The 55,206-nt window shown below is 68.2% G+C and carries 54 protein-coding genes, 1 tRNA gene and 1 rRNA gene (1 of these 56 running past the window's edge); 21 read left to right on the forward strand and 35 right to left on the reverse strand.

Annotation, left to right across the window (positions count from 1 at the left end; translation table 11 throughout):
- Positions 1 to 74: 74 nt before the first annotated feature.
- From GRB96_RS00160 to GRB96_RS00185, 6 genes are all read right to left on the reverse strand, one after another.
- Positions 75 to 1,612: ribosomal RNA gene (locus GRB96_RS00160) — 16S ribosomal RNA — on the reverse strand.
- A gap of 22 nt (positions 1,613 to 1,634) precedes the next feature.
- Positions 1,635 to 1,708: transfer RNA gene (locus GRB96_RS00165), tRNA-Ile, on the reverse strand.
- Positions 1,709 to 2,214: 506 nt separating this feature from the next.
- Positions 2,215 to 5,061 carry a valine--tRNA ligase gene (locus GRB96_RS00170; RefSeq protein ID WP_161429894.1) on the reverse strand — a complete coding sequence of 949 codons (2,847 nt, stop codon included), beginning with the start codon at positions 5,059 to 5,061 and terminating at the stop codon, positions 2,215 to 2,217.
- 102 nt (positions 5,062 to 5,163) lie between these two features.
- A complete protein-coding gene (locus GRB96_RS00175) occupies positions 5,164 to 5,610 on the reverse strand; it encodes a DNA polymerase III subunit chi (protein WP_161429895.1) in 447 nt (148 codons plus the stop codon).
- Between the two features lie 3 nt (positions 5,611 to 5,613).
- The gene (locus tag GRB96_RS00180) at positions 5,614 to 6,714 is read right to left on the reverse strand and encodes a branched-chain amino acid aminotransferase (RefSeq protein WP_161429896.1); all 1,101 of its coding nucleotides are present in this window, start codon (positions 6,712 to 6,714) and stop codon (positions 5,614 to 5,616) included.
- A 144-nt stretch (positions 6,715 to 6,858) separates the two neighbouring features.
- Positions 6,859 to 8,379, reverse strand: a complete 1,521-nt coding sequence (locus GRB96_RS00185; RefSeq protein WP_161429897.1) for a leucyl aminopeptidase — start codon at positions 8,377 to 8,379, stop codon at positions 6,859 to 6,861.
- 136 nt (positions 8,380 to 8,515) lie between these two features.
- Here GRB96_RS00185 and lptF point away from each other — a divergent pair, with 136 nt between their 5' ends.
- From lptF to bfr, 5 genes are all read left to right on the forward strand, one after another.
- Positions 8,516 to 9,598, forward strand: coding sequence for an LPS export ABC transporter permease LptF (gene lptF / locus GRB96_RS00190; protein ID WP_161429898.1), 1,083 nt, complete (start codon positions 8,516 to 8,518; stop codon positions 9,596 to 9,598).
- A complete protein-coding gene (gene lptG / locus GRB96_RS00195) occupies positions 9,595 to 10,659 on the forward strand; it encodes an LPS export ABC transporter permease LptG (protein WP_161429899.1) in 1,065 nt (354 codons plus the stop codon). Before lptF ends, lptG begins: the two co-directional genes overlap by 4 nt.
- Positions 10,660 to 10,673: 14 nt before the next feature.
- Positions 10,674 to 11,150: an RDD family protein gene (locus GRB96_RS00200; protein ID WP_161429900.1), complete on the forward strand. Its 477-nt coding sequence runs from the start codon at positions 10,674 to 10,676 to the stop codon at positions 11,148 to 11,150.
- Positions 11,151 to 11,249: 99 nt separating this feature from the next.
- Positions 11,250 to 11,456: a (2Fe-2S)-binding protein gene (locus GRB96_RS00205; protein WP_161429901.1), complete on the forward strand. Its 207-nt coding sequence runs from the start codon at positions 11,250 to 11,252 to the stop codon at positions 11,454 to 11,456.
- A gap of 94 nt (positions 11,457 to 11,550) precedes the next feature.
- Positions 11,551 to 12,033, forward strand: a complete 483-nt coding sequence (gene bfr, locus GRB96_RS00210; protein ID WP_161429902.1) for a bacterioferritin — start codon at positions 11,551 to 11,553, stop codon at positions 12,031 to 12,033.
- Positions 12,034 to 12,099: 66 nt separating this feature from the next.
- Here the strand turns inward: bfr and GRB96_RS00215 are convergent, their stop codons facing one another.
- The 5 genes from GRB96_RS00215 to GRB96_RS00235 form a co-directional block, all read right to left on the reverse strand.
- Positions 12,100 to 12,324: a DUF1653 domain-containing protein gene (locus GRB96_RS00215; RefSeq protein WP_161429903.1), complete on the reverse strand. Its 225-nt coding sequence runs from the start codon at positions 12,322 to 12,324 to the stop codon at positions 12,100 to 12,102.
- Between the two features lie 83 nt (positions 12,325 to 12,407).
- On the reverse strand, positions 12,408 to 13,247 hold the full coding sequence (tcdA, locus tag GRB96_RS00220) for a tRNA cyclic N6-threonylcarbamoyladenosine(37) synthase TcdA (protein WP_161429904.1): 840 nt from the start codon (positions 13,245 to 13,247) through the stop codon (positions 12,408 to 12,410).
- 4 nt (positions 13,248 to 13,251) lie between these two features.
- Positions 13,252 to 14,058: a pseudouridine synthase gene (locus tag GRB96_RS00225; protein WP_161429905.1), complete on the reverse strand. Its 807-nt coding sequence runs from the start codon at positions 14,056 to 14,058 to the stop codon at positions 13,252 to 13,254.
- 13 nt (positions 14,059 to 14,071) lie between these two features.
- Entirely contained in the window at positions 14,072 to 15,331 is a 1,260-nt protein-coding gene (locus GRB96_RS00230; protein WP_205743459.1) for an iron-containing alcohol dehydrogenase, read from the reverse strand.
- Positions 15,332 to 15,365: 34 nt separating this feature from the next.
- The gene (locus GRB96_RS00235; RefSeq protein WP_161429906.1) at positions 15,366 to 16,535 is read right to left on the reverse strand and encodes a cation diffusion facilitator family transporter; all 1,170 of its coding nucleotides are present in this window, start codon (positions 16,533 to 16,535) and stop codon (positions 15,366 to 15,368) included.
- 261 nt (positions 16,536 to 16,796) lie between these two features.
- On the opposite strand from GRB96_RS00235, the gene aceK reads away from it, so the two are divergent.
- From aceK to GRB96_RS00255, 4 genes are all read left to right on the forward strand, one after another.
- Entirely contained in the window at positions 16,797 to 18,542 is a 1,746-nt protein-coding gene (gene aceK / locus GRB96_RS00240) for a bifunctional isocitrate dehydrogenase kinase/phosphatase (RefSeq protein ID WP_161429907.1), read from the forward strand.
- A gap of 80 nt (positions 18,543 to 18,622) precedes the next feature.
- Positions 18,623 to 19,042 carry a SpoIIAA family protein gene (locus tag GRB96_RS00245; protein WP_161429908.1) on the forward strand — a complete coding sequence of 140 codons (420 nt, stop codon included), beginning with the start codon at positions 18,623 to 18,625 and terminating at the stop codon, positions 19,040 to 19,042.
- A gap of 74 nt (positions 19,043 to 19,116) precedes the next feature.
- Positions 19,117 to 19,851, forward strand: a complete 735-nt coding sequence (locus GRB96_RS00250; protein WP_161429909.1) for an SIR2 family NAD-dependent protein deacylase — start codon at positions 19,117 to 19,119, stop codon at positions 19,849 to 19,851.
- 66 nt (positions 19,852 to 19,917) lie between these two features.
- Positions 19,918 to 20,772 carry a tRNA-uridine aminocarboxypropyltransferase gene (locus tag GRB96_RS00255; RefSeq protein ID WP_161429910.1) on the forward strand — a complete coding sequence of 285 codons (855 nt, stop codon included), beginning with the start codon at positions 19,918 to 19,920 and terminating at the stop codon, positions 20,770 to 20,772.
- Here the strand turns inward: GRB96_RS00255 and GRB96_RS00260 are convergent.
- The 7 genes from GRB96_RS00260 to def form a co-directional block, all read right to left on the reverse strand.
- Positions 20,769 to 22,001, reverse strand: a complete 1,233-nt coding sequence (locus GRB96_RS00260) for a TraB/GumN family protein (protein WP_161429911.1) — start codon at positions 21,999 to 22,001, stop codon at positions 20,769 to 20,771. The two genes, GRB96_RS00255 and GRB96_RS00260, sit on opposite strands and share 4 nt — an antisense overlap.
- 73 nt (positions 22,002 to 22,074) lie before the next feature.
- Positions 22,075 to 23,523: a TrkH family potassium uptake protein gene (locus GRB96_RS00265; protein WP_161429912.1), complete on the reverse strand. Its 1,449-nt coding sequence runs from the start codon at positions 23,521 to 23,523 to the stop codon at positions 22,075 to 22,077.
- Positions 23,524 to 23,536: 13 nt separating this feature from the next.
- The gene (gene trkA / locus GRB96_RS00270; protein ID WP_161429913.1) at positions 23,537 to 24,910 is read right to left on the reverse strand and encodes a Trk system potassium transporter TrkA; all 1,374 of its coding nucleotides are present in this window, start codon (positions 24,908 to 24,910) and stop codon (positions 23,537 to 23,539) included.
- A gap of 103 nt (positions 24,911 to 25,013) precedes the next feature.
- A complete protein-coding gene (locus GRB96_RS00275) occupies positions 25,014 to 25,220 on the reverse strand; it encodes a dodecin (RefSeq protein WP_161429914.1) in 207 nt (68 codons plus the stop codon).
- Between the two features lie 69 nt (positions 25,221 to 25,289).
- Entirely contained in the window at positions 25,290 to 26,651 is a 1,362-nt protein-coding gene (rsmB, locus tag GRB96_RS00280; protein WP_161429915.1) for a 16S rRNA (cytosine(967)-C(5))-methyltransferase RsmB, read from the reverse strand.
- A complete protein-coding gene (fmt, locus tag GRB96_RS00285) occupies positions 26,648 to 27,652 on the reverse strand; it encodes a methionyl-tRNA formyltransferase (protein ID WP_161429916.1) in 1,005 nt (334 codons plus the stop codon). Before fmt ends, rsmB begins: the two co-directional genes overlap by 4 nt.
- A gap of 107 nt (positions 27,653 to 27,759) precedes the next feature.
- Positions 27,760 to 28,272 (reverse strand): peptide deformylase, encoded by a 513-nt coding sequence (def, locus tag GRB96_RS00290; protein ID WP_161429917.1) that lies wholly within the window; start codon positions 28,270 to 28,272, stop codon positions 27,760 to 27,762.
- A gap of 227 nt (positions 28,273 to 28,499) precedes the next feature.
- Between def and GRB96_RS00295 the strand changes: the two genes are divergently transcribed.
- Genes GRB96_RS00295 through aroE form a run of 5 tightly spaced genes read left to right on the forward strand, consistent with a single transcriptional unit; the run spans position 28,500 to position 33,021 of the window.
- Positions 28,500 to 29,528 carry a LysM peptidoglycan-binding domain-containing protein gene (locus GRB96_RS00295; RefSeq protein ID WP_420841776.1) on the forward strand — a complete coding sequence of 343 codons (1,029 nt, stop codon included), beginning with the start codon at positions 28,500 to 28,502 and terminating at the stop codon, positions 29,526 to 29,528.
- A gap of 7 nt (positions 29,529 to 29,535) precedes the next feature.
- Positions 29,536 to 30,636, forward strand: coding sequence for a DNA-processing protein DprA (dprA, locus tag GRB96_RS00300; protein WP_161429919.1), 1,101 nt, complete (start codon positions 29,536 to 29,538; stop codon positions 30,634 to 30,636).
- Positions 30,637 to 30,682: 46 nt separating this feature from the next.
- Complete coding sequence (gene tsaC, locus GRB96_RS00305) at positions 30,683 to 31,240, forward strand: L-threonylcarbamoyladenylate synthase type 1 TsaC (RefSeq protein WP_161429920.1); 558 nt, start codon at positions 30,683 to 30,685, stop codon at positions 31,238 to 31,240.
- 36 nt (positions 31,241 to 31,276) lie between these two features.
- A complete protein-coding gene (gene hemF, locus GRB96_RS00310) occupies positions 31,277 to 32,212 on the forward strand; it encodes an oxygen-dependent coproporphyrinogen oxidase (RefSeq protein ID WP_161429921.1) in 936 nt (311 codons plus the stop codon).
- On the forward strand, positions 32,209 to 33,021 hold the full coding sequence (aroE, locus tag GRB96_RS00315; protein WP_161429922.1) for a shikimate dehydrogenase: 813 nt from the start codon (positions 32,209 to 32,211) through the stop codon (positions 33,019 to 33,021). Before hemF ends, aroE begins: the two co-directional genes overlap by 4 nt.
- 15 nt (positions 33,022 to 33,036) lie before the next feature.
- On the opposite strand, the gene GRB96_RS00320 is transcribed toward aroE, so the two are convergent.
- Positions 33,037 to 33,294, reverse strand: a complete 258-nt coding sequence (locus GRB96_RS00320; RefSeq protein WP_161429923.1) for a hypothetical protein — start codon at positions 33,292 to 33,294, stop codon at positions 33,037 to 33,039.
- Between the two features lies 1 nt (position 33,295).
- Positions 33,296 to 34,099: a M48 family metallopeptidase gene (locus tag GRB96_RS00325; RefSeq protein WP_161429924.1), complete on the reverse strand. Its 804-nt coding sequence runs from the start codon at positions 34,097 to 34,099 to the stop codon at positions 33,296 to 33,298.
- Positions 34,100 to 34,377: 278 nt separating this feature from the next.
- Here GRB96_RS00325 and GRB96_RS00330 point away from each other — a divergent pair, with 278 nt between their 5' ends.
- Positions 34,378 to 35,244, forward strand: coding sequence for an ATP-binding protein (locus GRB96_RS00330; protein ID WP_161429925.1), 867 nt, complete (start codon positions 34,378 to 34,380; stop codon positions 35,242 to 35,244).
- A gap of 74 nt (positions 35,245 to 35,318) precedes the next feature.
- On the opposite strand, the gene der is transcribed toward GRB96_RS00330, so the two are convergent.
- From der to GRB96_RS00400, 14 genes are all read right to left on the reverse strand, one after another.
- Positions 35,319 to 36,722, reverse strand: a complete 1,404-nt coding sequence (gene der, locus GRB96_RS00335; protein ID WP_161429926.1) for a ribosome biogenesis GTPase Der — start codon at positions 36,720 to 36,722, stop codon at positions 35,319 to 35,321.
- Positions 36,719 to 37,867, reverse strand: a complete 1,149-nt coding sequence (gene bamB, locus GRB96_RS00340; protein ID WP_161429927.1) for an outer membrane protein assembly factor BamB — start codon at positions 37,865 to 37,867, stop codon at positions 36,719 to 36,721. Before bamB ends, der begins: the two co-directional genes overlap by 4 nt.
- On the reverse strand, positions 37,864 to 38,541 hold the full coding sequence (locus GRB96_RS00345) for a YfgM family protein (RefSeq protein ID WP_161429928.1): 678 nt from the start codon (positions 38,539 to 38,541) through the stop codon (positions 37,864 to 37,866). Before GRB96_RS00345 ends, bamB begins: the two co-directional genes overlap by 4 nt.
- Positions 38,542 to 38,573: 32 nt before the next feature.
- Positions 38,574 to 39,887, reverse strand: coding sequence for a histidine--tRNA ligase (hisS, locus tag GRB96_RS00350; RefSeq protein ID WP_276608731.1), 1,314 nt, complete (start codon positions 39,885 to 39,887; stop codon positions 38,574 to 38,576).
- A 28-nt stretch (positions 39,888 to 39,915) separates the two neighbouring features.
- On the reverse strand, positions 39,916 to 41,031 hold the full coding sequence (ispG, locus tag GRB96_RS00355; RefSeq protein WP_161429929.1) for a flavodoxin-dependent (E)-4-hydroxy-3-methylbut-2-enyl-diphosphate synthase: 1,116 nt from the start codon (positions 41,029 to 41,031) through the stop codon (positions 39,916 to 39,918).
- Between the two features lie 10 nt (positions 41,032 to 41,041).
- Positions 41,042 to 42,055, reverse strand: coding sequence for a RodZ domain-containing protein (locus tag GRB96_RS00360; protein ID WP_161429930.1), 1,014 nt, complete (start codon positions 42,053 to 42,055; stop codon positions 41,042 to 41,044).
- A 30-nt stretch (positions 42,056 to 42,085) separates the two neighbouring features.
- Positions 42,086 to 42,835 carry a type IV pilus biogenesis/stability protein PilW gene (pilW, locus tag GRB96_RS00365; protein ID WP_161429931.1) on the reverse strand — a complete coding sequence of 250 codons (750 nt, stop codon included), beginning with the start codon at positions 42,833 to 42,835 and terminating at the stop codon, positions 42,086 to 42,088.
- Between the two features lie 122 nt (positions 42,836 to 42,957).
- Positions 42,958 to 44,085 carry a dual-specificity RNA methyltransferase RlmN gene (gene rlmN / locus GRB96_RS00370; protein ID WP_161429932.1) on the reverse strand — a complete coding sequence of 376 codons (1,128 nt, stop codon included), beginning with the start codon at positions 44,083 to 44,085 and terminating at the stop codon, positions 42,958 to 42,960.
- 86 nt (positions 44,086 to 44,171) lie between these two features.
- The gene (gene ndk / locus GRB96_RS00375; RefSeq protein ID WP_161429933.1) at positions 44,172 to 44,597 is read right to left on the reverse strand and encodes a nucleoside-diphosphate kinase; all 426 of its coding nucleotides are present in this window, start codon (positions 44,595 to 44,597) and stop codon (positions 44,172 to 44,174) included.
- A gap of 210 nt (positions 44,598 to 44,807) precedes the next feature.
- Entirely contained in the window at positions 44,808 to 45,134 is a 327-nt protein-coding gene (locus tag GRB96_RS00380) for a HesB/IscA family protein (protein ID WP_161429934.1), read from the reverse strand.
- A 56-nt stretch (positions 45,135 to 45,190) separates the two neighbouring features.
- Entirely contained in the window at positions 45,191 to 46,348 is a 1,158-nt protein-coding gene (locus tag GRB96_RS00385) for an IscS subfamily cysteine desulfurase (protein ID WP_161429935.1), read from the reverse strand.
- Positions 46,349 to 46,379: 31 nt separating this feature from the next.
- Positions 46,380 to 46,853 carry an Rrf2 family transcriptional regulator gene (locus GRB96_RS00390; RefSeq protein WP_161432943.1) on the reverse strand — a complete coding sequence of 158 codons (474 nt, stop codon included), beginning with the start codon at positions 46,851 to 46,853 and terminating at the stop codon, positions 46,380 to 46,382.
- A gap of 301 nt (positions 46,854 to 47,154) precedes the next feature.
- A complete protein-coding gene (cysE, locus tag GRB96_RS00395; RefSeq protein ID WP_161429936.1) occupies positions 47,155 to 48,006 on the reverse strand; it encodes a serine O-acetyltransferase in 852 nt (283 codons plus the stop codon).
- A 119-nt stretch (positions 48,007 to 48,125) separates the two neighbouring features.
- A complete protein-coding gene (locus GRB96_RS00400) occupies positions 48,126 to 48,866 on the reverse strand; it encodes an RNA methyltransferase (protein ID WP_161429937.1) in 741 nt (246 codons plus the stop codon).
- Between the two features lie 156 nt (positions 48,867 to 49,022).
- Between GRB96_RS00400 and GRB96_RS00405 the strand changes: the two genes are divergently transcribed.
- Positions 49,023 to 49,817 carry an inositol monophosphatase family protein gene (locus GRB96_RS00405; protein ID WP_161429938.1) on the forward strand — a complete coding sequence of 265 codons (795 nt, stop codon included), beginning with the start codon at positions 49,023 to 49,025 and terminating at the stop codon, positions 49,815 to 49,817.
- Positions 49,818 to 49,908: 91 nt separating this feature from the next.
- Here GRB96_RS00405 and hisC read toward each other — a convergent pair whose 3' ends face one another.
- On the reverse strand, positions 49,909 to 50,973 hold the full coding sequence (gene hisC / locus GRB96_RS00410) for a histidinol-phosphate transaminase (RefSeq protein ID WP_161429939.1): 1,065 nt from the start codon (positions 50,971 to 50,973) through the stop codon (positions 49,909 to 49,911).
- 110 nt (positions 50,974 to 51,083) lie between these two features.
- On the opposite strand from hisC, the gene GRB96_RS00415 reads away from it, so the two are divergent.
- The 5 genes from GRB96_RS00415 to mnmH all read left to right on the forward strand — a co-directional run.
- Positions 51,084 to 51,983, forward strand: coding sequence for an AEC family transporter (locus tag GRB96_RS00415; protein ID WP_161429940.1), 900 nt, complete (start codon positions 51,084 to 51,086; stop codon positions 51,981 to 51,983).
- A gap of 100 nt (positions 51,984 to 52,083) precedes the next feature.
- Complete coding sequence (locus GRB96_RS00420; protein ID WP_161429941.1) at positions 52,084 to 52,533, forward strand: copper resistance protein NlpE N-terminal domain-containing protein; 450 nt, start codon at positions 52,084 to 52,086, stop codon at positions 52,531 to 52,533.
- A 131-nt stretch (positions 52,534 to 52,664) separates the two neighbouring features.
- Entirely contained in the window at positions 52,665 to 54,041 is a 1,377-nt protein-coding gene (gene radA / locus GRB96_RS00425) for a DNA repair protein RadA (protein ID WP_161429942.1), read from the forward strand.
- 50 nt (positions 54,042 to 54,091) lie between these two features.
- The gene (gene selD / locus GRB96_RS00430) at positions 54,092 to 55,129 is read left to right on the forward strand and encodes a selenide, water dikinase SelD (RefSeq protein ID WP_161429943.1); all 1,038 of its coding nucleotides are present in this window, start codon (positions 54,092 to 54,094) and stop codon (positions 55,127 to 55,129) included.
- On the forward strand, positions 55,126 to 55,206 hold the 5' portion of the coding sequence (mnmH, locus tag GRB96_RS00435) for a tRNA 2-selenouridine(34) synthase MnmH (RefSeq protein ID WP_161429944.1). Its footprint extends 1,071 nt past the window's final position; only the first 81 of its 1,152 coding nucleotides appear in the window; it begins with the start codon at positions 55,126 to 55,128; the stop codon falls past the right edge of the window. Before selD ends, mnmH begins: the two co-directional genes overlap by 4 nt.

A 55,206-nucleotide genomic window follows, 5' to 3' on the forward strand; every position in this document is an offset into this window, starting at 1 on the left:
ACCCAAACAGTCTTTTGCTCTGGTCGATCAGGTAATTCATTGTGAGCACTTGCCGACAGTCGGAGACATATCGGTAAGGAGGTGATCCAGCCGCAGGTTCCCCTACGGCTACCTTGTTACGACTTCACCCCAGTCATGAACCACACCGTGGTGATCGCCCTCCGAAGTTAGGCTAACCACTTCTGGTGCAGTCCACTCCCATGGTGTGACGGGCGGTGTGTACAAGGCCCGGGAACGTATTCACCGTGACATTCTGATTCACGATTACTAGCGATTCCGACTTCACGGAGTCGAGTTGCAGACTCCGATCCGGACTGAGACCGGCTTTTCGGGATTAGCTCCACCTCGCGGCTTCGCAACCCTTTGTACCGGCCATTGTAGCACGTGTGTAGCCCTACTCGTAAGGGCCATGATGACCTGACGTCGTCCCCACCTTCCTCCGGTTTGTCACCGGCAGTCTCCCTAGAGTTCCCGACCGAATCGCTGGCAAATAGGGACAAGGGTTGCGCTCGTTACGGGACTTAACCCAACATTTCACAACACGAGCTGACGACGGCCATGCAGCACCTGTCTGTGCGTTCCCGAAGGCACCAATCCATCTCTGGAAAGTTCGCACGATGTCAAGAGTAGGTAAGGTTCTTCGCGTTGCATCGAATTAAACCACATGCTCCACCGCTTGTGCGGGCCCCCGTCAATTCATTTGAGTTTTAACCTTGCGGCCGTACTCCCCAGGCGGTCGACTTATCGCGTTAACTGCGCCACAAAGGTCACAAGGACCCCAACGGCTAGTCGACATCGTTTACGGCGTGGACTACCAGGGTATCTAATCCTGTTTGCTACCCACGCTTTCGCACCTCAGCGTCAGTGTCAGTCCAGAAGGCCGCCTTCGCCACTGGTATTCCTCCCGATCTCTACGCATTTCACCGCTACACCGGGAATTCTACCTTCCTCTCCTGCACTCTAGCCTGACAGTTCCGGATGCCGTTCCCAGGTTGAGCCCGGGGCTTTCACAACCGGCTTATCACGCCGCCTACGCGCGCTTTACGCCCAGTAATTCCGATTAACGCTCGCACCCTCCGTATTACCGCGGCTGCTGGCACGGAGTTAGCCGGTGCTTCTTCTGTGGGTGATGTCCTCCCTCGAGGGTATTGGCCCCGAGGATTTCTTCCCCACTGAAAGTGCTTTACAACCCGAAAGCCTTCTTCACACACGCGGCATGGCTGGATCAGGCTTTCGCCCATTGTCCAATATTCCCCACTGCTGCCTCCCGTAGGAGTTCGGGCCGTGTCTCAGTCCCGATGTGGCTGATCATCCTCTCAGACCAGCTACGGATCGCAGCCTTGGTGAGCCATTACCTCACCAACTAGCTAATCCGACATAGGCTCATCCGATAGCGCAAGGTCCGAAGATCCCCTGCTTTCTCCCGTAGGACGTATGCGGTATTAGCCTGGGTTTCCCCAGGTTATCCCCCACTATCGGGCAGATTCCTATGCATTACTCACCCGTCCGCCGCTCGACGCCTGGAAGCAAGCTTCCATCGTTTCCGCTCGACTTGCATGTGTTAGGCCTGCCGCCAGCGTTCAATCTGAGCCATGATCAAACTCTTCAGTTTAAGATCATAAGTGCTTGAAGGGTGGGTCTGGGCAGATTTGAACTGCCGACCTCACCCTTATCAGGGGTGCGCTCTAACCAACTGAGCTACAGACCCGGCTAAACCACTGGGTCCACGACCCAAACAGTCTTTTGCTCTGGTCGATCAGGTAATTCATTGTGAGCACTTGCCGACAGTCGGTGACATATCGGTAACATGTGTTAGGCCTGCCGCCAGCGTTCAATCTGAGCCATGATCAAACTCTTCAGTTTAAGATCATAAGTGCTTGAAGCAGCACCAAACTTGGCTCAAGGTTCAAACGTTCTCAAATAGACCCGAAGATCTATGACGAGTCGCTTGCCTTGATGGTTCATCGTCAGGCACTTATTCAGAAACCCCAGCCCATGGCTGGGGTTTCGTCGTTCCAGGGGTCTCCCCATGGAGAGTCCCGGAGTGCCGGCCAGATCATCGTCAGGCACTTATTAAGAAAAGCCCCGAGCATCGTGAGATGGTCGGGGCTTTTTGCGTTCGGGGCATTCCGTGGCTTGCTCCACCGCACGGTCAGCAGGCAGTAAAAAGCCCGGCCATCGGCCGGGCTCGGGTCAGACGGGCGCTGGGCCGGCTCAGAGGGCGGCGATCTTGTCGCGCTGCTCCGCCAGCAAGCGCCGGGAGGCCTGGAAATCGTTGAGCTTGCCGCGCTCCTTCTCCACCACCGCGGCGGGCGCCTTGGCCACGAAGCCTTCGTTGGAAAGCTTCTTCTCGATGCCGCCGATCAGCTTGTCCTGCTTCTCGATCTCCTTGTCGAGGCGGGCCAGTTCTGCCTCCTTGTCGATCAGGTCGGCCATGGGCACCAGCACCTCCATCTCGCCGACCAGCTGGGTGGCCGAGAGCGGCGCCTGCTGCGGATCATCCAGCCACTCGACGCTCTCCAGCTTGGCCAGCTTGGCCAGGAACAGGCGATTGGCTTCCAGGCGCTCGCGATCGGCACTGCCACCCTTGGTGAGCAGCACGTCCAGCGGCTTGCCCGGGGCGATGTTCATCTCGGCGCGGATATTGCGTACCGCCACGATCACCCCCTTGAGCCACTCGATATCCCGGGTGGCGCCCTCATCGAGCAGCGCCTCGTCGGCGGTCGGCCAGGGCTGGGCCATGATGGAGTCGCCCGCGCCCTGGAAGGTGCCGGCCAGCGGCGCCACGCGCTGCCAGATCTCCTCGGAGATGTAGGGCATCATCGGGTGGGCCAGGCGCAGGATGGCTTCCAGCACGCGGACCAGGGTCTGGCGGGTACCGCGCTTGGCTTCGAGGCTGGCGTTGTCGTCCCAGAGTACCGGCTTGGAGAGCTCGAGGTACCAGTCGCAGTACTCGTTCCAGACGAACTCGTAGAGCGCCTGGGAGGCGTGATCGAAACGGAACTCCTCCATGGCCCTGGTCACCTGGGCAGCGGTCTGCTGCAGGCGCGAGAGGATCCAGCGATCGGCCAGGGACAGTTCGACCGCCTCACCAGCCAGGCCGGTATCCTCGCCCTCGGCGTTCATCAGCACATAGCGCGAGGCGTTCCACAGCTTGTTGCAGAAGTTGCGGTAGCCATCCAGGCGGCCCATGTCGAACTTGATATCGCGTCCGGTGGTGGCCTGGGAGAGGAAGGTGAAGCGCAGCGCATCGGTACCGTGGGGCTCGATGCCCTCCGGGAACTCGCTGCGCGTGGCCTTGGTGATGGCCTTGGCCTTCTGGGGCTGCATCATGTTGCCGGTGCGCTTCTCCACCAGCGTATCCAGCTCGATACCATCGATCAGGTCGATGGGGTCGAGCACGTTGCCCTTGGACTTGGACATCTTCTGACCCTGACCGTCACGTACCAGGCCGTGCACATAGACCTGCTTGAAGGGCACCTCGCCGGTGAACTTCAGGGTCAGCATGATCATCCGCGCGACCCAGAAGAAGATGATGTCGAAGCCGGTGACCAGCACGCTGGAAGGGTGGAAGGTCTTGAGTTCCTCGGTCTGTTCCGGCCAGCCCAGGGTCCCGAAGGTCCACAGCCCCGAACTGAACCAGGTGTCCAGCACGTCCTCGTCCTGGTTCAGCTCGAGGTCGGCAGGCAGTCCGTGCTTCTCGCGGGCCTCCTGCTCGCTGCGGGCCACATAGACGTTGCCCTCGGCGTCGTACCAGGCGGGAATACGATGCCCCCACCACAGCTGGCGGGAGATGCACCAGTCCTGCAGGTCGCGCATCCAGGCGAAGTACATGTTCTCGTAGTTCTTGGGGACGAACTGGATATCGCCCTTCTCCACGGCCTCGATGGCGGGCCTGGCGAGGCTCTCCACGGCGACGAACCACTGGTCCGTGAGCAGCGGCTCGATGACATCGCCACTGCGGTCGCCATAGGGGAGGGTGTTGCTGACCGTCTCCACCTGCTCGAGCAGGCCAGCGGCCTCCATGTCGGCGACGATGCGTGCGCGAGCCGCGAAGCGGTCGAGGCCCGCGTAGGCCTCCGGCAGGCTCGTATCGATCTCGGCCAGCGGACGTCCCTGGATATCGAAGGCCTCGGCGCGCGCGAGGATCGATGCGTCCTGGGTGAAGACGTTGATCAGCGGCAAGCCTTGGCGGCGGCCCACCTCGTAGTCGTTGAAGTCGTGGGCCGGGGTGATCTTCACGCAGCCGGAGCCCTTCTCCATGTCGGCATGTTCATCCGCCACGATGGGGATCCGGCGCCCCACCAGGGGCAGTTCCACGAACTTGCCGACCAGTGAGGCGTAGCGCGGATCCTCGGGGTTCACCGCTACGCCGGTATCGCCAAGCAGGGTCTCGGGGCGGGTGGTGGCGACGATGAGGTAGTCCTTGCCGTCGTCTGTGGTGGCGCCGTCGGCCAGGGGGTAGCGGAAGTGCCAGAAGCTGCCCTGCTGGTCGCGGTTCTCGACCTCCAGATCGGAGATGGCGGTGTGCAGGGTCGGGTCCCAGTTGACCAGCCGCTTGCCGCGGTAGATCAGGTCCTCCTCGAAGAGGCGCACGAAGACCTCCTGGACCGCCCGATAGAAGCCGTCGTCCATGGTGAAGCGTTCGCGGCTCCAGTCGACGCTGGCCCCCATGCGACGCAGCTGGCGGGTGATATGCCCGCCGGACTCCTGCTTCCACTCCCACACCTTGTCGATGAAGGCCTCGCGGCCGAGGTCGTGGCGGCTCTTGCCCTCTTCCGCGGCGACCTTGCGCTCCACCAGCATCTGGGTGGCGATGCCGGCGTGGTCGGTGCCCACCTGCCACAGGGTGTTGCGCCCCTGCATCCGTCGCCAGCGGATCAGGGTGTCCATGATGGTGTCCTGGAAGGCGTGACCCATGTGCAGGCTGCCGGTGACGTTGGGCGGCGGGATCATGATGGAGTAGGGCTCGCCCTCGCCTGCGGGGGCGAAGCGGCCATCGGCCTCCCAGCGCTGGTACCAGCGGGATTCGATCTGCGCGGGTTGGTAGGTCTTGTCCATGGGCGTTCCGGGTCCAGAAATGATCACCGCCGGCCAGATGGCCGGACGGCAGGAATGGCGACGAAAAATGGGCTTGATTATAGCCCGGCGGGGTAGCTGGCGTCAGCCTGGCTGGCCGCGCAGCTGATGCGCCTTGACCGGATAGCCGCGCTTCCGGTAGGTCTGCCAGCACTCGCGTTTGGCGGTCAGTACCGCCTGGTGCTGGTTGATGATCTCGGCGACACGCTCGAAGCGCGAGAACCACTCGGGGATGCCCGGCGAGAGGTTGAGCAGGGCCTGCACCGCGCGTTCGGGAGGCGGCGGCTCGGCCCAGCCGATGGTGACCGGCACCCGGTCGGCGAGGTCGTCGCCGGCCAGGGCGTGGGGCACATAGGCGTCGGCCCGGAAGGTCCACAGTGCCGCATCGAGCTCCCTGGCCATGGCCTCGTCCTCGGCGTGCAGGTGCAGCCGATAGCCCTTGCGCTGGATGGTCTCGGCCAGCCGGCAGGCGAAGTCGAGGCGCGCCTCCAGGGTGGTATCGGGAAGGACGTAAAAGTCGATCTGGGTCACGCCCTACACCAGCCGCGTCAGCCAGCCGTGGGTGTCTTCCGCACGGCCATACTGAAGGTCGAGCAGCTTGGCGCGCAGACGCTTGGCGATGGGGTTGCCGTTGTCGCCGGCCAGGCGGATGCGCTCCTGTTCGCTGACCAGCTCGCCCACCGGGGTGATCACCGCGGCGGTGCCGCAGGCGAAGACCTCGGTGATCTCGCCGCTGGCCGCCCCCTCGCGCCACTCGTCGATGCTGATCGGGCGCTCCTCGGGCGTCAGCCCCTCGTCTCGGGCCAGGGTCAGCACCGAGTCGCGAGTGACGCCCTCGAGGATGGTGTCGGTCAGGCGCGGGGTGGCGATGCGCCCGTCCTTGAACACGAAGAACAGGTTCATGCCGCCCAGTTCCTCGATCCACTTGTTCTCGGCGGCATCCAGGAAGGCGACCTGGCCGCAGCCATTGGCGCTGGCTTCCTTCTGGGCCGCCAGGGAAGCGGCATAGTTGCCGCCGCACTTGGCGAAGCCGGTACCGCCCGGTGCCGCCCGCTTGTAGTGCTCCGAGAGCCAGATCGAGACCGGCTCCACGCCACCCTTGAAGTAGGCCGCCGCCGGCGAGGCGATCACGTAGTAGTCGACCTCCTGGGCCGGGCGCACGCCGAGGAACTTCTCGCTGGCGATCATGAAGGGGCGCAGGTAAAGGCTGCATTCGTCGGCCTCGCTCTTCGGCGTCGGTACCCAGGCATGGTCCTGGGCGAGCAGCGCCTTGATCGAGCCGATGAAGTCCTCGTCGGAGAGTTCTGGCAGGGCCAGCCGTCGTGCGCTGCGACGGAAGCGTTCGGCATTCTTCTCGGGACGGAAGGTCCAGATGGAGCCATCGGCGTGGCGGTAGGCCTTGATGCCCTCGAAGATCTCCTGAGCGTAGTGCAGCACGGCGGCGGCGGGGTCCAGGGTCAGCGGGCCATAGGGACGTACCTCGTGGCCGTGCCAGCCGGCGTCCAGGGTCCAGCGTACGTGGGCCATGTGGTCGGTGAAGTACTGGCCGAAGCCGGGGCTGGCGAGGATGTCCTCACGGATCGAGTCGGCCGTGGGGGTGGAGTTGGGCAGGAGTTCGAAGCTGGCATTCGACACGGCAAGGGGTCTCCGCTACGCCCGGGGCGTGCCAGCCCCGGGGTGATACTGGAAGCTCGGGCCGGTGAGAGCCGGCCCGGGTCGTGGATTCATCGTCAGTCCCACATGAGAAAGGCGACGCGAAAAAAACGCAAGAGCGAGGCGCTATTCCGCCTCGGTTTCCACCACGGCGTCGGCCTCGCGGTCCAGCAGGTACTGGGTCAGCAGGCCCACCGGGCGGCCGCTGGCGCCCTTATCCTTGCCGGAGCTCCAGGCGGTGCCGGCGATGTCCAGATGTGCCCAGGGGAACTTGTCGGCGAAGCGCGAGAGGAAGCAGGCGGCGGTGATGGTGCCCGCTGGCTTGCCGCCGATATTGGCCAGGTCGGCGAAGTTGGAGTCGAGCTGTTGCTGGTACTCGTCCCACAGCGGCAGGTGCCAGGCGCGATCCCAGGCCGCCTCGCCGGCATCGAGCAGGTCGAGTGCCAGGTCGTCGTCGTTGGCAAGCAGGCCGGTGGCGTGATGGCCCAGGGCGATGATGCAGGCCCCGGTCAGGGTGGCGATGTCCACCACGCTGGCCGGTTCGAAGCGCTCGGCGTAGGTGAGGGCGTCGCACAGCACCAGGCGGCCCTCGGCGTCGGTATTGAGTACCTCCACCGAGAGGCCTTTCAGCGTCCTGATGATATCGCCTGGCTTGGTGGCGCGACCGTCAGGCATGTTCTCGGCGGCGGCCACGATGGCCACCAGGTTGACCTTCGGTCGGATGCCGAGCACCGCCTCGACGGTGCCGAATACGCTGGCCGCGCCGCACATGTCGAACTTCATCTCGTCCATGGCCTCGCCGGGCTTGAGCGAGATGCCGCCGGTATCGAAGGTGATGCCCTTTCCCACCAGCACGTGAGGCGCCTCGTCGGGGTTGTCGGCGCCCTGGTACGTCATGACGATCAGCCGCGAGGGCTGCTCGCTGCCACGGCCCACCGACAGCAGGCTATGGGCGCCCAGCGCCTCCAGGGCCTCCTCGTCGAGGATCTCCACCGCCAGTGCGCCGCCGGAGGCTTCACCCAGCGCCTCGGCCCGCTCGGCCAGGTAGCTCGGGGTGCAGACGTTGCCCGGCAGGTTGCCCAGGGTGCGGGCGGCGTTGATGCCCTGGCCTACGGCGTCGCCGATGCGGGCGCCCTCCCGGGCAGCTGCGGCGTCGCCGTCGTCGTTGACCAGCAGGGTCACCGAGGCCAGTCGCGACGCGGGCGCCTTCTCGGACTTGAACTCCTCGAAGCGATAGAGGGCGCGATGGGCGGCCTCGGCGACCATGCGTGCCTTCCAGTCGGCACCGCGATCCGCCAGGGGCACCTCGGTAAAGGCCACTGCCGCTTCGTCCACCGGGAGGCACGCCAGGGCGGTGAAGGCGGCGTCCAGCGCCTTGCGGAAGGCCGTCTCCTGGCATGTCTCACGCTTGCCCAGTCCGACCAGCAGCAGGCGTTCGGTGGAGAGGCCCGGTGCGAAGGGGACCAGCTGCACGTTGCCCAGCCTGGCGTCGAAGTCGCCGCGCTCGAGCAGCTGGCCCATTAGTCGTTCGCTGGCGTCGTCAAGGCGCGAGGCGGTGGGCAGCAGCGCCTCCTCCTTGAACACCGGGATGACGATACAGGCGCTCTCGACCTTGGCGGGGTTACCCGTCCTGACTGGGAATTCCATGGCGTCTCCACAAGACAAGCGTTGGGGTTACTGGCAATTGGGGTTACAAGCGTAGAGGGATTCTGGATAATGCCGGCACGTTGCCGTGTCGCTCCAGTGTACCCAAGGCATGGCCCCATTGCATGGCAGACGCCGCATGATCATCTTCCGCTATCTGACCCGCGAGATCCTGCTGACCATGGCCGCCGTTGCCGGCGTGCTGTTGCTGGTGATCATGGGCAGTCGCTTCATTCGCTACTTCAGCAACGCCGCCGAAGGCGAGATACCCGCCGACATCCTCGGCACCCTGATGCTGTTGCATCTACCGGGGTTCCTGGAGCTGATCCTGCCGCTGGCGTTCTTCCTGGGTATCCTGCTCGCCTATGGCCAGCTCTACCTCAACAGCGAGATCACCGTGCTGGTAGCCTGCGGTACCAGCCCCAATCGACTGCTCCAGGTAAGCCTTGTGCCGGCCGTCCTGGTGTCTGTGCTGGTGGGGCTGTGCAGCCTGTGGCTGACCCCGGCCGGGGCACTCCAGACCGAGACGTTGCTCGAGGATCAGCGCAGCCGGGTCGACTTCTCCACCCTGGGGCCCGGGCGTTTTCAGGAGTTCGGCAGTGGGCGTACCGCCTATACCGAAGGCTTCAGCGAGGATGGTGCCGAGATGCGTGGTGTTTTCATCAGCGAGCGGCAGCGGCGCAGCGACGGCACCCCGGAGAGCGTTGTGACCCGCGCCGAGGCCGGCCACCAGGCGGTGGACGACGATACCGGCAGCCGCTTCCTGGTGCTGACCGACGGCGAACGCTACAGCGTCGAACCGGGCAGGTATCAGGCCGAGCGGCTCGAGTTCGAGACCTATGCGGTGCGCCTGTCGCGGGCCGAGTCGCTGCGCGAGCTCGACTCTCCCGAGCTCACTCCGACCCGCGAGCTGTTCGGTGACGAGTCGCCCGAGGCGCGTGCCCAGCTGCAGTGGCGGCTGGGCATGCCGCTGATGGTGTTCATCTTGACCCTGCTGGCGATGCCGCTGTCGCGAGTCAATCCGCGCCAGGGGCGCTTTGCCAAGCTGCTGCCGGCGATCTTCCTGCATGTGGCCTACCTGAGCCTGCTGCTGGCGGCGCTGGACGCCATCGGTCGCGGCAACCTGCCGGCCGCAGTGGGCATGTGGCCGATCCATGGCGCCTTCCTGGCGCTGGGGTTATGGATGATGGTGCGCGCCCAGCGCAAGGGGATGAGCGGATGATTGCCGATCGCTTCGACCGCTACCTGGCGCGGAACGTGCTGGGTGCCATCATCGTCGTCCAGGTGGTGCTGCTGGGCCTCGACCTGGTGATCACCTACATCAACGATCTGGGCGATGTGGAGGGTGACTACGGAGCTTTCCAGGTGCTTCTCTACCTGCTGATGCGCCTGCCCTGGCGGCTCTATCAGTACGCGCCGGTGGCGGTGCTGATCGGCGCGCTGATCGGCCTGGGCAGCATGGCCTCCAGCAACGAGCTCACCGTGATGCGCGCCGCCGGGCGCTCCCTGGCGCGGATCCTGTGGGGCGCCATGAAGCCGATCATCCTGGTGGTGGTCGTGGTGCTGTTCATCGCCGAGTACGTCTCCCCGCGCACCGAGCAGTTTGCCAGTGCCTGGCGCGTCGAAAAGATCCAGGGGGCCGGGGCCCTGGTTACCGAGCGTGGTGGCTGGCAGCGGGAGGGCGACAGCTTCTATCGCTTTGGTGCCATCCGTGCCGACGACACCGTGCTCGACCTCACTCGCTACCGCTTCGAGGGCCAGCGCCTGGCCGAGGCGCTGAGCGCCGCGCGTGCTATCTGGCGAGAGGGGCATTGGGTGCTGGAAGACGTCTCGGTAACGCGGTTCTCCGAGCAGGGCACCGAGGCGCAACACCTCGCGACCCGGGAGTGGGATACCCAGCTGACGCCGGAGCAGCTCTCGCGGCTGCTGCGCGACGTCGAAAGCCAGTCGCCGAGCGAGCTGTGGGCCTACGCCCGCTACCTGCGCGACCAGGGCCAGCAGGCCACCCAGCCGCTGCTCTACTTCTGGCAGAAGATGCTGTTGCCGCTGACCATGGGCTCGCTGGTACTGGTGGCCGCCTCCTTCGTGTTCGGCCCGCTGCGCAGCGTGGCCGCCGGCACCCGGGTGTTCTACGGCGTGGTCACCGGCCTGGCATTCAAGTACTTGCAGGACCTGCTGGCACCGGCCTCCACGGTCTTCGGCTTCTCGCCCGCCTGGGCGGTGCTGGCGCCCACCCTGATCTGCGCCGCGGTAGGAATCCTCCTGCTGCGCCGTAGCGGCTGAGACAAGGAGAGCCCATGGCCCGCCGCTTCCCCAACCTCGACGATGTCTGGCCCGCCGGCCTCGGCCGCCGGCTGGGCGCCATGCTCTACGATGCCTTTCTGGTGGTCGCGATCTGGCTGCTGACGGCCGGCCTGCACCTGCTGGCCGTACGCCACCTGGTCGGCCTGCCGGCCGAGCAGGTCGGGGTGGGCTTCCTTCAGGTCGCCTCCCTGCGGCTGATCATGCTGGTGTCGGCCTTCGCCTTCTTTGCCTTCTTCTGGTGCCGTGGCGGCATGACCCTGGGGATGCAGGCCTGGCGGCTGCGGGTGCAGACCCGGGATGGCCACGCCATCTCCCTGCGCCAGGCCATGGTGCGCTACCTGGTGGCCTGGCTCTCGGTGGCCGCGCTGGGACTCGGCTACCTGTGGGTGCTGTTCGATGCCGAGCGGCGCAGCTGGCCCGATATTGCCTCGGGCACCCGGGTCGTGGTGCTGCCCAAGCCGGCCAGATAGTCCGGGGATTGACCGGGATCAGACATTGGTCGAGTCCCGGTTGCAACACCTTATGCGAATCATTTACATTTGTCTCGCTATCCAACGCGAGGTGTTCGCATGTACGTCTGCATCTGCAAGGGAGTCTCCGATCGCCGTATCCGTCAGGTCGTCGAGGAGGGCGCGCGCAGCTGGCGCGAGGTCCAGGACGAGACCGGCTGTGGCACCCAGTGCGGCAAGTGTGCCTGCGTGGGCAAGAGCCTGACCCGCGAGGCGGTGAAGGAGGAGCTGCTGCTCTCCGGCGCGGAGCTCGCCTACGCCGTATAACGGCATCAGCGAATATTCTCGCGTCGGGGTTTGGCAATCGTCATCCCGGCATGCCAAGCTTGGGTCGACTCCCCACATCATGAGAGGCAGATCCATGAAAGGCGACAGCAAGGTCATCGAGCATCTCAACCGCGCCCTGGGCAACGAACTGGTGGCCATTAACCAGTACTTCCTGCATGCCAAGATGTACAAGGACTGGGGCCTGCAGAAGCTGGCCAAGTGGGAGTACGACGAGTCCATCGAGGAGATGCAGCACGCCGACAAGCTGATCGAGCGTATCCTCTTCCTCGAGGGCATCCCCAACCTGCAGGACCTCGGCAAGCTGCATATCGGCGAGAACGTGCGCGAGATGCTCGAGAGCGACCTCAAGATCGAGCATGAGGGACGCAACGACTACATCGAAGCCATCGGCTACTGCGAGCAGGTGAAGGACTATGTGACCCGCGACCTGTTCCGCGACTTGCTGGCCGACGAGGAAGGTCATATCGACCATATCGAGACCGAGCTAGGCCTGATCGACAAGGTCGGCATCGAGAACTACCTGCTCAAGCAGATGCAGGAGGCCGGCGAGGAGTGATCGTCCCCGTCCTTCCGCTCCCGACACCGGCGCCCATCGTGGCGCCGGTGGTCGTTGTGGCCCCCCTCAGAAGGCCTTCTCCAGGTCGAAGCGCGGCACCGGCTCGCCCTGCACCTCCACCAGCTCGGTGAACATCGCCAGCGGTCGCACCCAGAGGCCATAGTCGCCATACAGGGCGCGATAGACCACCAGTGGCTCCTCGCTCTCGCTGTGATGGGCCACGCCGAGCACCTCGTAGCGGTTGCCCTTGTAGTGGCAGTAGATTCCGGGAACCGGTAGCGGGCGGGTCATGGCACTCTCCTGAAGAAGAAGGGAATCCTGATCGAGACGGGAAAACCCGGGGTTGACGGCATGCTGGTGCACGGGCGGGATCATCAAGGGGGAGTCTGCTCGCTGGCGGCCTGCCTGGCCAGCCGGGCCAGGGTGCGCGAGGCGGCCACGAAGCCGAAGCTGCCGGTAACGAAGGTGGCGGCGCCGAAGCCGGAGGCACAGTCCAGGCGGGTGGCCTCGCCGCTGCCCGGCTTCTGGAAGCACACCTCGCCGTCGCTGCCCGGGTAGACCAGCTGCTCGTCGGAATAGACGCACTCCACCGCGAAGCGCCGTTTCGGATTGCGCGAGAAGCCGAAGTCGCGGCGCAGCCGCGAGCGCACCTTGGCCAGCAGCGGGTCGTGCTCGGTGCGCGTCAGGTCGGCCACCCGGATACGGGTGGGGTCGGTCTGGCCGCCCGCCGCGCCGGTCACTGTGATCGGCAGCTTGCGCCGCTTGCACCAGGCGATCAGCGCCGCCTTGGCGACCACGCTGTCGATGGCGTCGATCACGTGGTCGGCGTCCTCGGGAATGCGCTCGGCCAGGTTGGTGGGCGTGACGAATGCGGCGTCGGCCATCACCTCGATCCCCGGCTGGATCGCCCGACAACGCTCTGCCAGCACCTCCACCTTGGGGCGCCCCACGCTGCCGTCCAGGGCGTGGAGCTGGCGGTTGACGTTGGAGACGCAGACATCGTCCAGGTCAATCAGCGTCAGCCTGCCGATGCCGGAGCGAGCCAGGGCCTCCACGGCCCAACTGCCTACGCCTCCCACGCCGACGACCACCACATGGGCGGTACGAAAGCGGGCGAAGGCGCGCGCGCCGTAGAGACGGCGAATGCCGCCGAAGCGCAGCGCGTGGTCGTCCTCGGCGAAGGCGGCGGGGGAGGCGGTAATGGGATCGCTCATGGTCTCATGGGGTCGTGAGTGGGTCAGTGGGTGGCGTCGCGACGGCGGGCCAGGGGGTATCGCCAGGCGCGATCAGCTGCACGCCGTCCCTCGGCAGGTGGCCGGCCCAGCCGAAGCGTTCGAGCAGCGCGGTCATGGCGCCATCCGGGGCGCACTCGACGTGAAGCCGCTGGCCCGAGGCCGGGTGATCGAAGGCCACTCCCACCGCGGCCAGCAGCAGCCGGGGGGTGCCCAGGCGCTCGGCGAAGAAACGGTTGTGGTTGCCCTTGCCGTGCTTGGCGTCGCCGATGATCGGATAGCCGCGTCGGGAGAGGTGGCGGCGGATCTGGTGGCGCCGCCCGGTCAGGGGGCAGGCCTCCATCAGCGAATAGCGGCTGTGGGGGTAGCGGTCCACCTGCACCGGCAGCTCCACGCTGTCCAGGCGGCGGATATCGGTGACGGCCTCCATGGCCGGCATCTCCGCCTTGGGACGGCTGCCATCCTCCTCGCGCAGCGCATAGTCGAGGCGTTCGGTCGCGGGCCCGATACCGCGCACTACCGCCAGGTAGCGCTTGGCCACCTCGCGCCCGGTGAAGGCCTCGCCCAGGGATGCCGCGATCTCGGGCGACAGGGCGAACACCATGGCCCCCGACGTGGGGCGGTCGAGGCGGTGGGCCGGATAGACCCGCCGGCCCAGCCGGTCGCGCAGGCGCTGCAGCAGGAACTCGCGCTCGCCCCGCGCCAGGGCGGTGCGATGCACCAGCAGCCCGGCGGGCTTGTGCACGACCACCAGGTGCTCGTCGCGATAGAGAATGCGAAGCTCGTCCGCCATGGCCGGGTCCGGTTCAGGAAGGGCGGCCATTGTCGCCCTCAGTCGCGGCGATGTCATCCCCGGCCGAGGCGGGCTGGGCCATCAGCCCGTACAGCAGGCTCTCGAGCTCCGCCTGGCCAAGGTAGCGCGGGACGGCATAGGTGAAGCGCACCTCGGCGCGGGCCGCCCTGGCCAGCGCCGGGATATCCTCGCCGCGCAGCGCCGCCACCCGTTCGGGGATGCCAAAGTCGGTATTGAGCCGGCGCACGCGGGCGATGAACGCCTCGGCCGCGACGCCGTCGTCGGTGCTGGTGGTGACCTGGCAGTGGCGGGCCAGCGCTGCCAGTCGCGGCGCGATGGTCGGCAGCGATGCTTCCAGCAGGTGCGGCATCACCATGGCATTGGCCAGGCCGTAGGGCAGGTGGTACCAGGCACCCAGCTGGTGGGCGATGGCATGGATATAGCCGACACCGGCCTGGGTAAAGGCGTAGCCTGCCTGGTGGGCGGCCCTGGCCATGTGCAGGCGGGCCTCGAGGTCGTGGCCGGCGGCAACACAGCGTGGCAGCTGTGTCAGGGTCTCGCGAGCGGCCTGGAGCGCGGCGCGATCGGTGCGCGGCAGGGCGTTGCGCGACAGGAAGGCCTCCACGGCGTGGGTCAGGGCATCCATGCCGGTGGCAGCGGTGATATGGGGCGGCAACCCGACCATCAGCTCGGGGTCCAGGGCGGTGGCCCGGGGCAGCAGGCGGGGGTCCACCGCGGCGAGCTTGCGGCGCCGGGCGGGGTCGGAGACCACCGCGGCGAGGGTGGTCTCCGACCCGGTCCCGGCGGTGGTGGGGATGGCATAGAGGGGCGGCATGCCGCGGTGGATGCGGAACAGCCCCGCCAGGCGCCGTACCGGGCGACGGTTGCGGGCGCGGGCGCCGATCAGCTTGGCGGCGTCGATGGGCGAGCCGCCGCCGATGGCCAGCAGCGCCTCGGCCCGGTGGGCGCTCAGGCAGGCCAGGCCGGCCTCTACCTGGCCGATATCGGGATCGGGTGTCACGCCATCGAACAGGGCCCAGGCCACGCCATGGCGTTCCAGCTCCTCGAGCAGAGGGGCCACCAGGCCGAGACGCACCAGCTCGGCGTCGCTGACCACCAGCACCCGGCGGTGACCCGCCTCTGCCAGGAGGCGCACCAGGTCGCGTGCGCTGCCGGGACCCTCGAGGCAGTGCGGCCAGCGCCGGGGGAGCAGGGCGGTAATGGCCTTGAGGATGAGCAAATAGACGCGCAGCGGAAGGTGTTGCCACATCATCACCACGCCTCCCTTGCCCAGCTCCGGGCGTGCATCAGGCGGTGGTCGGCAGGTAGGGAGTGCCGGACAGGCGGCGCACCTCGACGTGGGAGAGCCAGTCGATGTCGTCGGCGCGCATTTCCAGCTCCCTCGCCACCGCCTGGCTCTCCCGTGGACACGCCTCGTCCAGGCAGATGACCACGGTGACCTTGTCCTCCAGGTAGTGCAGCTCCATCTCGCGGATCTCCGACCAGACCGCAAGCGAGGCCCAGCGCCTGGCCAGCGCAGTCTCCACCTCGGGGCGCAGCGGCAGCCCCGGGAAGCGGCTGGGGTCGCCCTCGCCGGCGTCGTCCTCGGGATCGATATGGAAGGTCAGGTCGGTGAGGGCGGGGAAGCCGTTGCGTAGTCGGCGACTCACCTCGTTGCCGATCTCGTGGCCCTCGGAGACGCTGATCCGTGGCGGCACCACCACGTGCAGGTCGAGCATGGTGCGTCCCGCCGACTGGCGGGTGCGCAGGTCGTGGATACCGTGCACCCCGGGCACGCTCATGGCCATCCGGCGCATCTCCTCCTGGGTGGCCACGGGCAGGGCGGTATCCACCAGCTCGCGGCCCGACTCCCACAGCAGGTCCCAGCCGACCTTGCCGACCAGCAGGCCGACGATCACCGCCGCCACGGTATCGATCCAGGCGGCACCGAACTGGCTGCCGATCAGGGCCACCATCACCACCCCGGTGGAGAGCACGTCGCTGCGGTGGTGCCAGGCGTTGGCCTCGAGCATCTTCGAGCCGATGCGTCGCGCCACCCGGCGGGTGATATGGAACAGCCACTCCTTGGCGAGCAGCGCCAGGGCGGTGAGCAGAATCGCCCAGAGTCCGGGGGGCGGGATCTCGGCGGTGGAGAACAGCCGTTCCACGCTCGACCAGGCGATGGCACCGGCGACGAAGATCAGCACACTGCCCAGGAACAGCGTGGCCAGGGTCTCGATTCGTCCATGGCCGTAGTGGTGGTCGTGGTCGGGGCCCTGGTGGCCATAGTGGGAGGCGGCGAGCACGAAGCCGTCGGTCACCAGGTCGGAGAAGGAGTGCACGCCATCCGCCACCAGCGCGGCCGAGCCGACAATCCAGCCCACGATGATCTTGGCCACGCCCAGCACGCAGTTCACCGCGACCGACAGGAGGGTGACACGAAAGGTGGCCTGATGTTTCTCGGGATTGGTCTGCATGGTCGATCCTGGGACGCTTCCCTGGAGGAGCCGCATCGGCGGTATCGCTCAAATGGTACCGAATAGGTCCTGATTTGCGCAAGGCGCCGGCTGCCAGGGCCATCGCAGATGGCGGCACCGTTCAAGGCTTCCCCGGTGGCTTTCGCTATCGAAGCATAGCTAACTGTGATTGGCCTGGGGTGGCTGCCACCATGGTCGGCTCGTCGTGGTCGCGAGTCCTGTTCATGCTGTAGGCTCGCCCGATGCCCTCCGGAGCCGATCATGCCACTCTCGCCCAGCTACCGACTCGCCGCCACCATTCTGCATGGTTTCGACGAATACCGTTCGCGCTTCAAGGCGATCACCGCGGATGCCAGCCGGCGTTTCGCCGAGGCGGCATGGCGTGAGGCGCAGCAGGCGTCGGCGGAGCGCATCAACCTCTACGAGGAGAAGGTCCAGGCGACCCTGCACCGACTGCGTCGCAGCTTCGCGGATGATGTTCTCACCGACTTCGAGTGCTGGCGCGAGGCACGCACCCACTACGCCGAGCTGATCAACCAGCGGCTCGACTACGAGCTGGCCGAGACCTACTTCAACTCGATGTTCTGCTCGCTCTTCCACCATCGCCATATCCGCAACGACTGGATGTTCGTCTACAGCTCCCGCGAGCAGGCGGCCCACCATTCCGGCCTGACCCTGTGTCGGCACCTCCGGGTGGCGGGCGACTGGGTGGCCGGGCTGCGTTGGGCGCTGGGCGAGGCGCGCTTCGTGACGCCCTTCATCGACCTGGAGCGGGATGCCGGACAAGGGGGGGAAGCCCTCCGGCGGCTGTTGCCGGAGGCCGTTCGCGATGATCCCGAGGCCGAGATCGAGCTGATCAAGAGTGTCTTCTATCGCAACAAGGGCGCCTACCTGGTCGGCCGGGTGCGGGGTGGTGGCCAGCAGGTGCCACTGGTGCTGCCGGTGCTCCACGAGGAGGGCAAGGGGCTCTACCTGGATACGGTGCTGATCGAGCCCGACGAGGTGTCGATCATCTTCTCCTTCACCCGCGCCTACTTCCAGGTCAAGGTCGTGGTGCCCAGCGAGTTCGTGCACTACCTCCAGGAGCTGATGCCCGACAAGCCCCAGGGTGAACTGTATGCCGCCATCGGCTTCTTCAAGCACGGCAAGACCGAGTTCTTCCGGGCCCTCAACCGCCAGGTGGCGCGGCGCGAGGACAGGTTCATCATTGCCCCGGGGGTGCGCGGCATGGTCATGGCGGTGTTCGTGCTGCCTTCGTTCCGCACGGTGTTCAAGATCATCAAGGATCGCTTCGACCCCGGCAAGGCGATGAGTCGGGATAACGTCCGTGACAAGTACCGCCTGGTGAAGCGCCACGACCGGGTGGGGCGCATGGCCGATACCCAGGAGTTCTCCAACTTCATCGCCCGCCAGGACCACTTCGATCCCGACTGCCTGGCGCATCTGCTGGAGGTGGCACCTTCCACCGTCTATCTGCGCGGCGACAAGGTGATCATCAAGCACTGCTACACCGAGCGCATGATGACCCCGCTCAACCTCTACCTCGAGCAGTGCGATGAGGAGGAGACCCGGGCAGTGCTCAAGGACTACGGCAACGCCATCAAGCAGATGGCTGCCGCCAATATCTTCCCTGGCGACATGCTGCTCAAGAACTTCGGGGTGACCCGCCATGGTCGGGTGGTGTTCTACGACTACGACGAGGTCTGCTACCTCACCGAGTGCAATTTCCGGCATATCCCCGAGCCGCTCTACCCCGAGCAGGAGCTGGCCGACGAGCCCTGGTACTCGGTGGGGCCCAACGATATCTTCCCCGAGGAGTTCGGCCCCTTCCTGTTTGCCGACATTCGCCTGCGCAAGCTCTTCTATCAGCTCCACCCCGAGCTGTTCGATGCCGACTACTGGAAGGGGTTGCAGCAGGCGATCCTCGATGGCCGGGTCATCGACGTCTACCCCTACCGCAACAAGCAGCGCTTCAGTGGCGACGAGGATAACGGCCTGATCCACTAGCCGAAGCGCGGCACGCTATGCTGAAGGCGAGTGAAGTCCCTGATGACTGCATGCAGGGCTCTCGACCCAAGGAGAACATCATGTTGGACCTGATTACCCATTCGGCGGGGCATGTCGTGGCGATGAAGGCGGGTGGCATGGTGACCGGACAGGAGCTACAGCGTGCCATCGATGCCATCGAGGCCGCCAAGCGAAGCCACCCCCTGGTCAGCCTGGTGATCATCATCGATGACCTGCGCTGGATGACCCTCGGCGCGCTGCTCAAGGATGTCGGTTACGGCCTGACCCAACTCGGCGACCTGGAGCGCTATCACCGTGCCGCCGTGGTCACCGACCAGGCGTGGCTCAAGCACGTTGCCCATCTGGAGGAGCGCCTCTTCAGGGCGGTGGAGATCCAGACCTTTGCCAGGCGCGACCATGCTGCCGCCATGGCCTGGGCAGCCGAACTCCCCAGAGGCGCCCACGAGAGTCCCGAAGAGGACGGCTATCACGGGGCCTGAGCCGGCTCGCTGCTGGCCGGTCCGAACAACAGGTGATAGCTTCGGTCGAGGCAGTCAGTGGCGAGAGGTGACGCATGGTGGAGCAGCGAGTGCCGCATCTGGTGGTGTTGAGCGGGGCGGGCATCAGCGCCGAGAGCGGTATCCAGACCTTCCGCGCGACGGATGGCCTGTGGGCCGACCATCCCGTCGAGGAGGTGGCTACCCCCGGCGCCTGGCGGCGTGACCCGGCGCGGGTGCTGGCGTTCTACAACGCGCGTCGCGACCAGGTTCGTCGGGCGCGCCCCAACGCCGCGCACAAGGCCCTGGCGGCGCTGGAGGAGCAGGGCTTTCGGGTCAGCATCATCACCCAGAATATCGACGACCTGCATGAGCGGGCCGGTTCCCGCCATGTGCTTCATCTGCACGGTGAGATCCTCAAGGCGCGCTCCTCGGTGGACCGCCGCATGCACTATCCACTGCCCCGCGGCGGCATCGAACTGGGTGACATCTGTGACAAGGGCAGCCAGCTGCGCCCCGATGTAGTGTGGTTCGGCGAGGAGGTGCCCCACTTCGGGGAGGCCTGCGAGATCGTCGCCGATGCCGATCTGGTGCTGGTGGTGGGCACCTCGCTGGCCGTGATGCCGGCGGCCTCCCTGCTGCAGCACGCCCCCTTAGAGGCGCCCTGCATGCTCGTCGATCCCGAGGCCGAGTCGCTGGCGCCTCCCGGCGTCACCCGACTCAGCCAGCCCGCCGGCAAGGGGGTGCCGGCGCTGGTGCGCCACTGGCGACGCGAGGGGCGGCTCTGGGTCCCGGAGACACTATTGGGCTGAGGCGGGGCAGGGCGTGAGTCGCATGCTAGAATGCGCCCCCGCTTTTGCCCCCGGACACAGGCCACCATGCAGGACGACTCCTTCCACGACCCCGAGCCCCGTCAGCGGCGCGACCTCTCAACCGGCTCTTCGCGTGACCCAGGGACCGGGCTTAGTGACCCCCGGACCGGGCTTGCGAGTGACCCCGGGACCGGGCTTGCGAGTGACCCCGGGACCGGTCATCCACGGCCGCCGCGCCGGGAGTTCAAGGCCCGCGGCAGCTTCGTCGAGCGCTGTCCGGGCTGCAACCTGCCGCAACTCAACTGCCTCTGTCCCTATGCGGTTGGCGCCGAGAGCGAGGCGCGGGTGTGGCTGCTGACCCACTCCATGGAACACCTCAAGCCCACCAATACCGGGCGGCTGATCCGCGACGTGCTGCCCGACACCGAGGTCTTCACCTGGTACCGCACCGCACCCGACGAGCGCCTGCTGACGCTGCTGGAGGATGCGCGCTTCGCCCCCTTCGTGGTCTTTCCCGATGACCAGCCCGACTACGCCGAGCGTGTGGTGGGCATCGACGCCGTGGCCGAGGCGAAGGCGGCGGGTCGCATTCCGGTCTACCTGCTGCTCGACGGTACCTGGCGCCAGGCACGGCGCATCTTCCGCAAGAGCCCCTATCTGGATGCCCTGCCGGTGCTGCCGCTGCGCACCGAGCGGTTGACCCGCTATCGGCTGCGCAAGCCTGCCTCCAGCGCCCACCTGTGCACCGCCGAGGTGGCCGCCGAACTGCTGCGCCAGGGCGGCGACGAGGATGCCGCCCAGGCCCTGGACGATTACTTCGATGCCTTCAACGACAGCTACGCCGCCAGCCGGCGCTTCGAGAAGATCGAGGCGCCGACGGCGGCGATGCGTCGCCTGCTGGCGCGGAAGCAGAGAGGCTAGGCGGTGCCGAAGAGAGTCCCGGCGATGCGGAAACCGGCGATCCAGGTGCCGGCGGCGGAGCCCAGGGTGGCCGTCAGGAAAACCAGCAGGGTGCGAGAGACCCGGTTGCGCCACCACCCCTTGAGGTGGGTGACATCGTGGCGCAGCGTGGAGAAGTCGCGCACCTTGGGCTTGCGCAGGTAGAGCTCCACCCCGGCGGCCACGAAGCCGGCACCGATGGTGGGGTTGAGCGAGGTGAGCGGCGCGGCGAAGAAGGTGGCGATCACCGTGAACGGGTGGGCCAGGGCCGCCAGCGTCGCGCCCGCCGAGAGCACGCCGTTGATCAGGAACCACTCCACTACCAGCTGCCAGCCCAGGTCGGTGTTGCGCGAGAAGCCGATGGCGAAGCCGGTCAGCACCAGGGCGGTGATCACCCAGGGCAGCGCCTTCCAGATCTTCGACGGTGGCGGCGTGGCCTCGAGGGCCTCGCGCTCCGGACGCGGGGCCTCGGGCAGCGGAGCGGCGAAGTGTTCGGCCATGCCTTTCATATGGCCGGCGCCGATCACCACCAGCACGTTCCGGTAGCGCCCGGGCGGCGCCTCCTCGGCCAGGCGCAGCACCATGTAGCGGTCGCGCTCGCTGATCAGCGGGGTGTAGAGACTCTCCGACTCGGCAGCGAACTCGCTGAAGGTGGACTCCAGCACGTCGCCCTCCTTGAGCCGCTCGATCTCCGCGGCGGAGACCTCCTGGCGTGACAGTACGCTGCCCAGCAGTCCCGAGAACAGCGAGAAACGCTGCCACCAGGGGACATTGTGGTAGATACGCTTGAGGGTGATCCCCACGTCGCGGTCGATCAGCAGCAGCGGCAGCTTCGCCTGCCGAGACTCCTCCAGGGCGGCGCGCATCTCGGCGCCGGGCTCGATGCCGGACTGCTCCGCCAGGCGCTGCTGGAAGGCGCCCAGCGCCAGGCTGGCCGCCACCACCCCGGCCTTGCCCTGGCGGAAGATCTGGAACAGGTCCTGCTCCCCCAGGGCGTCGGGGTTGGTGAGACTGTGGTGGCGCGAGTCGCACAGCTCGATGGCCACGGCGTCGAACTCGCTGGAGCGGATCAGCCGACGCACGTCCTCGGCGCTCTCGGCGGAGACGTGGGCGGTGCCGAGCAGGGTGTAGCGGGTCTCGCCGACCTGCAGGACCCGCTGCGGGCCGCTGGTGGCGTCATCCGGGCGGGTCGGGGCCTGGGTCTCGGTCATGGAGGCTCGCTTCGAGGGAGTGAAGCGTCGATTATCCACGAACGTCAGCGCTCGGCCAAACCCGGGGGAGGTGTCAGCGCCGCCAGAAGGCCGGGGTGAACAGCACCAGTACGGTGAAGATCTCCAGGCGGCCCAGCAGCATGGCCATCACCAGGATCCACTTGGCCAGGTCGGGCAGGTCGCCGTAGTGGGCGGAGGCCTCGCCCAGGGCCGGGCCCAGGTTGTTGAGCGCCGAGCCCACCGTCGACCAGGCGGTGACCTGGTCGACCCCGGTGGCCATCACCCCCACCAGCATCAGGAAGAACAGCATCACGTAGGCGGAGAAGAAGCCCCACACCGCCTGGGCGATGCCGTCCGGCACGCTCACCTTGCCGATCTTCACCGTGATCACCGCGCTGGGATGGATCAGGCGCATCACCTCGCGCATGCCCTGCTTGAGGATCAGGATGATGCGGATCACCTTCATGCCGCCGCCGGTGGAGCCGGAGCAGCCGCCCACGAAGGCGGCCATGAACAGCAGGAAGGGCAGGGCGCCGGGCCACAGCGAGAAGTCGGCCACGGCGAAGCCGGCGGTGGTGGCCACCGAGACCACCTCGAACAGGGCATGGCGCAGCCCCAGCTGGGTCTCGTAGGTGCCGGTCAGCCACAGCGAGATCGCGGTGATGGTGGTCAGCCCGGCCAGGAACAGCAGCAGGAAGCGCGCCTCGGGGTCCTCGAAGTAGTGCAGCACGCTGCGCTGGCGCCAGGCGGTGAAGTGCAGGCTGAAGCTGACCGCCGAGACCAGCAGGAAGAACACACAGATCAGCTCGATGGCGGCGCTGTCGAAGTGACCGATGCTGGCGTCGTAGGTGGAGAAGCCGCCGATCGCCACGGTGGAGAAGCTGTGGCCCAGGGCGTCGAACCAGTCCATGCCGGCGGCCATGTAGGCGAGCATGCAGGCGATGGTCAGCGAGGCGTAGATGTACCACAGCGCCTTGGCGGTCTCGGTGATGCGCGGGGTGAGCTTGGAGTCCTTGAGCGGCCCCGGGATCTCGGTGCGGTAGAGGGCCATGCCGCCGACGCCCAGCGTCGGCAGGATGGCCACGGCTAGCACCACGATCCCCATGCCGCCGAGCCACTGCAACTGCTGTCGGTAGTAGAGGATCGACTCGGGCAGGTGCTCGATGCCGGTGATCACTGTGGCGCCGGTGGTGGTCAGCCCCGAGAAGGACTCGAACACCGCATCGGTCAGGGAGAGCGGCGTCACGTCGGTGAGCATCAGCGGCAGCGAGCCGAACAGCGCCAGCACGCTCCAGAACAGCGCGGCGATCAGGAAGCCGTCCCGGGTGCGCAGCTCCTTGCGGGCGCGGCGGTTGGGCAGGAACATCGCCAGGCCGGTCAGTACGGTGATGCCGATGGCCACGGCGAAGGCGTCCCACTGGCCGTCGGCGAACAGCAGCGAGATCAGGATCGGCGGCATCATGGTCAGGCTGAAGAGCATCAGCAGCAGCCCCAGGATGCGCAGGATCATGCGCAGGCTCATCGATGACTCCCCGTCAGAAGAAGGTCAGCCCGACCTGGAACAGCCGCTCCACGTCGCGGATGCGGCGCTTGTCGATCACGAACAGGATGACGTGGTCGCCGGACTCCACCACCACGTCGTCATGGGCGATCATCACCTCCTTGCCGCGCACGATGGCGCCGATGGTGGTGCCCCGGGGGAGGTCGATCTCGCCGATGGCGCGCCCCACCACCTTGGAGGACTGGGTGTCGCCGTGGGCGATCGCCTCGATGGCCTCGGCGGCACCGCGACGCAAGGAGTGCACGTTGACGATGTCGCCTCGGCGCACGTGGGTAAGCAGGCTGCCGATGGTGGCCTGCTGCGGCGAGATGGCGATGTCGATCTCGCCGCCCTGCACCAGGTCGACGTAGGCGGCGTTGTTGATCAGCGTCAGCACCTTCTTGGCTCCCATGCGCTTGGCCAGCATCGACGACATGATATTGACCTCGTCGTCGTTGGTCAGGGCGCAGAAGATGTCGCACTCCTCGATGTTCTCCTCCTCCAGCAGCCGCTTGCTGGTGGCGCTGCCATGCAGCACCACGGTGCGGTCGAGGCGCTCGGAGAGCACCGTGCAGCGCTCCAGGCTGTGCTCGATGATCTTCACCTGGTGGCTGTGCTCGAGGTGCTCGGCGAGGCGCTCGCCGATGTTGCCGCCGCCGGCGATCATCACCCGGCGGAAGTCGCGATCGAGGCGCCGAAGCTCGCTCATCACCGCGCGGATATCGCGACGGGCGGCGATGAAGAACACCTCGTCGTCGGCCTCGATGACGGTGTCGCCGCGCGGGATGATGGGCCGGTTGCGGCGGTAGATGGCCGCCACACGGGTATCCACGCTGGGCATGTGGCGGCGCAGGAAGGCCAGGTCCTGGCCCACCAGGGGGCCGCCGTAGATCGCCTTCACCGCCACCAGCTGCACCAGGCCGCCGGCGAACTCCAGCACCTGCAGGGCGCCGGGGTGCTCGATCAGGCGGCGGATATGGTCGGTGACCACCTGCTCGGGGCTGATCAGCACGTCGATGGGCACCGCCTCGTGGGCGAACAGGCCGCGGCGGGTGAGGTAGGCGGTGGCGCGCACCCGGGCGATCTTGGTGGGGGTGCGGAACAGGGTATGGGCGACCTGGCAGGCGATCATGTTGACCTCGTCCTGGCTGGTCACCGCGATCAGCATGTCGGCGTCCTCGCAGCCCGCCTGGCGCAGCACCATGGGGTAGGAGCCGGGCCCCACCACGGTGCGGATGTCGAGCTTGGTATGCAGCTCGCGCAGCTTGTTGCCGTCGGTGTCGACGACGGTGATGTCGTTCTCCTCGCGGGCCAGGTGTTCGGCCAGGGTGCCGCCGACCTGGCCGGCGCCGAGAATGATGATCTTCATCGCGTGGGGGTTCCGCTGGGTCGAGGGGCGGCGCCTGCTGGTGCGCCGCAGCACGTGACGGCTAGCCTAAACCAGCCGCCACGGGAAGGACAGGCCGCGAGAGTCAGTCCAGGGTGAAACCGACCTTGATCGTGACTTGCCAATGCAATACCCGGCCATGCTCGACATGGCCGCGGGTGTCGATGACCTCGAACCAGCGCATGCCGTGCAGGCTATCACTGGCCTTGGTGATGGCGCTCTCGATGGCCTGCTGGATGCCCTCCTCGGAGGAGCCGGTGAGTTCGATATGCTTGTAGACGTGGTTGCTCATGATGCCTCCGGCGTGTGTGGATAAGCGGTCATGCGGTGCAGCCTGGCGGGACGGCGGCCCCTTCCCGCGTCAGGCGTTGGCCTTCCTGAGTCTGGCATAGAAGAAGCCGTCTTGGCTGTCGACCTCCGGCAGCAACTGGCGCCCGGCACCGGCGGGGCGCCCCCAGGCCACGTCTGGCGGGGTGGTCGCCTCGGCATCCGGGGTGCGCGCCAGGAAGGCGGCGATCTGCTCGCTGTTCTCCTGGGGGAGCACCGAGCAGGTGGCGTACAGCAGGGTGCCGCCCGGACGCAGCAGCGGCCACAGGTTGTCGAGCAGGCGTGCCTGCAGCGCGGCCAGCGCCTTGATATCCGAGGGGCGGCGCAGGCGCTTGATGTCCGGGTGGCGACGGATCACGCCGCTGCCCGAGCAGGGGGCGTCGAGCAGGATCGCCTCGAAGGGGGTGCCGTCCCACCAGTCGCGGGCGGTGGCGTCGCCATGGGCCAGGCGCGCCCCGATGCCCAGGCGCTCCAGGGCGCCCTCGACCCGGGCCAGGCGCTCGGCGTCGCTGTCCACCGCATGCATCTCGATGTCGAACACCTCCAGCAAGTGGGCAGTCTTGCCCCCCGGGGCGCAGCAGGCATCGAGCACCCGTGCGCCGGGGCGGGGTGCCAGGGCCGGGCCGAGCAGCACGGTGGCGAGCTGGGCGGCCTCGTCCTGGACGCTGACGTGGCCGTCGGCGAAGCCCGGCAGATCATGCACGTCGCAGGGTGTCTCCAAGGTGATGCCGTCCGGGGCGTGGGCGCACAGGCGCGCCTCCAGGCCGGCGGCGGCGAGGCGGTCGAGGTAGGCCTCGCGATCGCCATGGCGACGGTTGACCCGCAGCGTCATCGGCCCCGGCACGTTGTTGGCCTCGGCCACCGCACGCCAGTCGTCGGGCCAGGCCTGGCGCAGCGCCTTGAGCAGCCATGTCGGGTGCAGCAGGGCAACGGCGGGGTCGCGATCCATCTCCGCCTGCAGGGCGGCAGACTCACGCTGCAGGCGGCGCAGGCAGCCGTTGAGTACCCGGGTGGCCCACTCCTTGCCGAGCAGGCGGGCGGCCCCGGCGGTCTCGCCCACCGCGGCATGGGCGGGCACCCGCAGGTAGAGCAGCTGGTGGATGCCCAGCAGCAGCAGCGCCTGGACGTCGGCGTCGCGGGCCTTGAAGGGCTTGACCAGCAGCTTCGCGGCCAGGGCCTCGAGGCGCGGCAGGGTGCGGCAGACGCCAAAGCAGAGCGCCTTGAACAGGGCACGGTCGCGGGCCACTACCTGGTGGTCATCGAGGCCGGTGAGGGAGCCCTTGCCGGTGATTACCGGCACCAGGGCGCGGGCGGCGGCGGCGCGCACCGCCAACCCGCCGTCGTTCTCGATGCCCCGGGAGGCGGGGCGGCGGGGCTTGCCGGGAGCGTCGCTCATGCCGGGGTCTCCTCGTCGTGGCGGCCCAGCTGCAGGCCGGCGGGGAAGCGGTCGGCCCGGGCACGCAGCAGCTCGGCGACGGGCAATGCCTTGCCGCCGGGCAACTGGGCACGGGTCACCCGCAGTACCTCACGGCCCTCGGGGCCGCAGGCGATGCGCAGCGCATCATCGTCATGGGCAAGCAGAGTGCCCGGGGCGGTGGGGGCTTCACCCTCGCCGAGGTCGTGTGTCTCAGCCAGCAGCAGGCGCAGACGGTCGCCGTCGAACGCACACCAGGCCACCGGCCAGGGGTTGAAGGCGCGCACCCGGGCGGCAAGCTCCGCGGCGGGGCAGCGGAAGTCCAGTTCGGCCTCTGCCTTGGAGAGCTTGGCGGCGTAGGTGACGCCCTCCTCGGGCTGAGGCGTAGCCGATAGGCCCGCCTCGGCCAGGGCGTCCAGGGCCTCGACGATCGCTTCGCCGCCCAGCGTGGCCAGGGTGTCGTGGAGTTCGCCGCCGGTGGTCGAGGCGGTGATCGGCGTGGGCCGCACCAGCAGCATGTCGCCGGTGTCGAGCCCCTCGTCCATCTGCATGATGGTCACCCCACTCTCGGCGTCGCCGGCCTCGATGGCCCGCTGGATGGGCGCGGCACCACGCCAGCGCGGCAACAGCGAGGCGTGGACGTTGAGGCAGCCCAGTCGTGGCGCCTCCAGCACCGCCCCGGGCAGGATCAGGCCGTAGGCCACCACCACCATGATGTCGGCGTCGAGGGCGGCGAGCTCCGCCTGGGTCTCGGGGTCCTTGAGGCTCTCGGGCTGGTACACCGGCAGGTCGTGCTCGAGGGCCAGCGCCTTGACCGGGCTCGGCGTCAGCTTGCGGCCACGACCGGATGGGCGGTCGGGCTGGGTATAGACGGCGATCACGCGGTGGCGGCTGGCCAGCAGCGCCGCGAGGCTCTCGGCAGCGAAGTCGGGCGTGCCGGCGAAGATGACGCTGAGTGAGCGAGAGTCGTGGGGTCGGGACATGGTGGGAGCCTGGCCGTGAGTGAATGCCCCTAATGATAACGGAGCGGACCGCAAACGACGAAGGCCGACGCATGTTGCGTCGGCCTTCGCGGTGAGGCGGGACGGGGTCAGGCGTCGTGCATCAGCTTGTGGCGCTTCTGCATCTTCTTCATTACCCGGTCACGCTTGAGCGGTGAGAGGTAGTCGACGAACAGCACCCCCTCGAGGTGGTCGTGCTCGTGCTGGATGCAGTGGGCAAGCAAACCGTCGGCCTCCAGCTCGTAGGGCTGGCCGTCGCGATCCAGGGCCTTGAGGTGGACACGCAGGGCGCGCGGCACATCGGCATAGTACTCGGGGATCGACAGGCAGCCCTCCTGCATCGGTTCGCGCTCCTCGCCGATGGGCGCAACCTCGGGGTTGATCAGCACCAGGGGGCTGGTGCGGTCGTCGCTGACATCCATGACGATCACGCGGCGATGGACGTCCACCTGGGTAGCGGCCAGGCCGATGCCCCTGGCGTCGTACATGGTCTCCAGCATATCGTCGACCAGCCGGCGCACCTCGTCGTCGACGGTCTCCACCGGCGCCGCCCGGTTGCGCAGGCGCTCGTCGGGGTATTCGAGGATAGGTAATTTGGCCATGGCGTTGGTTTCACCGTTATGCTGTCATTTACACAATGACACTATTCTATGTGTGATGCGCACGGCAACGACAGGGCCGAAGTCGCAACACGTCGATAACCTCAGACTATAACACGCCGGTAGCGTTCCATGGCATCGGCCGGTGACACGCGGGGAGAGCAGGGATGAGGCAGATAAGTGACGGCAAGGTGCGGCGCGGCTGGCTGGGCCTGGTGGCGGCGCTGGGCATGGCCCTGGCTGCCGGTGTCCAGGGCCAGGGGCTGAGCTGGGAAGATGGCCTGCGCGGCGACGCCCCGGACCGTTATACCGTGGTGCGCGGCGACACCCTGTGGGATATCTCGGGGCGCTTCCTGCGCCATCCCTGGCAGTGGCCCGAGGTGTGGCAGGTCAACCCGCAGATCCGCAACCCGCACCTGATTTATCCGGGCGATGTCATCTACCTCTACGACTGCGGCGGCCGTCCCTGCCTGGGGCTGGAGCGGGGTCAGGGGCAGGTGAGGCTGTCGCCCGAGATGCGCACCATTCCGCATCGCGAGGCGATCACGCCGATCCCGCTTGAAGATATTCGCCACTTCCTGCGCGAGCACCGTATCGTCGATGACCCCGAGGCCCTGGAAGAGCTGGCCTATGTGGTGGGCGGCGACGATCGTCGGCTGATGAGCGGTGTGGGCGATCGTCTCTACGCCCGGGGCGAGGTTCCGGCGGGTGGTCGCGTGGGCTTCTATCGCGTGGGCGAGCGCTTCCTCGACCCGGCCAGCGGTGAGCTGCTGGGCCTGGAGCTGGAGAGCGTCGGCCAGGCCCGCCGCGAACGCCAGGAGGAGGACATGGCGGTGCTGGAGGTGAGCTCGTCACGTCAGGAGGTGCGCAACGGCGACATCGTGCTGCCCCTGGAGGATCGCGGCCTGGTGACCGAGTTTATTCCGCGTGCCCCCGAGCGCGAGGTCGAGGGCACCATCCTGTCGGTGCCCGGTGGGGTGCAGTTCATCGGCCGCCTGCAGGTGGTGGCGCTGGACCGCGGCCAACGCGACGGGCTCGAGCCCGGCCATGTGCTGATGGTCGAGCAGCGCGGCGAGCTGGTCAGCGATCCGCGCACCGGTGAGCAGTTACGCCTGCCGGGGGAGGATGCCGGCCTGGTGATGGTCTTCAAGACCTACCAGAAGATGAGCTATGGCCTGGTCATGGAGGCCAGCCGCACCCTGGGCGTGGGAGATCGCGTGCACAACCCGCGGCGGGCGGTCAGCGCCGCCCTGCGCTGAGGCCGGCATGCCGTCGCCGGCCCTCGGTGCCCGGGAGTGGCTGGCACTCGCGGGCCTGCCGGGTCTCGGGGCGGGCTCGCTGGCCGAGCTGGCCGCCCGCCGACCCGAATGGCCCGGCGGCTGGCTGGCGGTGCTGCCGCGCGAGGCCGCTACCGCGCTGCGGCTTTGGCTCGATCACCCCGCTCGCAGCCCGCTTTCCCCGGCGGTAGAGGCGGCCCTCGCCTGGGTCGAGGGTTCCGCCGACCGCCACCTGCTGCATGCCGGGCATCCCGCCTGGCCCGAGCTACTCTCCGAGACTCCCGATCCACCGCCGCTGCTGTGGGCCTGGGGTGACCTCGCCGCCCTGGCGCCCCCCAAGCTGGCCATGGTGGGGTCGCGTCGCGCCACCCGCGAGGGACTGACCAACGCCGCCGCCTTCGCCCGCGAACTCGCCGAGCGGGGCTGGTGCGTGGTCAGCGGCATGGCGCTGGGCATCGATGCCGCCGCCCAGCAGGCGGCCCTGGACGCCGGCGGGACCAGCGTGGCGGTGCTCGGCTGTGGTGTCGATGTGGTCTATCCGGCGCGCCACCATCGCCTGCACGCCCGCCTGCGTGAACCGGATGGCCTGCTGCTCTCCGAGCACCCGCCCGGCACCCCGGCCCGGGCCGGCTTCTTCCCGCGGCGCAACCGTATCGTCACCGGGCTCAGCTGCGGGGTGCTGGTGGTAGAGGCCGCAGAACAGAGCGGCTCCCTGGTCAGCGCGCGGCTGGCCGGGGAGCAGGGGCGCGAGGTGTTCGCCCTGCCCGGCTCGCTGCATAACCCCCAGGTGCGGGGCTGCCTGCGGTTGATCCGCGAGGGTGCCGTGCTGGTGCGTGGGGTCGATGACATCCTCGCCGAGCTCACCCAGTGGCAGGCCCCGGCGATGCCCGTCGCGCCCCGCGACGAAGCTTCGGGCCGGAATGATGACCCGCTGCTGCGCTGGCTGAGCGGCAGCCCGACCCCCGCGGACGCGCTGGTAGGGCTGACCGGTCTCGATATCGCCGAGTGCCAGCGGCGTCTGCTGGCGCTGGAGCTGGAGGGCCAGGCGGCGCGGGTCGCCGGCGGCTGGGTGCGCCTCTCGGCGCCGTGATAGAATCCTGCGCTGTTTCACCGCACCGAGCCAGGGGAGCTATCCAATGAGCCAGGCCCGCCAGATCGACCATGCCGTCGCCGCCCTGCGCCGGGGCGGCGTGATCGCCTATCCCACCGAGGCGGTCTGGGGCCTGGGCTGCGACCCCGACAACGATGCAGCAGTGACGAAACTGCTGCGCCTCAAGCGTCGCGATCCCGCCAAGGGAGTGATCCTGGTGGCGGGGCGCATCGAGCAGTTCGCCGCCTGGCTCGAGGGGCTGCCCGTCGAGCTGCAGGCGCCGCTGGCGGCCAGCTGGCCGGGGCCCAATACCTGGCTGGTGCCCGACAACGGCCGCAGCCATGCCCTGGTGCATGGCGAGCATGACCGGGTGGCCCTGCGGGTCAGCGCCCATCCGCTGGTGGCCACGCTGTGCGAGGCCTTCGGCGGCCCCATCGTCTCCACCTCGGCGAATGTGGCCAGCGAGCCGCCGGCCATGAGCGCCGAGGAGGTACGCAGCATCTTCGGCGATGGGCTCGATGCCATCGTCGAGGGTGAGCTCGGCGGCCTCGAGCGCCCCAGCACCATTCGCGACCTGGTCAGTGGCCGGGTGCTGCGCGACTGACCCTTTTCCGTCACTTCACCCCATCCGGAGGCTCCGTTGGCCCACCCGCGACTCGATGACGTCAAGACCTACCTGCTCGACCTCCAGGAGCGCCTGTGTGCTGCCCTGGCCGCCGCGGATGGCGGCGCCGGATTCCGCGAGGATGCCTGGCAGCGCCCGGAGGGCGGCGGCGGCCGCTCGCGGGTGATCGAGAACGGGCGCGTGTTCGAGAAGGGCGGGGTCAACTTCTCCCATGTGTATGGCGAACGCCTGCCGCCTTCGGCGACCGCGGCTCGCCCCGAGCTCGCCGGACGCAGCTTCCACGCGGTGGGGGTCTCCTGGGTGCTGCACCCGGAGAATCCCCATGTGCCGACGAGCCACGGCAACGTGCGCTTCTTCATCGCCGAGAAGCCCGGCGAGGCGCCGGTGTGGTGGTTCGGGGGCGGCTTCGACCTGACGCCCTTCTACCCGGTGCTCGAGGATGTGGTGCACTGGCACCGGGTGGCCCGGGAGGCCTGTGCGCCCTTCGGCGAGGAGGTCTACCCACGCTTCAAGGCGTGGTGTGACGACTACTTCTATCAGAAGCATCGTGACGAGACCCGGGGCGTGGGCGGGCTATTCTTCGACGACCTCAACGACTGGGGCTTCGAGCGCAGCTTCGCCTTCCAGCGCGCCGTGGGCGACGCCTTCCTCGAGGCCTACCTGCCCATCGTGAGTCGCCGCGTCGACACCCCCTGGAGCGAGCGTGAGCGCGACTTCCAGCTCTATCGACGCGGGCGTTACGTGGAGTTCAACCTGGTCTGGGACCGCGGCACCCTGTTCGGGCTGCAGAGTGGCGGGCGCACCGAGTCGATCCTGATGTCGATGCCGCCGCTGGCGCGCTGGGAGTATGCCTGGGAGCCCGAGGAGGGGAGCCCGGAGGCGGAGCTCTATGCACACTACCTGCACCCCCGGGACTGGCTTGGCGAAGCACGAGAGGAGAACGAAGCATGATCGATCGCTACTGTGTCTTCGGCCATCCGGTGGCCCACTCGAAGTCGCCGCTGATCCACGCGGCCTTCGCCGAGCAGACGGGCGAGAGCATCGAGTACACCGCCATCGAGGCGCCACTGGATGACTTCACCGGCGCCTGGCGGCGCTTTACGGCCGAGGGCGGACGTGGCGCCAACGTCACCGTACCCTTCAAGGAGGAGGCCTTCCGGCTCAGCGACACGCTCAGCGAGCGCGCCCGCCGCGCCGGGGCGGTCAACACCCTGGTCCTGGGAGGTAACGGCCTGACATATGGCGATACCACCGATGGCATCGGTCTGGTGCGCGACCTCGAGCGCCACGGCGTGACGCTGGCCGGAGCACGAATCCTGGTGCTGGGCGCCGGAGGCGCGGTGCGCGGGGTGCTGGAGCCGCTGCTGGCCGCGGGGCCGGGAAGCCTGTTCGTGGCCAACCGCACCGCCGAGAAGGCCGCGCGGCTCGCCGCCGACTTCAGCGACCTGGGTGAGATTGCCGGCGGCGGCTTCGACGCCGTGGCCGGTCCCTTCGACCTGGTGATCAACGGCACCAGCGCCAGTCTCGCCGGTGACCTGCCACCGCTGCCCGATGACCTCTTCGCCCCGGGGGCCACCGCCCACGACATGATGTATGGCGCCGTGCCCACCGTCTTCCTGCGCTGGGCCGCCGAGCGTGGCGCGCGAACCGTGGACGGCCTCGGCATGCTGGTGGAGCAGGCGGCGGAGTCATTCTTCCAGTGGCGGGGCAGGCGACCCGAGACGGCCCCGGTGCTGGAGGCCCTCCGCCAGGCGCTGTGATCTCGGCGGCGCCCTTCAGCGCCGCTTGGTATAGAGCCCCACCATGCACAGCACCAGCCCGACCAGCGACAGCAGCATCCCGCCGTTGACCAGCCAGGGGTAGCGCTGCAGCCAGGAGACGAAGGGCTGTGGCGTGTCGCGGCACACTCCCTCCAGATAATCCCAGTGGCCACCGGAGAGCGTGCACTCGCGCACGCTCGAGTACTCCCAGAAGTAGACCCCCATCAGCACCAGCATGGGGGCGATCAGCAGCAGCAGTCCCAGTCTCAGCATCTTACGGCCTCGGACAGTCGGGGGTGCGGCCGGCCTGGCGAGCACGCTCGTAGCGGCCCAGGGCCTCGTGCATGCGCGCCTGCAGGTCCTGGGTGCGCTGGCCGTGGCTGGGGTGACTTGAGAGCCAGGCCGGCGGACGGGCCCCGCCCTGGGCGCTCATGTTCTCCCACAGCGCCAGGCTGGCCCGGGGGTCGAAGCCGGCGTCGGCCATCAGGTAGAGGCCCAGTTCATCGGCCTCGCTCTCGTGGCGCCGCGAGAAGGGCATCAGGATGCCGTACTGGGCGCCCATGCCCAGGGCGCCCATGATCTGCTGGCCGCCTGCGCCCTCCAGGCCCGCTGCCGAGGAGAGCACCGAGAGTCCCAGTTGGGTGGCGGTCTGGGTGGAGACCCGCTCGTTGGCATGGCGGGCCAGCACATGGGTGATCTCGTGGCCGATCACCGCGGCCAGTTGATCCTGGTTCCTGGCCACCTTCAGCAGGCCGGTGTTGACCCCCATGTAGCCCCCGGGCAGGGCGAAGGCGTTGGCATCCTCGGCCTCGAAGACGCGGATCTGCCAGTTCTGCGACTCTCGTTGCCGGGGCGGCAGGGCGCTTACCAGCGCACTGGCCACACACTGCACATAGCGGTGGGTAGCGCCGCCCACGGTGGGGCGCTCCTGTTGATATTGCTCGAAGGCCTGGGCGCCCATCTGGTCGAGTTGGGCGTCCGACACCAGGGTCAGCTGCTGGCGGCCGGTGGGCGAGGTGGTACAGGCGGCCAGGGCGAGGCTGAGGGCACCGATGGCGAAAGGTTTGATCCAGCGCATGGCGGGTCTCCTTGGTGGGGTGTGGCATCCAGCCAACGTAAGACGCTGGACGGGCGTCCGGGTTCGCCACAAGATACCCTGAACGCCTGCAAGGTCAACCACTGACACGGTGTGCCCGATGGCATGAGGCTTACCCGGCGACAGGCCTTCGAGGGGGCGCTGTGAACCCCTCCCTGGGCGCTACCGACGCCATCCCTGGCGTAGGCCCCCCTCTTCGACCTGTCCCCGGCGCCTCATGCGGTGTGTGCGCCGCCATCGACATGGAGAAGGAGAGGAACATGGATCCCGAGCTGACGCGTCGCCTGCTGCATCTGCTGGATCACGTCGAGCACTGGCTGCCCCCGGCCCCGGTGGAGGTGGACTGGTCGCGGGACGTGGCCGCCCTGTGGCAGCGCCACGCCCTGGGTGGGCGCCTGCTGCCGGTGCCACCGCGCGACGCCCTGAGCCTGGATGACCTGCTGGGCATCGAGCGCCAGAAGCTGGCGCTGGTCGACAACACCCGGGCCTTCCTGCAGGGCCTGCCGGCCAACCACGCCCTGCTGTGGGGCTCTCGGGGCAGCGGCAAGTCGTCGCTGATCCGCGCCCTGCTCAACAGCCTGGCCAGTGAGGGGCTGCGCTTGGTGCAGGTGGATCGCCACGACCTCGCCAGCCTGCCGATGCTGGTAGAGCAGCTGCGCCACCACGGTCAGCGCTTCGTCGTCTACTGCGACGACCTCTCCTTCGAGGGCCACGACGATGCCTACAAGGCGCTGAAGAGCGTGCTCGACGGCGCCCTGACCGGCCCGCCGCCCAACGTGCTGCTCTACGCCACCTCCAACCGCCGCCACCTGCTGCCGGAGTCGATGAACGACAACGAGGGCTCGCGGCTGGTGGGTGATGAACTCCATCACGGCGATGCCGTGGAGGAGAAGATCTCGCTCTCCGACCGTTTCGGGCTATGGCTGGGTTTCCACCCCTTCAACCAGGACGTCTACCTGGAGGCGTGCTGCCACTGGGTCACCCAACTGGGGCGCCGCGAGGACTGGAACGCCGAGGCGCGCGCCGAGGCGATCCGCTTCGCCACCCTGCGCGGCGGGCGCAGCGGTCGCGGCGCCTGGCAGTTCGCCACCCAGTGGGTGGGCCGCCGGCGCCTGCACGGGCGCTAGGAGAGCCGAAACGACGCCGCCCCGGGGATACCGAGGCGGGTCGGGCGCTGTGGGCCGTGCCGGGCGCAGCAGGGTCAGCGGCGGCTCTTGCGCGCCTCCTTGGTGCGACCCAGTTCGCGTTTCTTGGCCTTCTCTCGATCGCTGGCGTTGGCCATGGGGTCGAAGGGGTTGCTGCCGGAGCGGAACTCGAAGCGCATCGGCGTGCCACGCACCTTGAGCACCTTGCGGAAGGTGTTGGTCAGGTAGCGGCGATAGGCCTCGGGCAGGGAGCCGGTCTGATTGCCGTGGACCACGATGATCGGTGGGTTGCTGCCGCCCTGGTGGGCCATGCGCAGCTTGATACGGCGACCACGAACCAGGGGTGGCTGGTGGGATTCCACCGCGTCCTGCAGGATGCTGGTCAGACGATTGGTGGACCAGTGGGCGTTGGCCGAGGCGAAGGCGCGCTCCAGCGATGGATAGAGGTCGCCCACGCCGGTGCCGTGCAGCGCCGAGATGAAGTGCAGGTCGGCGTAGTCGGCGAAGCCCAGGCGGCGCTTGATCTCGGCGCGCATCTTCTCCTTGGCCTCGCTCTCCAGGCCATCCCACTTGTTCACGGCCAGCACCAGCGCGCGGCCGGTGGTCAGCACGTAGTCGAGCAGGTGCAGGTCCTGCTCCACCAGCCCGGAGCGGGCGTCGAGCACCATGATCGCGACATGGCACTCCTTGATCGCCTCCAGGGTCTTGATGATCGAGAACTTCTCGGCGATCTCGTGAACGTTCTTGCGGCGCCTCACGCCAGCGGTATCCACCAGCACATAGGGCTTGCCGCGGCGCTCGAAGGGGATCTCGATGGCATCGCGGGTGGTGCCCGCCTCGTCGAAGACCACCACGCGCTCCTCGCCGAGCAGGCGGTTGACCAGGGTCGACTTGCCCACGTTGGGGCGGCCGATGACACCGATGCGGATGCCCTTGGTGCCGGTATCCGCCGGGATGCTCTCGTCGCGCTCCGGGAAGGGGGCGAGCACTTCGTCGATCAGCGTGGTGACGTTGCGGCCATGGGCGGCGGCGATGGGCCGCGGCTCGCCCAGGCCCAGTTCCCAGAACTCGGCGGTGGCGCTGTCCTCGTCGAGGCCATCGGTCTTGTTGACGACGAGCCAGGTCTTCTTCTGGTTGACCCGCAGGTGGTTGGCGATGGCCTGGTCGGCGACGTTGAGACCGGCCCGGGCGTCGACCAGGAACAGCACGATGTCGGCCTCGTCGATGGCGGCCAGCGACTGCTCGGCCATGGCGGCATCGATGCCATCCTCGTCACCGCTGATGCCGCCGGTGTCGATGACCGTGTAGGCCTTGCCGCCGAGCATGCCGTTGCCGTACTTGCGGTCCCGGGTCAGGCCCGGGAAGTCGGCCACCAGGGCGTCGCGGGTGCGAGTCAGGCGGTTGAACAGGGTCGACTTGCCCACATTGGGCCGGCCGACCAGGGCGATCACGGGTGTCATCGGATATCCAGGGTCTCGAGGGTGCCGTCATTGGCCAGCACATGAATGCGGTTGCCTTCGGTGACCGGGCGCACGCCGATCCCGGAGCCGTCGATTCGCTCACGACCGACCATATCGCCGCTGCGCGCGTCGATCAGGTGCAGGTAGCCTTCGTAATCGCCGAACACCAGCTTGCCGTCGGCGAAGGCCGGTGAGGTAGGCTTGCGGCCCTCCAGGTCGGTGTTGCGCCACACCTCCTCACCGTTGGCTGCGGCCAGGGCCAGGATGCGCCCCGACTCCTCCACCACGAACAGGAAGTCGCCCACCACGATGGGCGTGTGGTAGCTGGAGAGGTCGCGGGCCCACAGCGGATCGCCGCGGGACGCTTCCAGGGCCACCAGGCGGCCGTTGTAGCTGGTCACGAAGAGGCGGCCATCGGGAGTCAGTACCGGCTGGGCGGCGAGGTCCACCAGGCGCTCGATGTCGCTGCGCCCCTGGGCCACGGCGATGCGTCGCTCCCACAGTGGCTGGCCGCTGCGGTTGTCCAGGGCCACCAGGCGGCCGTTGGCGAAGCCGGCAAAGGTCAGCGGGTCGATGGTGGTGGGGGTACCGGTGCCGCGCAGTGTCAGCGAGGGCAGGCTGGCCTGGTAGCTCCAGCGCTCGTCGCCGCTGCTGCGGTCCAGGGCGGTGATGGTGCCGTCGACGCTCTGCACGATCAGCAGCTGCTGGTTGGGCTGCGGGGCGGCCAGTACCTCGCTGGGCACGCGGGCGCGCCAGCGCACGCTGCCATCGCGCTGGCTCACCGCCAGCACCTCGCCGTTGCGGGTGCCCAGGTAGAGGTCCCCGGCCACCGCGGTCAGCGCGCTGGAGACCGGCACCTCGAGGTCGACTTCCCAGCGGGTGTCGCCGTCATCGGCGTCGAAGGCGAACAGCTCGCCGCGATAGTCGGCGGCGAACAGGGCGTCGCCGTCGCGGGCCGGGGCGATGGGGTAGGCGGCGCGCCCCAGGCCGTCACCAGCGCCCTCGCGCCAGGCGCTGGAGAGCTCTGCGCTCGCCGCGAAGTCGCTGAGCTCGGTGGGCGGATACTGCGGTTCCACCTTGTTGCCGGCGCAGCCCGCCAGCAGGGTCAGGCCCGCGAGGGTGGCGATCAGGAAGGTCGGTTTCATGAGTCCAGTCCCTGGTTGTCGGGACCCGCTGCCAGGCCCAGGTTGTCGAGCTTGAGTTGCACGCCGTAGAGCGGCTGGTCGTTGGTCTCGGCGAGATCCAGCGCCTCGCGCCAGGCCACGGCGGCATCGGCCTCGCGGCCCAGGGCATGCAGCGCATCGCCGCGCACCTCGGCGCGCTGGGCGGCCAGCGCTTCGGGAACGCCGCTCTCCAGGGCGTCGAGTGCCGCCTCCGCGTCGCCGTCGGCAACCAGCAGGCGTCCGAGGCGCAGGCGCGCCAGGCCGCCCACATAGCCGCGAGAGTCGGCATCCGCCAGGGCCTGCAGCCGCTCGCGGGCCCCCGCGAGGTCGCCCTGAGCGACCGCCAGGCGGGCATCTACCAGGCGTGCCAGATCGGCATAGAGGGTCTTGCCGTGCTCCTCGACGATCTCCTCCACCAGGGCGCGGGCCTCGGGCAGTTGGGCCTCGTCGAGGGCGTTGCCGGCGGTCAGGTTGACCAGCTGCTGGTAGCGCATCGAGGCGGCGGTGGCCTGGTTCTCCTGGTAGCCCTGCCAGGCGTTCCAGCCCAGCACGCCGGCCCCGGCGATGACCACGCCGGCGATCAGCGAGAGGCCGTTCTCCTTCCACCAGCGCTTGAGCGCCTCGACCTGTTCTTCCTCGGTTCTCAGCTCCGCCACGGGCGGTCTCCTTGTATGTCTCGTGTGGGCCTTCAGGCCAGCAGTTGGCGCAGCTCGTCGACCAGGGCGTCCCGCGCCAGGCTGCGCTGCTCACGCTCCTCGCGCAGGAACTTCAGGGTCGCGGTGCCGTGTGCGAGTTCGTCCTCGCCGAGCAGCAGGGCCAGGCGGGCGCCGCTGCGGTCGGCCTTCTTGATGCGACTCTTGAAGCTGCCGCCGCCGCAGTGCAACTGGGCACGCAGCTCGGGCAGTTCGCCACGCAGGCGTTCGACCAGCTGCAGGGCGGTACCGGCAGCGGCGTCATCCATGGGCAGCACATAGAGGTCGAGCTCGCCGCGGGCGGCGTCGGGAATCAGCTCCAGGGTCTCGAGCAGCAGCACCAGGCGCTCGATGCCCATGGCGAAGCCCACCGCCGGGGTCGGCTTGCCGCCCAGCTGCTCCACCAGACCGTCGTAGCGGCCGCCGGCGCATACCGTGCCCTGGCTGCCCAGGGCGGTGGTGGTCCACTCGAAGACGGTGCGGCCGTAGTAGTCCAGGCCGCGCACCAGCCGCGGGTTGATCACGTAGTCGATGCCGGCATCGTCGAGCAGCGCGCAGAGCGCCTCGAAGTGCTCCCGGGAGTCAGCGTCCAGATGGTCGAGGAGCCGCGGGGCGCCGGCCAGCATCTCGGCCATCTCCGGGTTCTTGGAGTCGAGGATGCGCAGCGGGTTGCTGGTCAGCCGCCGGCGCGAGTCCTCGTCGAGCACATCGAGATGCTGCTCGAAGTAGGCCACCAGGGTGTCGCGATAGGCGGTCCTAGCCTCGGAGGAGCCCAGGGAGTTGAGCTCCAGGGTGACGTGCTCCATCAGGCCCAGCTCGCGCCACAGGCGGGCCGAGAGCAGGATCACCTCGGCGTCGATATCCGGACCCTCGAGGCCGAAACTCTCCACGCCCACCTGGTGGAACTGGCGATAGCGCCCCTTCTGGGGGCGCTCGTGGCGGAACATCGGACCCTGGTACCACAGACGCTGGGTCTGGTTGTGCAGCAGGCCGTGCTCCATGGCGGCGCGCACGCAGCTCGCCGTGCCCTCGGGGCGCAGGGCGAGGCTGTCACCGTTGCGATCCTCGAAGGTATACATCTCCTTCTCGACGATATCGGTGACCTCGCCGATGGAGCGCGCGAACAGCGCGGTCTGTTCGACGATGGGGGTGCGGATCTCGGCGTAGCCGTAGCGGGCCATCAGGTCACGGACCTTGCCCTCGAAGTACTGCCACAGCGGCGACTGCTCCGGCAGCAGGTCGTTCATGCCGCGAATGGCCTGGATCTTCTTCTTGCTGGGTGCCTTGTGACTTGCTTGGGACTTGCTCAACGGTGGCTCCTTGATGGGTGCCGGCGACTCAGGCGTCGCGGGCGATCACGTCCTGTTCGGCCTGCTCCTTCTCGCGCACCTTGTCGCGGATCAGCCGCTCGAGGTCATCGACCAGGTGGTCGTTGCGCAGCTTGGAGGCCGGCTTGCCATCGATATAGACGAGGTTGGCCGGTGAACCGCCGGTGAGGCCGACATCGGTCTCCTTGGCCTCGCCGGGACCGTTGACCACGCAGCCGATCACCGAGACATCGAGGGGAGTCATGACGTCCTCGAGACGTTCCTCCAGGGCGTTCATGGTGCCGATGACGTCGAAGTTCTGGCGCGAGCAGCTGGGGCAGGCGATGAAGTTGATGCCCTTGGAGCGCAGGCGCAGGCTCTTGAGCATGTCGAAGCCGACCTTGATCTCCTCTACCGGGTCGGCGGCGAGCGACACGCGGATGGTGTCGCCGATGCCGTCCATCAGCAGCATGCCCAGCCCGATGGAGGACTTGACGGTGCCCGAGCGCAGCCCGCCGGCCTCGGTGATGCCGAGATGCAGCGGCTGCTCGATGCGCGTGGCCAGGTCGCGATAGGCGGCCACCGCCATGAACACGTCGGAGGCCTTGACACTGACCTTGAAGTCGGGGAAGTCGAGGCGGTCGAGGTGGTCGATATGGCGCATGGCCGACTCCACCAGAGCCGCGGGGGTGGGCTCGCCATACTTCTTCTGCAGGTCCTTCTCCAGCGAGCCGGCGTTGACGCCGATGCGGATCGGGATGCCGTTGTCACGGGCGGCGGAGACCACGGCGCGTACGCGCTCTTCCTTGCCGATGTTGCCGGGGTTGATACGCAGACAGTCGACGCCGAGCTCGGCGACGCGCAGGGCGATCTTGTAGTCGAAGTGGATATCGGCGACCAGCGGCACCTCGACCTCGCGCTTGATACGGCCGAAGGCCTCGGCGGCATCCATGTCCGGTACCGAGACACGAACGATATCGGCGCCGGCGGCCTCGAGCTGGCGGATCTGCGCCACGGTGGCGGCCACGTCGAGGGTGTTGGTGTTGGTCATGCTCTGCACCGAGATCGGGGCATCGCCCCCGACGGCTACCCTGCCGACGTGGATCTGGCGCGACTTGCGACGGACGATAGGGGATTGTGCGTGCATGATGGTGGAATCATTCTCCCAGGGTGAAGCGGGCGACGTTGTTGGCGCCGGCGCGCTCGACGAGGTCCACAGGTTCACCCTGCCAGACCAGCTCGACGCCGGTGGCGTTGCCCACGGTGAGGCGGAAGGGCGGCTCGCCTTCGACGCTGGCCGTGGTGCCGGGTTCCTGCAGGCCGACGAAGACACGCTGGTTGTTGGCGTCGAAGACCTCGGTCCATGACTGTTCATTGAAGGTGAAGGCCAGGCGACCGGTATCGTCCTGCGGCTCGGCGGTGGCAGCGTCGGCCTGCTCGGCCTCCGCCGTAGTCTGTTGCTGCTCCTCGTCGGCTGCGGCCTCGCTATCCTGCTCCTCGCGGGCGGCGTCCGATGCGTCGACGCTCGCGGCGAGCTCGGCGTCCACCGATGCGTCGTCGGCGAGGGTGTCGTCGGTCTCCTCGCCGAGTGCCTGGGCGGTGGACTCTGCCTCGGCTACCTCCTCGGGCAGCGGCGGCAGGCTATCCGGCCCGGTGCCGTCGGCTGAGGTGTCGGGCTCGGTCACGCTGGCGGAGCCATCCAGGCGGTCGACGGAGACCGGATCGCTCTCGCCGATGCTGGGTGGCTCGCCGCCGCCGCGGCTCTGCCACCACATCAGGGTCAGACCGATCAGGCCGGCCAGCACCAGCAGCGACACCAGGCGGAACAGCCAGGCGCCCAGGCGCGAGGGAGGCTTGCTGATCTGGACCGGGGTGACCTTGCGCTGGGCGGCATCCTGGCTGCCGAAGCGGGCGTGATAGGCAGCCAGCACCGGGGCGTCGTCGATGCCCAGCAGGTGCGCGTAGGCGCGCAGGTAGCCACGCCGGTAGGTGGCGATCGGCACCTCCTCGTAGCTGTCCTCCTCCAGGCCGCGGACCACCGCCGGCCGCAGGTTGAGCGCGCCGGCCACCTCGGAGACGGAGAGGCCCTGGTTCTCGCGTTCAAGCCTCAGCTGCTCGCCGGGCGAGGCCGTGGCATCAGCGTGCAGGTCCGGTTCGTGGGTGTCGCTCATGGCGGCGCATCCTTCGGTGGTGTTCTCGGATCAGGGCGTGGTGCCACGCCCCTCCAGCTGTTGGGTATAGAAGGCGGCAGTGGCGCTGTCGCCCTGGGCGCGGGCGATGTCACCGGCCAGCCTCAGGGCCTCCGGGCGCGGCCCGGCCAGGCGCATGAAAGCCTCGATCTGCGCTCGTGCCTGGGCCAGGTTGTTGTCGGCGTACTCCAGCTCGGCCAGGGTGAAGTAGCTGCGCGGCGCACGCGGATCGATCTCCTGGGCGCGCTGCAGATTGCGGCGTGCCTCCTGCACCTCCCCCAGCTCGCGATGGCACTGCCCGAGGTTGGCGAACAGCTGGGCGCGATTGGGATATTGGGCATCAGTCGAGGCCCGTTCGAGCTGCTCGCAGGCTTCGCGTACGCGGCCCCGGGCGTAGAGAAAGGCCGCGTAGTTGTTGCGCGCGCGGGTGAAGTTGGCGTCCGCCGCCAATGCCCGACGGAAGGTCTCGTCGGCCAGCGCCTCCTCCCCCTGGCGCTGGTAGACCATGGCCATGGCCTGCAGTGCCTCGGGGTCGTCGGGGGCGATCTCCAGGGCGCGGTCCAGGGCGCTCATGGCGCGGCGCAGGTTGTTGCGCTCCAGATAGGCGACGCCGAGCTGGGTGTAGGCGTCGGCCGGGCTGGCCTCGCGGTCGGCGCCGCTGATGCCCTGGGACTGTGTGGCACAACCGGTCAGCCACAGGCCGCCCAGCAGGGCGGCCAAGGGCAGCAGCGAGCGTCCGGGCAGTCGTGAGCGGCGGGTCATGAACTCCTCCCGAGGGTCGGCGGGCTCCCTCCGGCGGCGTGCCGCGGGCAAACGGAAGCCGGGGGGAGGCAGGGCCTGCCCATCAAAGCGCTGTGCCCGGTTGAAGTCAAGGCAGGCTCCCTTCAGTCGGCGTCGATCTGGATCGACTTGATATAGCGCTCGTGCCGACGGGTGCGGTCCTTCACCCGGCCCACCAGCTGGCCGCAGGCGGCGTCGATATCGTCACCGCGAGTGGAGCGGATCGGTGCCGTGTAGCCCAGTTCGTAGAGCCACTGCTGGAAGCGCATCACCTGGTTGCGTGACGGCTTCTCGTAGCCCGAATGGGGGAAGGGGTTGAAGGGAATCAGGTTGATCTTGCATGGCAGCTCGCGCAGCAGTTCGGCGAGCTGCTCGGCGTGCTCCTGCTGGTCGTTGACGTCCTTGATCACCGTGTACTCGATGGTGACCATGCGCGTGTCGTCGCACTTGGCGAGATAGCGCTGGCAGGCATCCAGCAGGCTGCGGATATTGTACTTGCGGTTGAGCGGCACCAGCTCGTTGCGCAACTCGTCGTTGGCGGCGTGCAGCGAGATGGCCAGGCTCACGTCGAGCTCGTCGCCGAGCTTGTCGAGCATCGGCACGACCCCGGAGGTGGAGAGCGTGACGCGGCGCTTGGAGAGGCCGTAGCCGTCGTCGTCGAGCATCAGCTTCATGGCCGGCACGACGTTGTCGTAGTTCATCAGCGGCTCGCCCATGCCCATCATCACCACATTGGTGACCGGGCGATTGGCGGTGTCCTTGCGCGGGCCCACGCTGCGCTGGGCCACCCACACCTGGCCGATGATCTCGGCGGCGGTGAGGTTGCGCTGGAAGCCCTGCTTGCCGGTGGAGCAGAAGCTGCAGTCCAGCGAGCAGCCCACCTGGGAGGAGACGCACAGGGTGCGGCGCTTGCCGTTGTCGGCGGGGATCAGCACCGTCTCGACATAGCTGCCGTCCTCGACCTCCAGCACCCACTTGCGGGTGCCGTCGCTGGAGGTGCCCTCGTAGACCACGCCGGGGCCGCGGATCTCGGCCACCTCGGCGAGCCTGGCGCGAAGCGCCTTGGCGAGGTTGGTCATGGCCGCGAAGTCGTCACAGCCCTCGTGGTGGATCCACTTCATCACCTGGGCGGCACGGAACTTCTTCTCGCCGATGGAGAGGAAGAAGGCTTCCATCTCCTGGCGGGACATGCCGAGCAGGTTGGTCTTCTGGGGTGCGGTATCAGCGGTCATGGCGATCAGCGGGTCGGGGAAGGGAAGGCGGCAGGGGAGGCGGGGACAGGGCCCCGCCCGGAGCCTGGATCAACGCGGGCCGAAAATCAGCGCGGGCAAAGTTCGCTGCTCTCGAAGAAGTAGGCGATCTCGCGCTCGGCGGACTCGGGAGAATCGGAACCGTGCACGGCGTTGGCGTCGATGGTCTCGGCGAAGTCGGCGCGGATGGTGCCCGGCGCGGCTTCCTTGGGGTTGGTGGCGCCCATCAGGTCACGGTTCTTGGCGATGGCGTCGTCGCCCTCGAGCACCTGCACGACCACCGGGCCGGAGGTCATGAAGCCGACCAGATCCTTGAAGAAGGGGCGCTCCTTGTGCTCGGCGTAGAAGCCGCCGGCCTTGTCGTCGTCCAGCTTGAGCATCTTGGCGGCGACGACCTTGAGGCCGGCCTTCTCGAAGCGGGCGATGATCTCGCCGATGGCGTTCTTGGCGACGGCATCGGGCTTGATGATGGACAGGGTGCGCTGGGTAGCCATGGGCATGTCTCCAGTAGGGGGTGATGGGGTGTCGAAAGAGTGCGCCGCGCCACCCTCGGGCTTGGGAAAGCGAGGGCGGCGCGGCGAATCGGGTAATGCGGCTCGGCGATGCGCCGACTGGGCCGGGATTATAGCGCCCCGCGGTGGCGTTGAACAATCGTCGCTGATCGCGAGGCGCGGCGCGCCTCGGGTCGCGGGAATTCTGTGAACCTAGACCGAAAAGCTCTCGCCGCAGCCGCACTGGTCCTTGACGTTGGGGTTGTTGAAGCGGAAGTAGCGGTTGAGCCCCTCGTTGACGTAGTCGACCTCGCTGCCGTCGAGCATTTCCAGGGCATCGGGGGCGACGAAGACCTTGACCCCGTGCTCCTCGAAGCAGGTGTCGTCGTTGGCCGCCTCGTCGGCGAAGTCGAGCACGTAGCTGTAGCCGGAGCAGCCGCTGGGCTTGACCGAGACGCGCAGGCCAAGGCCCTGGCCGCGCTCGTCGAGCACCCGGCGGATCTGCTCGGCGGCGGCGTCGGTGATGGTGAGATGCGCCATGGTCTCTCTCCTGTGGGTAGCTGCCTGTTGCAGGGGTTGCGCCTGTCGCGAAGGCGTCATTGGGCCTGACGGCGCAGGCCGGACAGGGCGTGACGCAGGGCGTCGACGGCCCGGTCGATGTCGGCCTCGGTGGTGAAGCGTCCGAAGCTGAAACGCAGCGAGGCGAGCGCCAGCGCCCGCGGCAGGCCGATGCTCTTCAGTACATAGGATGGCTCGACGCTGGCCGAGTTGCAGGCCGAGCCGGTGGAGAGGGCGATATCGCGCAGTGCCATCAACAGCGACTCGCCCTCCACGCCGGCGAAGGCCAGGTTGAGGATATTGGGCACGGCGGCCTCCAGCGCAGTATTGCGATGGATGCCGTCGAGGTCGGCCAGGCCCTCGAGCAGGCGGTCGCGCAGTGAGGTGATGCGGGCCTGGTCGGCCTCGCCCTCGGCGGCGGCGATGGCGAAGGCCTCGCCCATGCCGACGATCTGGTGAGTGGGCAGGGTGCCGGAGCGCATGCCGCGCTCGTGGCCGCCGCCGTGGATCAGCGCCTCGACGCGGATATCGGGGTGGCGCCTGACGTAGAGGGCGCCAACGCCCTTGGGTCCATAGGCCTTGTGCCCGGAGAGCGACATCAGGTCGATCCCCAACTGGTTCACATCGAGGTCGATGCGGCCCACCGCCTGGGCGGCGTCGACATGGAAGGCGGCGCCGCCGGCATGGGCCACCTCGGCCAGTGCCGCCAGGTCGTGGATCACGCCGAGTTCATTGTTGACCGCCATCAGCGACACCAGCACGGTGTCTTCGCGCAGTGCCTCGCGCAGCTGTGCCGGGCTGATCCGCCCGTCGCCTGCCGGTGTCAGCCAGGTCACCTTGAAGCCCTCGTCCTCCAGCGCCCGGGCGGTATCCACCACTGCCTTGTGCTCGACGACGGAGGTGATCAGGTGGCGGCCACGGTGGCGATTGGCGCGCAGGAAGCCGGTCAGGGCCAGGTTGTCGGCCTCGGTGGCACCGCTGGTCCAGACGATCTCGCGCGGATCGGCAGCGATCAGGTCGGCCACCTGGCGGCGGGCATTCTCCACCGCCTGCTCGGCCTGCCAGCCCAGCATGTGGCTGCGCGAGGCGGGGTTGGCGAAGATGCCGTCGAGGGTCAGGTGGCGCGCCATCAGCTCGGCGACCCGGGGGTCGACGGGGGTGGTGGCAGCGTAGTCGAGATAGACGGGTGTGGTCATGGCCTCGGGAAGTCTCGGTTTGGCCTGGCGGTCAGGGCGCTGAGGCGAGGATGCTGTCGTCGCCATCGAGGCGACGCCGCTGACGGCTGGCGATCTGCTGGATCTCCTGGCGGTCGGCCAGCTGACCCAGGGTGACGCCGTCGAGGAAGCCGTGGATATGCGCCGACAGCTCGATCCACAGGTGGTGGGTGAGGCAGGTATCGCCCTGCTGGCAGTCGGAGAGGCCACCGCAGCGCGTGGCGTCCACGGACTCATCCACGGCGTCGATCACCCGCGCCACCGAGATTGTCTCCGGCGCCTGGGCCAGCAGGTAGCCGCCCCCCGGGCCGCGCACGCTGTCGACCAGCCCGGCACGGCGCAGGCGGGCGAACAGCTGTTCGAGGTAGGAGAGCGAGATCTCCTGGCGTCGCGAGATGTCGGCCAGGCAGATCGGCCCGCTGCGGGCGTTCATCGCCAGGTCGAGCATGGCGGTGACGGCGTAGCGTCCCTTGGTGGTCAGGCGCATGGCGTCCTCGGCGCCGCCGGGGCGGCGTTGGGTAAGCGTCGGCTCCGGGGGAGCGGTCGAACTGGCCATGCATTATGGGAAAGACCGAGTGTCGCGGTCAACCTTTTGGAGGGTTGCCTCAGGGCAATCGCAGGTGAAGTACCGCTCAAGGCTTTCCCGGCGACAGGCCTGCGAGGGGGCGCTGTGAACCCGTCCCTGGGCGCTACCGATGCCATCCCTGGCATAGGACCCCCTCTGCGGCCTGTCCCCGACGCCTTTCGCTATTGCCGCATGGCTAACTGTTTATAGCCCTTGGGTTGCCCTAGTCGCGTCGCTCCCCTTCGCCGGCCTTCTCGGTCGCTTCGGTGGCCGGCGCCTTTTCCGGCATCTTGCAGGCGTCGTCGAGCACCTCGGCGAAGTCCTCGTCACGCAGCTCCGGCAGCTCGCCCTCGCGGTAGCTGGCGTCCACCTTGCGCAGGGTCTGGCACATGCGCTCGAGGCGCTCGTCCACGGCGTGCATATGATCGAGCATCGCCTGGATGGAGCGGGCCACCGGGTCGGGCATGTCCTCGCTGACCCCGTAGGCGTCGAAGCCGAACTTGCGGCGAATCGCCTCGCGGCGCTCGGGGTCGACGTCCAGGGTGTCGGCGGTATCCGGCTCCTCGCGCTTGACGATCTTGCCGGGGATGCCCACCACGGTGGCGCCGGCGGGGACCTCCTTGGTCACCACGGCGTTGGAGCCGATCTTGGCTCCGGTCCCGACGCTGAAGGGGCCGAGGATCTTGGCGCCGGCGCCGACGATCACGCCATCCTCCAGGGTGGGGTGGCGCTTGCCCTTGTTCCAGCTGGTGCCGCCCAGGGTCACGCCCTGGTAGAGGGTCACGTCGTCGCCCACCTCGGCGGTCTCGCCGATCACCACGCCCATGCCGTGGTCAATGAAGAAGCGTCGGCCGATGGTGGCCCCCGGGTGGATCTCGATGCCGGTCAGCCAGCGCGAGAAGGTGGAGAGGCTGCGTGCCAGCCAGCGCAGGTTGGCACGCCACAGGCGGTGGCTCAGGCGGTGGAGCAGCAGGGCGTGCAGGCCCGGGTAGTTGGTCAGCACTTCGAGGAAGTTGCGTGCCGCCGGGTCGCGGTCGAAAACGCTGTTGATGTCCTCACGCAGGCGTTGAAACATGCAGCGGTCCTTGGGCTTGGATGGGCAGGGCGGCAACCGCCGCGGATGATCATCTCAGTGTGGGGGCGGCGGTGGGGAGCTTCAAGGCGAGCCTGCCCCTTTCCGCCGGGCGTTGGCCATCACTCATCCCGCGGCGGGGCGAGCTTCTCGGTATCCGAGAGGATGCCGCGCAGGATATTGAGCTCCATGCGCTCGGGGCGGGCGCGCAGGGTGAAGCGACGCAGCCGGGCCATCAGCTGGCGAGGGGTGGCCGGGTCATGGAAGCCGATGGCGACCAGGGTGCGCTCCAGGTGGGCGAAGTAGTGCTCGAGCTCGGCGTGGGTGGCCAGGGCCTGGTCAGGCTCCACCGGGGCGGCCGGCTCTCCCGCCAGCCAGGCCTGGCGGCACTCGTAGGCCAGTACCTGCACCGCCGCGGCCAGGTTCAGCGAGCTGAAGTCCGGGTTGGTGGGGATGTGCACGTGGGCATGGCAGCGCTGCAGTTCGGCATTGGTCAGGCCGCTGTCCTCGCGGCCGAACACCAGCGCCACCCGGGCGTCGGGGTCTGCCAGCTCCTGGGGCAGGCGGTCGCCCAGCTCGCGCGGCGAGAGCATCGGCCAGGGCAGGGTCCGCGAGCGGGCGCTGGCGCCCACCACCAGGGTGCAGTCGGCCACGGCCTCCTCCAGGGTGTCGACCACCCGGGCGCCGTGCACCAGGTGGTCGGCACCGGAGGCCCGTGACACGCTATCGGCGGTGATCGGCTCGCAGCGCGGTGCCACCAGGGCCAGGTCGCTCAGGGCCATGTTGTGCATGGCGCGGGCGGTGGCGCCGATATTGCCGGGGTGGCTGGTGCCGATCAGGACGATACGGATGCGCTCGAGCATGGGTCAGGGTCCGGTGCTGCAGGAAGTTGAGGGGCGCAGTCTAGCATGCGAGCGTCGGGGTGGATGGCGCGTCACGAGCGCTTCTGCTAGGATTCGCGCCAGCGTTTCGAGTGAACGCCCCGTTCTTTAACACCACCGACTCCCCAAGGCCCGATCATGCATCCGATGGTCCAATACGCGCTGCGCGCCGCCCGCAGCGCCGGCGAGCAGTTCCTGCGCATTCGCGAGCGCATCGAGAACTCCCACCAAGAGCACAACCTCGACCGCCTGCTGGAAGACGCCGCGCGCAACGCCGAGACACTGATCGTGCGTCAGCTCTCCCGCGGCTACCCCCAGCACGGCGTCGTCGGCCGTTTCACCCCCCATCGCGAGGGGGAAGGCGAGGGGCGCGATGTGCTGTGGCGCATCGAACCCTTCCACGGCTACTCGAACCTCGAGGTGGCCGCTCCCGGCTTCGCGCTGTCACTGGTATGCCTGGTCAAGGGCCGTGCGGAGCATGCGGTGGTGATCTGCCCCTTCAGCGACGACGAGTACCTGGCCAGCCGTGGCCGTGGTGCCCAGCACAACGGCAAGCGCATCCGTGTCCCCGGCAAGCATGCCGTGGCCGGCACGCGCGTCGCCATGGGGCTGCCCGACAGCTCGCTGCGCAATCGCTACCTGCCCTCCTACCTGACCCTGGTGCAGCAGCTCGGTCCGCTCATTGAGGTGCAGCGCGCCAGCGGCAGCGGCCTGCTCGACCTCGCCGAGCTGGCCTCCGGGCGTGCCGATGCCGCCTTCGTGTTGGGCCTGGAGGAGCAGGACCTCCACGTCGGCGGCCTGCTGCTCAAGGAGTCCGGCGCGCTGATGGGGACCCCGGACGGCCAGCCCAGGGTGGATGCGGATGGTCCGCTGATGGCCGCCGGCCCACGCCTCTACAAGGCGCTGGTGCAGCAGCTCAAGCCGCACTTCTGACGCTGCGGCGAGCCTGACCCGGGCCCGAGTGAAAGCCCCGCGGCGCGCAAGTGCCGCGGGGCTTTCGTGTGTTTGGGGGGGAGGCTGGGGCTCAGGTCGGCGCCTGGCAGAGCAGCGTCAGCGTCTCGATGAGGCTCTCCATCTCGTCATCGGTGCCGATGCTGATGCGCAGGTGGTCGCGCAGCGCCTCGGTGTTGAAGTGGCGCACCAGCACGCCCCGCTCGCGCAGCCCCACGAAGAGCTGGGCGGCATCCTGGTCGGGGTGGCGGACCAGCAGGAAGTTGGCCTGGGAGGGCAGTACCTCGAAGCCCAGTCGCTCGAGCGCGCTGCGGGTTTGCTCGCGGGTGGTGATCACCCGTTCACGGCACGCCGCGAAGTGCTCCTCATCGGCCAGGGAGGCGATGGCCACGGCGCTGGCCAGGCTGTCCACCGGGTAGGAGTTGAAGGAGTCCTTGACCCGCTCCAGCCCCTCGATCAGTTCCCTGGAGCCCACCGCATAGCCCAGCCGCAGGCCGGCCAGGCTGCGTGACTTGGAGAAGGTGCCGGTGACCAGCAGGTTGGGGAAGCGCTCCACCAGCGGTACCGCGCTCTCGCCGCCGAAGTCCACGTAGGCTTCGTCGATCAGCACCACCGACTCGGTGATCCTCTCGAGCAGGGTGGCGATCGCCGCGCGATCGTGGCCGTGGCCGGTGGGGGCGTTGGGGTTGGCGAAGACCACCCCGCCCGCCGAGGGGGCGAATGCCGCGAGATCCACCGACCAGTCGGCGGCCAGCGGCAGGGCCTGGCGCTCGATGTCGTAGAGCCGGCAGTAGACCGGGTAGAAGCTGTAGGTGATCGCCGGCATCTGCAGCGCCGCTGCCTGGCGGAAGAAGGCCTGGAAGGCCAGTGCCAGTACCTCGTCGGAGCCATTGCCCACGAACACCTGCCCGACCTCGACGCCGAACTCCGCGGCCAGCGCTTCGCGCAGCGCCCGGGACTCGGGGTCCGGATAGCGGCGCAGGTGGTCGCTGGGGAAGTCGCGCAGCACGGCGCCGACTCCCGGGGCCGGGGGGTAGGGGTTCTCGTTGGTGTTCAGCTTGATCAGGCGCTCGCGGGGCTGCTCGCCGGGAACATAGGGCGTCAGCTCGCGGACCTCGGGGCTCCAGAACTTGCTCATGGCTCTCGCTCGGGACAGTGAGGGATAGCAGGCATGGTGACCCGCGCGGCCGAGCCGCGCAAGCCGTGCTAGGCTGGTGCCCCCTGACCTCTGAACACAACGACATCGCGATGACCGCCCAGATCCTTGCCACCCTGCTGCCGGTATTCCTGATTGCCGGATGCGGCACCCTCTATGGCCGCCTGCGCAACCCCGATATCGCCACCCTCAACACGCTCAACATGGAGCTCTTCGTGCCCATGCTGGTGTTTGCCGTGCTGGCCGACGGCCAGGCCCCGCTGGAGGAGTATGCGGGGCTGGCGCTGGGTGGCACGGTGGTGGTGCTGGGCTCGGGGCTGGTGCTGTGGCCGCTGGTGAAGTGGCTGGGGCTGGAGGTGAAGACCTTCCTGCCGCCGATGATGTTCAACAACTCCGGCAACATGGGCATCCCGCTGCTGCTGCTGGCCTTCGGCGATGCGGCGCTGCCCGCCGCGGTGGTGCTGTTCATCGTCGAGATGCTGCTGCACTTCACGGTGGGGTTGTGGATGTTGAGTCCCGGCTCCTCGCTGCTGCGCATCCTGCGTCTGCCCATCGTGCTGGCCACCTTCGCCGGCCTGGCGGTCAACCTGCTGGGCGTGCCGCTGCCCGGCTGGCTGCTGGAGGCGCTGCATATGCTGGGCGGGGTGTGTATCCCGCTGCTGCTCTTCGCCCTCGGCGTGCGCATGCTCGATATCGATTTCTCGGACTGGAAGACCGGCCTGCTGGGCGCCGTGCTCTGCCCGCTCTCGGGGCTGGTACTGGCCGCGCCGCTGGTCTGGCTGCTGGGGCTCTCCGGGCTGCAGGCCGCGGCGCTGTGGGTGTTCGCCGCCCTGCCGCCGGCGGTGCTCAACTATCTGGTTGCCGAGCAGTACCGCCAGGAGCCTCACAAGGTCGCCTCGCTGGTGCTGATCGGCAACCTCGGCTCGCTGGTGGTGATGCCGGTGGTGCTGGCGCTGGTCTTCGCCCACGTGCATGCCGGTATCGGCGGATGAGGGGAAACTGTGCGTCGGCCGTATCAACGGTTATGCTGTGACTCAGGCCGTCAGGCCGCCGTGCATTACGGTGCAACGCCCACTGCCCAGGAGGACACATATGCAAATCAGGACCTTGCTTGCCGGATCGGCGATGCTTGCGCTGCTGGCCGGCTGCGCCGCCGGCCCCACCGATGGCCCTGCGGGTGCCGCCGTGGAGCCCGACGAGGAGCGCTACCAGGGCACTCTGCCCTGCCGCAACTGCGATGGTATCGACCTCGATGTGCTGATGCGTGGCGACGAACAGGCCGCCGCCGAGGATCGCACCTTCGAGCTCAACGCCTCCTATCGTGGCCATCCGCAGAGCCCCCCGGACGAGACCTACGCTGGCAACTGGGAGGTGCTGGAAGGTACCGCCAATGAGCCAGATGCCACCGTCTACGAGCTCACGCCGGACGGCGAGGGGCAGATCTACTACTTCCTGCGCCTCGATCCGCAGACTCTGGAGCTGATCGACCCCGAGCGGCGGCGCTTCCAGAACAGCGAGATGCTGCAGCTCAAGCGTCAGTGATCGCTCGCGGATGACCCCGGGTGATCCGGTGGGGGCGGCCTTCGGGCCGCCCCCTGCCGTTGTGGCCGTTGCCACTGACGCCACGGCCTGACCAGCGACACTTAACGACCCATCCACCGACGAGACACGCCATGGCCAAGGCAAAGAGCGCCTACGTCTGCACCGAGTGCGGCGCCGAATACCGCAAGTGGCAGGGGCAGTGCACGAGCTGCCGAGAATGGAACACCCTCAGCGAGGTGCGTCTCGCCGCGGCTCGACCGGGAGCCGCAGCCGCATCGCCGGCGGCGCGCGGTGGCTATGCCGGTGCCCTGACCCGCGAGGTGGTCGACCTGGCCAATGTCGATCTCAGCGAGGTACCCAGGCTCTCCTCCACCTTCGCCGAGTTCGACCGGGTGCTGGGCGGCGGCCTGGTGCCCGGCTCGGCGGTGCTGCTGGGCGGCCACCCCGGGGCGGGCAAGTCGACGCTGCTGCTGCAGACCGCCTGCAAGCTCGCCCAGGGGCGCGGCGTGCTCTACGTCACCGGCGAGGAGTCGCTCTCCCAGGTGGCGATGCGTGCCCACCGCCTGCAGCTGCCCACCCAGGGGCTGAAGATGCTGGCCGAGACCAGCGTCGAGACGATCCTCGCCGTGGCCGAGCGTGAGCAACCGGAGATCCTGATCATCGACTCCATCCAGACCATGCATCTGGAGGATATCGCCTCGGCCCCGGGCGGCGTGGCCCAGGTGCGCGAGTCCGCCGCGGCCCTGACCCGCTTCGCCAAGCAGAGCAACACCGTGCTGCTGCTGGTGGGCCATGTGACCAAGGATGGCAGTCTCGCCGGCCCCAAGGTGCTGGAGCACATGATCGATGCCTCGCTGCTGCTGGAGGGTGGCGCCGACTCGCGCTTCCGCACCCTGCGCGGCCAGAAGAACCGCTTCGGCGCGGTCAACGAGCTGGGGGTCTTCGCCATGCTCGAGCACGGCCTCAAGGAGGTGAAGAATCCCAGTGCCATCTTCCTGTCGCGCACCGAGGAGCAGGCGCCGGGCAGCCTGGTGATGGTGGTGTGGGAGGGCACCCGGCCGATCCTGGTGGAGGTGCAGGCGCTGCTCGATGACTCGCCGCTGGGCAACCCGAGGCGCGTGGCGGTGGGCCTCGATGCCAACCGCCTGGCCATGCTGCTCGCCGTGCTGCACCGTCACGGCGGACTATTCACCGGTGATCAGGATGTCTTCCTCAACGTGGTGGGCGGGGTCAAGGTGCTGGAGACGAGTGCCGACCTGGCGGTACTGCTGGCGGTGGTTTCCAGCCTGCAGAGTCGCCCGCTGCCGCGCGAGCTGGTGGTGTTCGGCGAGGTGGGGCTCTCCGGCGAGATCCGCCCGGTGCCCAGCGGCCAGGAACGTATCCTCGAGGCCGCCAAGCACGGCTTCACCCGCGCCATCGTGCCGCGGGCCAACGCCCCCAAGCGGGCCCCCGAGGGGATGGAGGTGGTGGCGGTGGACAAGCTCGCCGACGCCCTCGAGGCCCTGTGAGTTGGGGCCTTGATGTTAGAATACCCGTAACCGATTCCGAGGAGATTCCGATGAGCGCCATCCGTCTGACCCAGTACAGCCACGGAGCCGGCTGCGGCTGCAAGATCGCCCCCGACGTACTCGACGGCATCCTGGCCCAGGCCGGTCCGGGGGCCACCCATTCGCGACTGATAGTCGGCAACCAGGGCCGCGAGGATGCCGCTGTCTACGACCTGGGTGACGGCCGCGGGATGATCGCCACCACCGACTTCTTCATGCCCATCGTCGATGACCCCTTCGACTTCGGGCGCATCGCCGCCACCAACGCGATCAGCGATATCTACGCCATGGGCGGCACCCCGGTGATGGCGCTGGGCATCCTCGGCTGGCCGCTGGACAAGCTGCCCGCCGAGGTCGCCGGCGATGTGATGGCCGGCGCCCAGGCGGTGTGCCGTGAACTGGGCCTGGCGCTTGCCGGCGGCCACTCCATCGATGCCCCGGAGCCGATCTTCGGCCTGGCGGTGAACGGCCTGGTGGACCTGGAGCATCTCAAGCTCAACAAGGGGGCGAAGCCAGGAGACCTGCTGTTCCTGACCAAGCCGCTGGGGGTGGGCATGCTGACCACCGCCGAGAAGAAGGGACTGCTCGAGCCCGGCCATCAGGGCCTGGCCCGGGAGACCATGCTGCGCTCCAACCGCATCGGCGTGGACCTGGCGAAGGTCTCGGGCGTGCACGCCATGACCGATGTCACCGGTTTCGGGCTCGGTGGCCATCTGGCCGAGGTGTGCGCGGCCAGCGAGGTGGCGTCGCGCATCGACTTCCGGCGCCTGCCCCGCCTGGCCGAGGCCGAGGCCTATCGTCGCCAGGGGGCGGTGCCGGGAGGCACCCTGCGCAATCGTCAGGCCCTGGGTACAAGCCTGCCCGAGATGGACGAGGCCCACTGGCAGTGGTTGTGCGATCCCCAGACCTCCGGCGGCCTGCTGCTGGCCGTGGATCCGGCCTGGGAGGATGACGTCGAGCGGATCGGCCGCGAGCATGGCCTGACCCTCGAGCCCTTCGGCGAGATCATCGAGGCCAGCGGCCCGGCGCGCATCGAGGTGCATGGATGAGTGACCTGCCGCTGGTCGACCCCGACCTGGCGCTGCTGAGCGAGGGGCGGCACCTCATCGATGTGCGCGCTCCCGTG

The organism is Halomonas alimentaria, from assembly GCF_009902005.1.
GTDB lineage: Bacteria > Pseudomonadota > Gammaproteobacteria > Pseudomonadales > Halomonadaceae > Halomonas > Halomonas alimentaria.

Excerpts from the sequence above, each read along its gene's own strand:
- GRB96_RS00170 (WP_161429894.1), bottom strand. The coding sequence starts at position 5,061 with ATGGACAAGACCTACCAACCCGCGCAGATCGAATCCCGCTGGTACCAG.
- GRB96_RS00185 (WP_161429897.1), bottom strand. The coding sequence starts at position 8,379 with ATGGAATTCCCAGTCAGGACGGGTAACCCCGCCAAGGTCGAGAGCGCC.
- lptF (WP_161429898.1), top strand. The coding sequence starts at position 8,516 with ATGATCATCTTCCGCTATCTGACCCGCGAGATCCTGCTGACCATGGCC.
- lptG (WP_161429899.1), top strand. The coding sequence starts at position 9,595 with ATGATTGCCGATCGCTTCGACCGCTACCTGGCGCGGAACGTGCTGGGT.
- GRB96_RS00200 (WP_161429900.1), top strand. The coding sequence starts at position 10,674 with ATGGCCCGCCGCTTCCCCAACCTCGACGATGTCTGGCCCGCCGGCCTC.
- GRB96_RS00205 (WP_161429901.1), top strand. The coding sequence starts at position 11,250 with ATGTACGTCTGCATCTGCAAGGGAGTCTCCGATCGCCGTATCCGTCAG.
- bfr (WP_161429902.1), top strand. The coding sequence starts at position 11,551 with ATGAAAGGCGACAGCAAGGTCATCGAGCATCTCAACCGCGCCCTGGGC.
- GRB96_RS00215 (WP_161429903.1), bottom strand. The coding sequence starts at position 12,324 with ATGACCCGCCCGCTACCGGTTCCCGGAATCTACTGCCACTACAAGGGC.
- tcdA (WP_161429904.1), bottom strand. The coding sequence starts at position 13,247 with ATGAGCGATCCCATTACCGCCTCCCCCGCCGCCTTCGCCGAGGACGAC.
- GRB96_RS00225 (WP_161429905.1), bottom strand. The coding sequence starts at position 14,058 with ATGGCGGACGAGCTTCGCATTCTCTATCGCGACGAGCACCTGGTGGTC.
- GRB96_RS00230 (WP_205743459.1), bottom strand. The coding sequence starts at position 15,331 with ATGATGTGGCAACACCTTCCGCTGCGCGTCTATTTGCTCATCCTCAAG.
- GRB96_RS00235 (WP_161429906.1), bottom strand. The coding sequence starts at position 16,535 with ATGCAGACCAATCCCGAGAAACATCAGGCCACCTTTCGTGTCACCCTC.
- aceK (WP_161429907.1), top strand. The coding sequence starts at position 16,797 with ATGCCACTCTCGCCCAGCTACCGACTCGCCGCCACCATTCTGCATGGT.
- GRB96_RS00245 (WP_161429908.1), top strand. The coding sequence starts at position 18,623 with ATGTTGGACCTGATTACCCATTCGGCGGGGCATGTCGTGGCGATGAAG.
- GRB96_RS00250 (WP_161429909.1), top strand. The coding sequence starts at position 19,117 with ATGGTGGAGCAGCGAGTGCCGCATCTGGTGGTGTTGAGCGGGGCGGGC.
- GRB96_RS00255 (WP_161429910.1), top strand. The coding sequence starts at position 19,918 with ATGCAGGACGACTCCTTCCACGACCCCGAGCCCCGTCAGCGGCGCGAC.
- GRB96_RS00260 (WP_161429911.1), bottom strand. The coding sequence starts at position 22,001 with ATGACCGAGACCCAGGCCCCGACCCGCCCGGATGACGCCACCAGCGGC.
- GRB96_RS00265 (WP_161429912.1), bottom strand. The coding sequence starts at position 23,523 with ATGAGCCTGCGCATGATCCTGCGCATCCTGGGGCTGCTGCTGATGCTC.
- trkA (WP_161429913.1), bottom strand. The coding sequence starts at position 24,910 with ATGAAGATCATCATTCTCGGCGCCGGCCAGGTCGGCGGCACCCTGGCC.
- GRB96_RS00275 (WP_161429914.1), bottom strand. The coding sequence starts at position 25,220 with ATGAGCAACCACGTCTACAAGCATATCGAACTCACCGGCTCCTCCGAG.
- rsmB (WP_161429915.1), bottom strand. The coding sequence starts at position 26,651 with ATGAGCGACGCTCCCGGCAAGCCCCGCCGCCCCGCCTCCCGGGGCATC.
- fmt (WP_161429916.1), bottom strand. The coding sequence starts at position 27,652 with ATGTCCCGACCCCACGACTCTCGCTCACTCAGCGTCATCTTCGCCGGC.
- def (WP_161429917.1), bottom strand. The coding sequence starts at position 28,272 with ATGGCCAAATTACCTATCCTCGAATACCCCGACGAGCGCCTGCGCAAC.
- GRB96_RS00295 (WP_420841776.1), top strand. The coding sequence starts at position 28,500 with ATGGCCCTGGCTGCCGGTGTCCAGGGCCAGGGGCTGAGCTGGGAAGAT.
- dprA (WP_161429919.1), top strand. The coding sequence starts at position 29,536 with ATGCCGTCGCCGGCCCTCGGTGCCCGGGAGTGGCTGGCACTCGCGGGC.
- tsaC (WP_161429920.1), top strand. The coding sequence starts at position 30,683 with ATGAGCCAGGCCCGCCAGATCGACCATGCCGTCGCCGCCCTGCGCCGG.
- aroE (WP_161429922.1), top strand. The coding sequence starts at position 32,209 with ATGATCGATCGCTACTGTGTCTTCGGCCATCCGGTGGCCCACTCGAAG.
- GRB96_RS00320 (WP_161429923.1), bottom strand. The coding sequence starts at position 33,294 with ATGCTGAGACTGGGACTGCTGCTGCTGATCGCCCCCATGCTGGTGCTG.
- GRB96_RS00325 (WP_161429924.1), bottom strand. The coding sequence starts at position 34,099 with ATGCGCTGGATCAAACCTTTCGCCATCGGTGCCCTCAGCCTCGCCCTG.
- GRB96_RS00330 (WP_161429925.1), top strand. The coding sequence starts at position 34,378 with ATGGATCCCGAGCTGACGCGTCGCCTGCTGCATCTGCTGGATCACGTC.
- der (WP_161429926.1), bottom strand. The coding sequence starts at position 36,722 with ATGACACCCGTGATCGCCCTGGTCGGCCGGCCCAATGTGGGCAAGTCG.
- bamB (WP_161429927.1), bottom strand. The coding sequence starts at position 37,867 with ATGAAACCGACCTTCCTGATCGCCACCCTCGCGGGCCTGACCCTGCTG.
- ispG (WP_161429929.1), bottom strand. The coding sequence starts at position 41,031 with ATGCACGCACAATCCCCTATCGTCCGTCGCAAGTCGCGCCAGATCCAC.
- GRB96_RS00360 (WP_161429930.1), bottom strand. The coding sequence starts at position 42,055 with ATGAGCGACACCCACGAACCGGACCTGCACGCTGATGCCACGGCCTCG.
- pilW (WP_161429931.1), bottom strand. The coding sequence starts at position 42,835 with ATGACCCGCCGCTCACGACTGCCCGGACGCTCGCTGCTGCCCTTGGCC.
- rlmN (WP_161429932.1), bottom strand. The coding sequence starts at position 44,085 with ATGACCGCTGATACCGCACCCCAGAAGACCAACCTGCTCGGCATGTCC.
- ndk (WP_161429933.1), bottom strand. The coding sequence starts at position 44,597 with ATGGCTACCCAGCGCACCCTGTCCATCATCAAGCCCGATGCCGTCGCC.
- GRB96_RS00380 (WP_161429934.1), bottom strand. The coding sequence starts at position 45,134 with ATGGCGCATCTCACCATCACCGACGCCGCCGCCGAGCAGATCCGCCGG.
- GRB96_RS00385 (WP_161429935.1), bottom strand. The coding sequence starts at position 46,348 with ATGACCACACCCGTCTATCTCGACTACGCTGCCACCACCCCCGTCGAC.
- GRB96_RS00390 (WP_161432943.1), bottom strand. The coding sequence starts at position 46,853 with ATGCGCCTGACCACCAAGGGACGCTACGCCGTCACCGCCATGCTCGAC.
- cysE (WP_161429936.1), bottom strand. The coding sequence starts at position 48,006 with ATGTTTCAACGCCTGCGTGAGGACATCAACAGCGTTTTCGACCGCGAC.
- GRB96_RS00400 (WP_161429937.1), bottom strand. The coding sequence starts at position 48,866 with ATGCTCGAGCGCATCCGTATCGTCCTGATCGGCACCAGCCACCCCGGC.
- GRB96_RS00405 (WP_161429938.1), top strand. The coding sequence starts at position 49,023 with ATGCATCCGATGGTCCAATACGCGCTGCGCGCCGCCCGCAGCGCCGGC.
- hisC (WP_161429939.1), bottom strand. The coding sequence starts at position 50,973 with ATGAGCAAGTTCTGGAGCCCCGAGGTCCGCGAGCTGACGCCCTATGTT.
- GRB96_RS00415 (WP_161429940.1), top strand. The coding sequence starts at position 51,084 with ATGACCGCCCAGATCCTTGCCACCCTGCTGCCGGTATTCCTGATTGCC.
- GRB96_RS00420 (WP_161429941.1), top strand. The coding sequence starts at position 52,084 with ATGCAAATCAGGACCTTGCTTGCCGGATCGGCGATGCTTGCGCTGCTG.
- radA (WP_161429942.1), top strand. The coding sequence starts at position 52,665 with ATGGCCAAGGCAAAGAGCGCCTACGTCTGCACCGAGTGCGGCGCCGAA.
- selD (WP_161429943.1), top strand. The coding sequence starts at position 54,092 with ATGAGCGCCATCCGTCTGACCCAGTACAGCCACGGAGCCGGCTGCGGC.